Below are 57,671 nucleotides of genomic sequence, written 5' to 3' on the forward strand. Positions count from 1 at the left end.
CCTCTTTGGCGGAGATGCTGCTCATTAACATGACACAGATGGCGATGATGATTCTGGTGGGTCATTTAGGAGCGGTTGCTGTTGCAGCAGTTGGATTAACGAGCCAGCCTTATATGTTAATGACCGTCCTTTTTGCAGCGCTAAACACAGGTACAACGGTCATTGTTGCTCGTTCCACAGGAGCGGGTAATAGGGGCGATGCGAATCGGGCCGCCGGACAGTCGCTCATGCTCGGCTCGGTGCTCTCCATCCTTGTCGTTGCACTTGGCGTTCTATTTTCGGAGGCGATGCTCCAAATGATGGGGGCTAGCGCTGAGGTTGTTCATTATGGGATGAACTATGCACGGCTAATGTTTCTGTCTATTGGATTTTCCTCCATCTCGTCCGCTTTGTCCGCTATTCTACGCGGGGCTGGAGATACTCGGACTCCGATGAAAATTAATGTGTTATCAGGGTGCTTGTCTATATCCCTAGGGTTTGTATTGATTTACGGTCATCTAGGCCTGCCAGAAATGGGAGTTGCTGGAGCGGCTATCGCCACTTTGGCAGTTCAGGGCATGGCGATGATCGCCTTTATAACGGTTCTGTTCAGTGGGAAATTTGCGGTCCGGATTGGGTGGGCGGAGATAAGCCGTTTGGATAAAAGCATGATTCACCGCATGTTGAAAATCGGCATCCCATCGAGCCTTGAACAGCTCATTATGCGTCTGGGTATTATGACGTTTGTCAAAATATGCGCAGGACTTGGGACGGTCGCTGTTGCGGCATCACAAATTGTTACGAGTATAATCGGCATCTCGTTTATGCCTGGTGCTGCTTTTGCCATAGCGGCTTCAACCTTGGTCGGCCAAACGCTTGGCGTAGGCAAACCCGACCTTGCTGAGCAGTATGTTTGGCAAATTCGCAAGTACGGCATGATCTTAGCCGGTGTAATGGGAGCGGTATTTATTTTGTTTGCTCCCTATATTTTTAGGCTATATACAAGTGACGCCACCATCATTCGAGAAGGGGCATGGGCTCTTCGGATCGTAGGATTTATCCAAATTTCCCAAATCTCACAGTTCATTCTTGGCGGAGCTTTGCGGGGAGCTGGGGATACACGATTTCCTTTATACTCGACTTTAATTGGTGTCTGGGGCGTGCGGGTCATGCTCAGTTATTTATTTGTTTATATCTTTTCATGGGGGATGTTCGGCTTATGGAGTGCGGTTGCTTGCGACCAATTCCTGCGGTCTAATCTCATTTATTTCAGGTTTAAACGGATGGTTTGGAAACATGTGAAGATTTAATGCCATAGAAAGGAGCTGAGGGATATGGGGATTGTGTATGATCCGAATTCGCAAACCTTCCATCTTCAAGGGAAGTCGACTAGTTATATCATGCAGTTGGTTAAATCCAAATACCTTGCTCACGTCCACTTCGGACGCAAGGTTCGCGGAAGTAATCTCGGCGGCTTGCTCGCTATACGGCGTCGCTGCTCATTTTCGCCATCTACGGATCCGAACGATTTGACACTGTCGCTCGACACACTGCCGCAGGAATTTCCGGCGTATGGAGGCAGTGATTTTCGTGTACCCGCTTATCAGGTGCAAATGGAAGACGGAACGACCGTCAGTGAGCTTATTTATGAGTCTCATCGGATCTATGCGGGTAAACCACAGCTGGAGGGCTTGCCAGCTACTTATGTGGAAGAGGACAGTGAAGCGGAGAGCCTCGATATCGTTTTGGCGGATGCAGCGATCGGCTTGCAAGCTGTTCTCACCTATACGGTCTTCTGTGATCATGATGCAATTACCAGGTCAGTTCGTTACATGAACACGGGAAATCGTTCGATGAAGCTGCTTAGAGCCTTAAGCTTTGGCCTTGATATACGCCATTCCGAGTTCGATATGCTCCATTTGTCTGGAACATGGGCGCGCGAGCGCCATATCGAAAGACGCCCGCTGGCAACGGGCGGGTCTGTGATTGAGAGCCGCAGGGGGAGCAGCAGCCATTCGCTTAACCCGTTTATGGCTCTGCTCTCGAAGCAAGCGGACGAAGATCAAGGAGAGGCCTACGGTTTTAGTCTTGTGTATAGCGGAAGCTTTGTTGCACAAGCTGAGGTAGATCCTTATGGAACAACCCGTGTTGTCATGGGGATTAATGCCTTTGACTTTTCCTGGCTGTTAGAACCGGGCCAAGCGTTCCAATCGCCTGAGGCTGTCCTTGTATTTTCAGCAGAAGGAATTGGCGGAATGTCGCGTATTTACCATAAGATGTACCGCACGCGACTATGTCGAGGGGAGTTTCGAGATCGTCACAGACCGATTCTCATCAACAATTGGGAAGCGACTTATTTCAATTTCAATGCGGATAAAATCGAAGAGCTTGCGATGGTTGGCAAAGAGCTCGGATTAGAGCTTCTAGTCCTTGACGATGGTTGGTTCGGTAAAAGGGACAATGACAAAAGCTCGCTCGGAGATTGGTTCGTTGATCCGGGTAAACTGCCTAAGGGCATGCCGGATTTGGTTAGCCGTGTGAATCGGCAGGAGCTAGCGTTCGGTCTATGGTTTGAGCCGGAAATGGTGTCACCGGACAGTGACTTATATCGTGCTCATCCCGACTGGTGCCTGCATGTGCCTGGTCGGCGCAGGACAGAGGCGAGGCAGCAACTGATTCTGGATTATTCACGCCAAGATGTGAGGGATTACATCGTAACCGTTATAACCGATATTCTTGCCAACTGTCCAATCGCCTATGTCAAATGGGACATGAACCGCAATATGACGGAAATCGGTTCGGCCCTGCTCCCTCCGGAGCGACAACGGGAGACGGCTCACCGCTATATGCTTGGTCTCTATGAGGTGCTGGAGCGGATCACGTCCAGATTCCCGAACGTGTTGTTCGAAAGCTGCTCCGGCGGAGGCGGGCGGTTCGATCCAGGCATGCTCTACTACATGCCGCAGACGTGGACGAGTGATAACACGGATGCTGTGGAGCGGCTAAAAATCCAATATGGAACAAGCATTGTGTATCCAATTAGCGCTATGGGCGCACATGTTTCTGCGGTCCCGAATCATCAAGTGCATCGCACGACACCTCTAGATATGCGGGGACATGCCGCTATGTCGGGCAATTTCGGCTATGAGCTGGATTTGACCACTTTTACGGAGGCGGAAAAAGAGGCTGTAAAGCGGCAGGTTGCGCTCTATAAGCAGCTGCGTCCGCTGATTCAATTCGGCGAATTTTACCGGTTGAGCAGTCCTTTCGAAGGTGTTGATGCCGCTTGGATGTTCGTGTCAGACGATCAGAAAGAAGCGCTTGTTGCTTATTTTCAAGTGCTGGCTGAGCCTAATGCTCCGCTTAAGAAACTGCGTCTGAAGGGTTTGGAAGCAGGAAGCAATTATCTTGTGTATGATGCGGATGCTCCTGAGGAGACCGAGGAACTGATCTTCGGCGGTGACGATTTGATGCATATTGGTTTGAATTTACCAATCTGGAAAGGCGATTACCGAAGTCGTCTTTACCGTTTAACTATGGAGGGGTAACGATGAAAAAGCTGCGTTTGAGCGAGCTGCGGGATACGAAGAACGGACATATTTTGCAGGATATTTTGCCGGGTGATTACTTATCTTCAGGCGGTCTTTCCTTTGCCAAACGAGCAGAACGCAGTCACACAAATGATGGACCTGATGGCAGAGACTATCATATCCATGCGGATTGTGAGGCGTTTATCATTTTGCAGGGGAGCGGCACCATGGAGATTAACGGGGAGCATACGCCGGTTACAACGGGAGATATCGTGATCGTTGAGCCAGGCGAAGATCATCACCTTAACTCGAGTGAGGACGATCCCATTGTGACTGTATGGTGCCATGCAGGCTTGAATCGCCATAAGAATCAACAGCAGGAGGATTCTGTATGAACCAGCAAATCACGACTGCCTCCCATACCTTTACGTTAACTGGAGAGAGTCATCCGTTCACGGTGTTACTTTTAGCGGAAAAGCTGCAGGAGGGTCTGGACTTAATCACGCTGCGTCTGGATGCTGAGGAAGCTTCAGTCCCCCCTGTTTTGACGCTGAATTGGTCGCATCCTGCGTGTGATATCCAGGCCAGCTGGCATCCTGCGCAAGACCGCAATAAGAGTTTTAAGGCTGACTGGATGCGCACGCTGCGATCCAACGCTGCCGCCTCGGCTCCCGTCTATGCGTTGTTTAACAGCCTTGGTCACAATCGACTTACGTTCGCTTATTCGGATGCGCTGAATACGGTTCATTACTCAGGAGGCATCAGCGAGGAAAAGGCTGACTTCCATTGCAAGATACAATTGTTTGCCGAGACGACCGCACCCTTTCGTTCCTATGAAGCCAAACTCCTCGTGGATACGAGAGATATTCCTTACTATGAAAGCTTGCAAGGTGTGCAGGAGTGGTGGAGCGCAATGCCGGAATATCGCCCGGCCTTCGTCCCAGCCGCAGCCAAGGAGCCGATGTACTCCACTTGGTACAGCATGCACCAGAATGTAACGGATGAACAGATTGAACAGCAGTGTCAGATCGCTAAGAAGCTCGGGATGGAGGCCGTCATCGTTGATGATGGCTGGCAGACGGAGGATAACCGCAGAGGGTATGCCTACTGTGGGGATTGGGAGACTTACGCTGGGAAATTCCCCGATATGAAGCGGCATGTGGATGCGGTTCATCGTCTGGGCATGAAATTTATTCTATGGTACTCTGTGCCTTTTATCGGTAAATACAGTCATGTGTGGAATCAATTTAAAAATAAAATTCTCCGGTTTAATGAGAATCATGGCGCAGCCGTGCTTGATCCGAGATATCCGGATGTCCGGGAGTATATCATTCATAAGTATGAAGAAGCGGTGAAGGAATGGGGCCTCGACGGCTTCAAGCTCGACTTCATCGATACGTTTTATTCGCCGGAACTGCAGCTCCCCTCGACGGTTGAAGGGAAGGACTATGAGTCGATCCCGGCGGCCGTGGACCGTCTTTTAACGGATTCGATCGGCAGGCTGAGAGAGCTGAAACCCGATATCATGATCGAGTTCCGCCAAATGTACATTGGACCGGCAATGCGTAAGTACGGCAATATGTTCCGTGCGTCGGATTGTCCGAATGATAGCATTCAGAATCGGGTACGAACGCTTGATATTCGACTGATTTGCGGACATACAGCAGCTCATGCGGATATGATCATGTGGCATCCCGAGGAGCCGGTGGAAAGCGCCGCACTCCAGCTGATTAACGGCTTGTTCTCCGTACCTCAAGTTTCTGTGCTGCTGGATAAAGTGCCGTCCGACCATAAGGCGATGTTAGGTTATTGGCTTGCTTTTTGGAAAGAGAACCGTGATCTGCTGCTAGACGGCAGAATTGAGCCGATGAATCCAGAGCTGTTATACCCGCTTGTACGTTCTGTTAAAGGGGACAAAGGGATTGTTGTCACTTACCATGACAGCATTGTGCCTATTCCGGTGGGAAGATCAGTTGTGAAGTGGATTGTGGTGAATGGCAGAAGGCAGGATGGACTTTACCTTGAGGTGTTGGAAGCTGCTCAGGCAGCTAAAGTAGTCATTACATCGTGCACCGGTGAGATTGTGGAAGAAATGTCCGCCCAGTTTACGGCAGGTATTCATAAGCTAGCGATTCCAGCTTCCGGAACGGCAACTCTCTACCTTGCATAGTCATTCTATAAAGCTGGTACTTATTAGGAGGGTTCTTTTATATGAACTATTTGGCTGACGAACAACGATATTCAAAAATGACCTACCATCGCACGGGATTAAGTGGTCTTAAATTGCCGCCAATCTCGCTCGGTTTATGGCATAACTTTGGCGGTGTAGATACCTTCGAGAGCAGCAGGGCATTGGCGCGACACGCATTTGATTTGGGTATTACCCATTTTGACCTTGCGAATAATTACGGACCGCCGGCAGGTTCTGCGGAATTAACTTTTGGTCAGATTATGAAAAAGGATCTGCTCCCCTACCGCGATGAGCTCATTATCGCTACGAAGGCAGGGCATCGCATGTGGGATGGCCCTTATGGAGATCGTGGCTCCCGCAAAAGCATGCTGGCTAGTCTTGATCAGAGCCTAAAACGGTTAGGCTTGGATTATGTCGATATCTATTATTCGCACCGCTATGATATTGAATCGCCGCTTGAAGAAACGATGGGCGCTTTGGATCAAGCTGTACGGCAAGGGAAAGCGCTGTATGTTGGCGTGTCCAACTATAATGCAGAGCAGACGGAGAGGGCAGCGGGTATTTTGAAAAGCCTAGGAACTCCGTTCGTGATCCACCAAGTGCACTATTCAATGTTCGAAAGAAGATTAGAACAAGGCTTGCAGGATGTGCTGGTGCAAGAGGGCATTGGTTCGATCGCTTACAGTCCGTTAGCCAGGGGGCTGCTCACCGATCGTTATTTGGAGAACATTCCGGCAGACTCGCGTGCAGCTGGGGGCAGTGTATTTCTGCGACCTGAAGACATAACCGAGGAGAAAATTGCAAAATCACGGCTATTGCATGTCTTGGCGCAGGAGCGAGGACAAAGTCTGGCCCAAATGGCCTTGGCGTGGGTTCTTCGCAAGGGGCACGTGACTTCCGCTTTGATTGGGGCAAGTAAATTGAAGCAATTGGACGATAATGTCGCAGCTTTGAACCAGCTTCATTTTACAGAGGACGAATTGGCTTTAATTGATCAAATTCTTGCAGGGTGATTCATCAAAATATCGTAGTAGCAGGAGGAGGAATTAGTAATGAGCATGGGGATACAACTCAGTAAGGAAGCGTTCACGAAGCATATGCTGCAGCAACCGGTTTTGGATACTCACACCCACCTAGTGGGGGATCGTCTCGCTGCTAGAGATTTTTGGGAGGTTGCCCATTACTTCTGGCTGTTTCGCGAAATGCAGGCAGCAGGTTATCCGGCAAATGCCATGGAGCTCCCGGAGGATTTGCGAATCCCAGCGTTCTTGGATGCGTACCAGGCAACCAGAAATACCTTGATGAACATAGCATTTACGCACATTCTAAAAGACCTTTATGGGATAACCCTCAGCGATAAAGCTTCGATACTGGAAGCTGACAGTGCCATCAAGCAATCTGCCCAAAGAGCTGAATGGGCGCAAGAAGTAGCTAATCGTATGCAAGCCGGGCGGTTCGTCGTGAATATCCCGGAGCATGCCGAGTTTCAAGGCATGGAACACAATGCCATTCTCATCCCACGGATTGATGGGAAATTGGGGGCATGGGTCAAGGAAATCGAAGCGTCGAGTGACCGAGCTGCGGCATTTGCGGAAACACGTGAGAAGCTCGGGCAATTGTTGGATGCGTACAAAGAGGATGGCGTCAAGGGGATCATGACAACGCTGCCGAGCTATAATGCCAGCGCCAATCATAAGGTCGCCATCGGGCAAGACAGCACCAAAGATGAGATCCTGATGATGCTCATGCACGAAATTGGAGCTGCAGCTGAGCAGAGAGGGCTGCTTATTCAGCTATTTCTCGGCGTGGAACGCTCCTGGTGCGGAACAGCCGTGCCCGTGAATGATCCAGCGCGTATCTTGAAGCTGACTGCATTATTTGAAGCGTATGCCTGTCCGTTTGAGCTCGTCGTAGCCTCGGAGCTGAATAACCTGGATATCGTGCAAGCAGCATGGAATTTCCCCAATGTGCACGTCGGCGGGCATTGGTGGTTTAACTTCCGGGCGAGCACATACCGTGACAGCATGCAGTACAGGCTGGAAGCTCTTCCTGCGATCAAAAGCTCGCTGATCGTGTCCGATGCACGCTGCATGGAGTGGAGCTATGGCAAAATTATCGTGATCAAGCGCCTGGTGAGCGAGTTCCTCTGGCACCAAATCGAAGCCGGCTGGATTGACCAGACGACGGCGATTCAGATTGCAGAAGATTGGCTGTATCGAAGTGCGGCGAAGCGGTACGGCATTGAGTCTTGATGTGATTTTATCAATCGTAAAAAAACACAAAGCGCTATAAGTTTCGCCATCGCTAGCTACTGCCAACCCTTGTAAGATAAAGAAGTACATTAAATGCTGTAGGCATGAAGGGGAGGAGAACATGGCCAGTAAAATTCAGCCATCCGATCGAACAATTTATAATTTCTCATCGCAGAGTCAGAAGTGGGCTTTCATGCGAAAACATTGGCCGATTTATGTGATTTCATTACCGGGTATTATTTATTTCTTGCTTTTTAAATATGTCCCCTTATTCGGTTCAGTCATTGCTTTCCAAAACTACAACATATTCAAAGGCATTAAAGGGAGTCCGTGGGTCGGTCTGGAAAATTTCCAGCGAATGTTCCAATATACAGAGTTTCTGCAGATTTTGAAAAATACGATTCTCATTGGGGTTTACGATTTGCTTTTCGCTTTTCCGGTGCCCATTATACTCGCCTTGTTGATCAATGAATTACGGATCATGGCTTATAAAAGAATTGTTCAAACCGTAGTCTATATGCCGCATTTCCTTTCGTGGGTCATCGTAGGCGGGGTTGTCGTAGGCGTACTATCCCCATCTACGGGCATCGTCAACCATCTTCTCGGCCTATTCGGCGTCGATCCCATTTACTTTTTAGGGGAAAATGAATATATCCGTACGATCCTCATCTCCTCAGGGATTTGGAAAGACAGCGGTTGGGGGACGATTATCTACTTGGCTGCAATTGCGGGTATTAACCCTGATCTATACGAAGCCGCCCAAATCGATGGTGCAAGCCGGTTCCGACAAGTGTTCTCTATTACGATACCGACGATTTTACCAACCATTGTAATTCTATTCTTGCTTCAAATCGGAAACTTTCTCGACTTTGGCTTTGAACGCGTCTTTGTTTTCCTTAACCCGCTCAACAACGAAAATGGCGAAATTATTGATACGTTTGTATACCGTGCAGGACTTGTCGATCGTCAGTACAGCTACACAACGGCTATCGGGTTGTTCAAATCGGTTGTCGGCTTAGCTTTAATTATGTTTAGTAATACATTCAGCAAAAAAGTAACGGGCGAAGGCTTGTATTGATGACACAGATACGAAAGGAGGTAACTTGCTATGATTATGACAAGAGGCCATAAAATTTTTAATTTCTTTAATCTTATTCTGTTGGGAGCTCTCGGACTAAGTATGGTGCTTCCCCTCATCCATATTATTGCTCAATCCTTAAGCAATAACGTCGCGATTAACGCTGGTCAGGTCTCGCTGTGGCCGGTTGGTTTTACACTGGGCAGCTATAAGCTCATTTTGCAAGATCCGACCATTTGGTTAGGGTTTCGGAACAGCGTCATTATTACCGTATTCGGTACATTCATTAACTTGTTTATGACAACAACGCTAGCTTATCCGTTATCCAGACCTGAATATTTGTTCCGTAAATCAATTCTAATCATGGTGCTTTTCACACTAATTTTCAGTGCGCCACTAATTCCGAATTATTTGCTGGTGAAGCAGTTAGGTTTGCTAAATACACTCTGGGCTTTGATGCTCCCAATGGCGATTAGCGCTTTTAATCTATTTGTTATGCGATCATTTTTTCTGAACCTACCGGTTGAATTGCTGGATTCAGGCAGAATGGACGGATGCGGCGAGTTCCGGATCTTGTGGAACATTGTACTGCCGCTTTCCAAGCCCGCTATGGCGACCATGGGTATCATGTACGCAGTTGGACACTGGAATCGTTATGCTGAGGCTGTCTTTTACATCGATCACCGAAATTGGATTCCGCTGCAGGTTCGCTTGAGGGAGATTGTATTCACAGACCAGTTCGGTCAATCGGATGTATCGTCCGAATTAATGCTTTTTCTCTCACCCGAAGGGATCAAAATGGCCGTTATTGTTGTCGCAACGATACCCATTCTTGTCGTCTATCCGTTCCTGCAAAAGCACTTTATTCAAGGTATGATGGTAGGCTCAGTCAAGTCTTAACCGTATGGAAACGTATCTAATTTCGATTAGAAAGAAGGGATTCCATTGAAAAAAGTAGCAGTTGTGGCGCTCGCCGCAGTACTGTCTGCAGGTACGATGGTCGGATGTTCCACGGGAACTACCGAGCCGCAGCAAACCGCTACGTCTACGGCGACGCCGGAGGCGAAGAAGCAGCCGACGAAATTTTCCATTTCTTATCCGACGACGACCAACACCGGCTACCATACCCGCACTGATATTAACAATGACAAATGGGTAAAAAAATTAGAAGAACTGACGAATACCGACCTCACCTTGAAAATAACGGAAGTAAGCAAAATGGGCCTTATGTTCGCAAGCAATGACGTGCCCGATGTCGTGGGAAGTTTGGGGACAGCGACGGACAAAGCGATGTCAGGCTCCGTAGAAGCCGGCATGTTCATGCCCCTGGATGACTTGTTGAAACAGAATGCTCCCAATTTGATGAAAGTGGTACCGAAGGAAGCTTGGGAAGCTGTCTCCTATAATGGCAAGATTTATGGCATTCCCAACTGGTTGAACAATCCCTCCAGGCGCGCCACCTTTATTCGGACCGATCTGTTGGAGAAGGCGGGATTGCCGGCGCCGAAGACGGTTGAAGAATTTGTGAATGTACTCCGCAAATTCAAAGAGATGGGCGTTAAGTACCCATACGGGGGGCGTGAAACATTAAAATATGCCGATACCATCCTCGGCGCATTTGATGTGCTTCCTTATAAAGAACAGTTTGAACTCGTAAATGGTCAAGTTGTACCGAAGTTTTTCGATGTGGAAAATATGACGAAAGCGTTAACCGTATATAAGACGATGTATGATGAAGGGCTGATGGCTAAGGAATTCGCCACAACGTCATCTACGGATTGGTTGAAAAATATTCGTGCCGGCGAGGTAGGGATATGGTCTTCCAACTTGGTCAGCTTAAATGATTTCCGGACGAATATTCCGAACGCTGTGAAGGGCGCGAAAATCGATGTCATCTCTTCACCAAAGGGTCCAGATGGCAAAAGTGGTTATCTCATGTATTTGCCGGTTACAAGTGCACATTATATTAACAAAAATGTAAAGCCTGAGACGGCAGCGGACATCGTGAAATACTTCGATTGGATGTCATCAGACGAAGCCTATAAGTTCTTCACCTTCGGCATCGAAGGCGATACGTATACGGTGGTCGATGGTAAAATCAAGTATAAAGAACCGACTAACAAAGAAGAGCAGGAAGAGCAGGACCATAGAGGTACCTTGCACTCCGCCCATGAAAGCACGGTTAACCGTCTGAAAATGGAAACAGATCCGAATGGTCCGTACATTTTGAATGCTTTTGATAACATCCTTGCTCAAGAGGGGTTGTCTGGCATTGGCTTTGCTCCGGATTTGGAGGCGAATAGCAAATACCCCGACGCTGCTTCGCCGGGTTCGGATGCAGCTCCGAAAATCATTATGGATCATATGATCAAAATGATTTACGGCAAAGAGTCGATTGCGGACTGGCCGAAGGTGATTGAAGAGTATAAATCCAAAGGCGGCAATGAAATCATCAAAGAAGCAACTGAGCGTTATCAAAATAAAAAGGGTGTTCTGTTCCTTGGAAAGAAATTAGGATGACCGATTTGCAATCGTATAAAATGACATAGCTCCTTAAATTTATACATTCAGAAAATGATAGGCAGTCGTTATGATAACACTGAGCAGTGAAACCGCTTGCAAAAAAGTTGGAAAGTAGGGGTTATATGAAAAAAACGATCAGTCTCACTCTCGCTGTCATCATGGCAGCATCCGCGCTCACCGCTTGTTCAACAGATGGCAAAGTAGCGGAAAAAGCGTCGTCTCAGCCGTCTACAGATGCGAAGAAAGCACCGGCGAAATTCTCTATCCTTTTCCCGACAACCGTAAGTACTGGCTATCATACGCGTGTGCCGGATTTGAACAAGGACAAATGGGTATTGAAGCTTGAGCAGCTCACCAACACGGATCTGGACGTCAAAGTAATGGAGGATGCCAAATTCGGTGTCATGTTCGCAAGTAACGATATCCCGGATGTCGTTGGCAGCATTGGCGGTCCAGGCAGTAAATCGATGTCCGGTTCCGTAGAGAATGGCGTATTCATGCCGCTGGATGATCTACTGAAACAGTACGCTCCGAATTTGATGAAATCGATTCCGAAAGCAGCTTGGGATAGCGTTTCGTATGAGGGCAAAATTTATGGTGTGCCTGAGTTTTTGAGTAATCCGTCCCGTCGTTCGACCTATATTCGTACGGATCTACTGGAAAAGGCAGGGCTTCAAGCGCCGAAAACAGTCGATGAATTCCTGAATGTGCTGCGGGCGTTCAAGAAGCTCGGCGTCGAGAATCCGTATCAAATGAGGGAGAATTTCAAGTATGCGGACGTTATTTTGGGTGCGTTCGACGTGCTGCCTTACAAGGATCAATTTGAACTGGTGAACGGTCAGGTGGTTCCGAAATTTTTCGATGTAGAAAATGTGCAAAAAGCGCTTACGACTTATAAAACGATGTATGATGAGGGCTTGATTCCAAAGGAATTCGCTACGATCTCCTCTACGGATTTCTCCAAAAATATTGAGTCAGGCAAAGCCGGCATTTGGTCGCAAAATGCCTCGGGCTTACCGGGTTACAGCACGAAAATTCAACAAGCAATTCCAGGGTCCAAGGTTGAAATTGTAGGTTCACCAAAAGGGCCGGAAGGAAAAGGCGGATACTTCTATTATGCGCCAGTCATTCGAACCTTCTTCATTAACAAAAATGTGAAGCAAGAAACAGCCATAAACATCATTAAATTCTTCGATTGGATGATGACGCCAGAAGCCGAAACTTTCTTCACTTTCGGAATTGAAGGGGATACTTACACTAAGGACAGCAGCGGCAATATCAACTATAAGTTCCCGACGACCAAGGAAGAAACAGATGAAGAAGGTTTCCGCAGCGGAACAATGTGGGCGGTGCATGACTCCACTTACAACAAACCAAGATTGCTGCTCAACGAGGATGGCAAAGCGACTTTGAAAGCATTTGATGAAGTGTTAACGAAGGAAGGTCTGCCTGGCATTGGCTTCTATCCGGATTTGAGCACATTCTCGAAATTCCCAGATCTTGCGGCGCCGCAACCGGATGTAGGTCCCAAAATTATCGTTGATCATATGATCAAAATGATTTACGGCAAAGAACCAATCACCGATTGGCCAAAAGTCATCGAAGAGTATAAAGCCAAAGGCGGTAACGAAATTATTAAAGAGGCAACCGATCGCTGGAACAAGAAGCAAGGCGCAATTATGATTGATATCAAATAAGCGTTGTTACGAGAAAAGTATCCTTCAGCAGAGCCATCTGCTGCAGGATATTTTTTCAACGAAACGATGGAGAGGTGACCTGCACGTGAAAGCGATATTGGTTGGTTTAGGTTCGGCAGGATTTAGTTGGTATAAGCGCCTGCGAGATCAAGGTTTATTGGCAGCCGTTGTGGAAGTAGATGCGGCGATGAAAGAGAAAATGCAGCATGATCCCTTTCCCTTTTACACATCGTTAGAGGAAGCTTTACAGCAGGAACAGGCGGATTTTCTTGTCAATGTAACTTCTCCGATGGTGCACACCGTGGTGAATCATGCAGCATTTGATCGTAAATTAGCAGTTTTATGCGAAAAGCCGATTTCTTTTGATTATGAGGAATCCATTGAAGTTGTGGCTCGCGCGGAGCGAGAAAAGCTGCCTTTCATGATCGCCGAAAATTACCGTAGGATGCCGCATATACGCAAAATGAAACAGCTTCTGGACGAGGGTGTTATCGGCAGCCTGTCCTCTATGGATGTACAGTTTTACAGATATCACAACGTACAAAGAAGATACACGGTCAGTATTCTGGATGACATTGGTGTTCACCATTTTGATTTGCTTCGTTATTTTAGCGGAAGAGAAGGGAAAACGGTGCAGGCGAAGCTGTATAATCCGATCAATGCGTGGGAGCAGGACGGCGCCATTATTAATGCTTATGCGTTCCTAGAAATGGATAACGGTATTACGGCTTCCTATAACGCCTCTATTTCAGCTAGAGGAACTGAAACGCCGTGGAGCGGGAATTGGCGCTTGGAGGGCACGGAGGGTGCAATTGAATATGTCGATAAGGAGATTCGCGTCATTCGGGATGGAGAGGTTCAGCTGATTGAAGATTACAGCGGCATTGATGCAACGGATACGCTGGCTGAGTTCCTGGCTTCACTGCGAGAAGGGCGGGAGCCAGAGACAAGCGGCAGGGATTATTTGAAAACGCAGGCACTTGTCCATTATGCCAAGCTGGCCAGCAGTTCTGGTCGGACTTACGCCATAGAGGTTCCAACACTATAGATGAATGGGGATTCGAGCATGCTGATCAATAATTGGGAGCAAACAGCGCCAGGGATATGGCGTTTGACAATCAAAGAGCCCGAGGGGATCACCCCGCTAACCTGGATGGGGGTTTCGCCTAAGGATGAGGTTTTGCAGCAAATGCCGCAGGTAGAACCGCCCATTGCCTGGGATCGTATTCAGCTTGAGGAAGCAGGACGGAACTTCATTCTGTCCTTTCCGCTGAATCGGACCGAGAAGCTGTATGGGACAGGCCTTCAGCTGCTGCGCATGAATCAACGGGGAAGAACCCGTTATTTGCGTGTAAACAGCGATCCTAAGCAGGATACGGGTGAAACACATGCGCCCGTCCCTTTTTATGTGAGCGATCAGGGGTATGGTGTCTGGGTGGATACATCACGTATTGTAACGATGCATCTCGGCTCATCTTTGAAGCAAGAGGATACGCAGCATGAAGAGATTCGTGATCGCAATACGGATAAGGGATGGAAGGCAACGCCGGTGGCTTCTCGAGTGGAAATCCAGATTCCTGCCGAAGGCGCAGTTATCTATTTGTTTGGCGGGCCTACCCTCTCAGAAGTGGTAGCTAGATACAATTTAATGTGCGGGGGAGGCGTCTTGCCTCCGAAATGGGGACTAGGTTTCTGGCACCGCGTTCCGACGCTATACAGCGATCAGCAAGTGCTTGAAGAAGCCGAGCAGTTCCGTCTTCACGATATCCCTTGTGATGTCATCGGACTGGAACCTGGCTGGCACAGCCACAGCTATCCTGTCAGTTATGAATGGGAAAAAAGCCGGTTCCCTGAGCCCGCTAGCTTTGTAGATGAACTGGCACAAAAGGGCTTCCGCGTGAACCTCTGGGAGCATCCTTACGTTTCGCCTCAGAGCGAAATGTATGCAGATCTGCAGCCGCTTTCGGGGACTCATACGGTGTGGGGCGGGCTTGCGCCGGATTACTCTTTGCCAGATGCGGCTGAGCTCTACAAGAAGCAGCATGAGGAACAGCACATCCATATCGGAGTCTCCGGGTACAAGCTGGATGAATGCGATGGCAGTGAATTGACGAACAATTCCTGGATGTTCCCGGCACATGCTCGGTTCCCATCTGGCTTGGACGGCGAACAGATGAGACAGATGTATGGGTTAATGTTTCAAAAAATGACGGCGGATCTGTTCCGAAGCCAAAACCGCCGAACGTACGGACTGGTCAGAGCCTCGAATGGCGCCGCCTCGACGATGCCTTATGTCCTGTACTCGGATTTATATGATCATAAGCAGTTTATTCGGGGCATATGCAGCTCTTCCTTCAGCGGACTGCTGTGGACACCGGAGGTTCGCAGGGCGAGAAATGCCGAAGATTGGGTTCGGCGGATGCAAACCGTCTGTTTCTCGCCGATGGCGATGCTGAACGCATGGGGAGACGGGACGAAGCCGTGGTCATACCCCGAAGTAGAAGGAACCGTGCGGCATTATATCAAACTGCGGATGAAGCTTCTGCCGTATTTGTATACCGCTTTTGCCGTTTATCGCGAGCAGGGAATTCCGCCATTTCAGGCGATGCCGTTTGTTATGACGCCAGCTGAGATTGCCGTAGCTGAAGCCAAATTAGCGACAGATGAGCAGCAGCTGTTGAATACGACGGATGCCGCGTACGGCAAGAAGAAGGCAAGAGAATGGGACGACCAGTACATGGTCGGTGATGCGCTGCTCGTAGCTCCTCTGGTCGAGGGGGAAACAGAGCGTGAGGTGCTTCTGCCAGCAGGCATTTGGTATGGATTAGAGACTGGAGAGCGGTATATCGGCGGTTGTGTGATCCGGGTGCAGGCGGGCCTTGAGCAGATCCCTGTTTTTGTGAGAAGCGGCTCCATTATTCCAACGACAGCTGCACTTCCGCATGTTCCGGCACCTGGGACGCCTATGGAGATTGAGTTGGTGCATTTTGGTACCGACCCTGGCACAGCTAGGCTTTATGACGATGATGGCGAAACCTTTGATTACGAGCAAGGTAAGTGCAGTTGGTTTAACTTGTCTGTCACGGTAGATCACAATGGTCAATACACCGGTGCTTGGATTGGAGAAAATGATGAATCGTCATCCTATCAGACCGTCACTTGGCGTTTCGCGCAAACACGTTTGTTGATGAACAAGCAGTAGTAGGTTATCATAATTGGATTAGCAGCGCAGAGAGCATGAGGAGGTCTGGACATGCATGTATTGATCGTAGATGATGAACCTGTTATTCGCAGAGGGATGGTAAAAATGGCGGAACTGTACACCCCTGCTTTCTCCAAAATTCAGACGGCCGAGAACGGCGAGGCTGCTTTGGAGCAAATTCGGGTGTCAGAGCCTGATCTGGTGTTAACGGATGTTCGCATGCCCAAAATGGACGGACTTGAATTATGCAAAATTATTCATGAGGAATTTCCTCATATTAAAACCGTTGTCATATCCGGTTACAATGACTTTGAATATGCACAAAAAAGCATGAATTACGGTGTCAGACACTATTTATTGAAACCCGCGACCAAAAGCGATGTTCATGACATGCTGGATCAGCTGATCAAAAAACCGAAACACGGTTATTTATCCCCTTCGCGTTATATCGAGTGGATCGATCAGATGGAACAGCAAATATGGGCGTTACAAATGGAGGAATTCAGGAATCTCATCATAGGCTGGCGCGAATATTGCCTGTCTGCGAATATCTCGCTAGCCCAGCTGAAAGAGCTGCTGGATGATTGCAATGCGCTTCTTGTGAAACGCTTTCAAGCTCGCCATTACTCGCCTGCTTCCGTTCCGGCTCATCTGCAGGCGGATAGCGTGAAAGAAGCGCTAGACGCGTTTGAGAAGGGGCTTTTGAAGATGATCAGCGGGCTGCAATCCGTCCGCAGCGGTCATTTCAAAGATCCGATGGAAGAAGCCAAGGCGTATATCGACAGCCGGTTGTCAGAGGATATTTCTTTGGATCAAGTCGCTGCTATGGTTGGATTAACGCCGACGTATTTCAGCTCGCTTTTCAAAAAGATCACGCAAGAGACCTTTGTCCAATACCGGATTAACAAACGAATGGCGAAGGCGAAAGAAATGCTCTCCGCACCGCATGTTCGAATCGTTGATGTTGCAGCGGATGTAGGGTATGACGATTACCCCCATTTTACCAAAACCTTTAAGAAAATTGTCGGCGTTTCCCCGACGGAATACCGCGCCAGTTTAGGTATCAAATGAAAATAAGGGGTTTTACGAAGAAAATATTTGCTTATTTCCTCATTGTTATTATCCTTTCACTTAGCTGTGTAGGTATCTTTTCCTATATCATTACTTCTGGAGAACTGGAAGAAATGGTAGAAAATCAAATGAATCAAATTGCCGGCAACGCCGTTCACCATACAGATCTGTATCTCCAGGACTACGAACGCTCGATTGTCTCGTTGTTAACGAATAGACAGATTATGGAGTTCATTGATCTGCCTGCCACAAGGGAAGAATATGACTATTATTTGTATCGTAAAACAATCCGCGAATTTAGCGTTGATCCTTTGTTTATACGTAATCCCAAACTCGCTTCTGTCTATCTGATCAGCGATAAGAAGAACGCGGTTTACTATTATAATAATGTGAATGAGCAATCCTTCAATGCCGAGGACATCCAAAAGCAGCGCGATTATTTTCTCGCGAATACGACGGCTGACGGACAATTAAGCATCTTGAATCACACGATCATCGAAGGGCAAGAGAATCAAATGCTAACAATCGTCCGCCGTATTCGCGGCTACACGTCACCGGAATTGTCCGGTTTACTTGCGATTGAGATGCGGTCTGCCGATCTATCAGCTCTGTGGAAAGGTATCGATTTAGGGAAGTATGGGTACCTGTTTATCATCGATGATAAAGGGCGTTACATCTATCACCCGGATGGGTTAAAAGTCGGCAAGACCGTTCCGAAAGCTTTTTCTGAAAAGCTGAATCAAGCCGGTTCGCATTCCTTTGTCGACGCCTATGAAGGCGATGAGCGCATGTATGTAAGCCGCAAATCGGAGTCTTCCGATTGGCAGCTCGTTGTGTCCATGCCGCTTCGTGAGCTGCGCAAGCCGCTCTCCAACATCCGCTCGACAACGCTGGTCGTTGGTCTATTCACTTTGATTTTGGCGATGCTGCTTGCTTACAGATTCGGCAAATCCATTGCCAAACCCGTTCAAACGCTCAAATCTGGCATGCGGGAGACGGAGAAAGGGAATTGGGCCACGATTCCTCTCCCTCCTCACCGGGATGAGATTGTTGAGCTGATGGTCCGCTATAATTTGATGGTCAAGCGGCTTTCCGAAGCCGTAGACCGGGTCGTACAAGTGGAATTAAGCAATTCCGAAATTCGTATGGAGCGCCAGAAGGCCGAATTTCAATCGCTTCAGCTGCAGATTAATCCGCATTTTATGTACAACACGCTGGAGACTATTGTTTGTTACGCGACTATTCAGGACTCCGAGGAGATATCTGAAATTGTGAAGGCTTTGGCTTACATGCTGCGCTACTCCGTTCAGACTAATCTGGAGGAAATTACGGTAGCTAATGAGTTGAAACACGTTATGTATTATTTGGTCGTATTAAGGCATCGCATAGGTCGGGAGTTCGAGATTGATGTGGCGATTAAGCCTGAATATTTGCTTCACGTTATGGTTCGTTTGACACTGCAGCCGCTAGTTGAAAATGTGTTTCAACATGCATTCCCTGACGGCCTGGAGGATTATCATGTTGTCCGGATCGATGGAGGGGTTAGTGATGGCATCTTTTGGATCAGTGTGGAGGATAACGGCTCTGGGATGTCAGAAGCGAAACTTATGCAGCTCCAAGAGAAGTTGAATACCAATAGACTGGCTGATGGCGAAGTGGATGAAGCGGGTAAAAAGGGCGGCATCGGCGTTTTGAACGTTCACCGCAGGATTCAGATGGTCTATGGCGAGCAGTATGGACTGCGAATTGAAAGCAAGCTTGAGCAGGGCACCAAGATGATCATGGCCATGCCGGCTTTGCCGAGAAAGCTGGAGTAGGTGTTTCTTGTGAAAACTAATTCTCATAAAAATTTCGGGCAAGTTCTCTTCTGTGGGTGCATAGGATTGTAGTACACAATTCACCATCACGAGCTGACCTATATTTTGAAAAGGCAGCAGTGAAAGGAGGTACCCATGGACATATTCAAAAGAATTTCGGAGCATCGTACGGAGAAGGATGCATTGGGCTGGACCGGTACGTTCGCGGAGTACATAGAATTGCTTCGCAACAATCCTGGACTCGCAAGAACTGCACATTCCAGAGTCTATGATATGATTGCTTCGCAAGGGATTAATGATCAATCCGGGCACAAGTCTTACAAGTTTTTCAACCAAGAGATTTTTGGTCTGGATCGAGCGATTGAGAAGCTGGTAGAAGAATATTTCCACTCCGCTGCCCGTCGATTGGATGTTCGTAAACGTATTTTGCTGCTAATGGGTCCTGTAAGCGGTGGTAAGTCCACAATTGTGACTATGCTAAAACGTGGATTAGAGCAGTTTTCCAAGACAGATTTGGGGGCCGTCTATGCGATTAAAGGTTGCCCGATGCACGAGGAACCGCTTCATCTGATTCCGATGGAACTGCGTCCCGAGATCGAGCGAGAGCTAAATGTGAAAATTGAAGGCAGCTTATGTCCTTCCTGCCAAATGCGTTTGAAAACCGAATACAATGGCTGCATTGAAGACGTGATGGTGGAGCGTGTGTTTGTATCAGAGGAAGGTCGTGTCGGTATTGGGACATTTAGCCCTTCAGATCCGAAATCACAAGATATCGCCGATCTGACGGGAAGTATCGATTTCTCGACGATTACGGAGTTCGGTTCCGAATCCGATCCGCGTGCTTACCGGTTCGATGGGGAGCTCAACAAAGCCAATCGCGGGATCATGGAGTTCCAGGAAATGCTGAAGTGCGATGAGAAGTTCCTCTGGAACCTGCTTTCACTTACGCAGGAGGGGAATTTCAAGGCGGGACGCTTCGCGCTCATTAGTGCCGATGAATTAATCGTTGCTCATACCAACGAAACCGAGTACAAATCCTTTATTGCGAATAAAAAGAATGAAGCGTTGCAATCCAGGATGATTGTCATGCCGATTCCGTATAACCTTCGAGTAACCGATGAAGAGAAAATTTACTACAAGCTCATTGGACAGAGCGATATGTCGCACATTCACACAGCCCCGCACTCGTTACGTGTGGCTGCGATCTTCTCCATCCTGACCCGCTTGAAGGAAACGAAGAAGCAAGGGATGGATTTGGTCAAAAAGATGCGGATGTACGACGGCGAAGTCGTCGAAGGCTACAAAGAGGCCGATCTGAAAGAAATGCAAAATGAATTCCAAGAAGAAGGCATGAGCGGTATTGATCCACGGTATGTTATCAACCGGATTTCGAGCGCTCTAATTAGGCAGGATCTTCAGTGCATTAATGCGCTGGATGTACTTCGTGCCCTGAAAGATGGCCTGGATCAGCATCCGTCGATTACGAAGGATGAGCGTGAGCGGTATCTGAACTTCATCTCCGTCGCGCGTAAAGAGTACGATGATATTGCCAAAAAAGAAGTGCAGAAGGCCTTCGTCTATTCCTTCGAAGAGTCAGCCAAAACCATTTTCGACAACTACCTCGATAATATTGAGGCCTACTGCAACTGGGGCAAAATCAAGGATCCGCTCACCGGTGAGGAGATGGATCCAGATGAGCGTCTAATGCGGTCCATCGAGGAACAAATCGGCATTTCTGAAAATGCCAAAAAAGCGTTCCGTGAAGAAATTCTGATCCGTATTTCCTCCTATTCCCGCAAGGGCCGGAAATTCGATTACAGCAGTCACGAACGTCTGCGTGAAGCTATTGAGAAGAAGCTGTTTGCTGATCTGAAGGATATCGTGAAGATTACGACATCGTCGAAAACACCGGATGAGAAGCAGCTGAAGAAGATCAACGATGTTACGAAGCAGTTAATCGATGAGCATGGATATTGCCCCGTTTGCGCCAATGAGTTGCTGCGTTATGTGGGAAGCTTGCTGAACAGATAAACAAGAGTTTTAAGCCTGAGGCGCTGGCGGCGCTTTGGGCTTTTTTTTTTTGGGTAGGGCAGGCAGGGGGCGGGGCAACAGAATGGGATGGGCTGTTTGGAATTAACGCCGATTCCTCCTGCTATTTACCGCATATTAGCCGCTTTTTCCTATTTAACTGGATTTTCTACCGTTAATTCAGATGAATTTACCAGATTCATCCAAATTTTTACAAAATAGATGGAGTTCCTACCGCTATTTCATTCGCTGCCACTGAGCCGTGTAGATTAATGGTAGTTTTTCCATCTAACTCAGCTGAGGCGCCTTCATGGATCGTCTCGATGGAACTCGCCCGCCAACATCTCCTGTGAACATTCATGCATGCATATTAGGCTGGGGCCTCTATGTGCTCATGGTGCTGGGCAAGTTGGGCACACTCGCATTTATTAAGTAAATAGGAACACGGAATCTAGCAATCTATCATATACTATTTTAACTTCTAGTAAGGGAGGTGTAACAGACAATGAAAGTGAACTTCATGAAAAAAACGGGGATTGTTTTCTTGTTTTTTATAAGCTTAATGGCTGTGCTCATGACTTGGCAAATGAATATATTATCAAACTTTGGGGGGATATGCATAATCGGATTTTGTTTCGGCGCAGCAATGCTCATGTGGTTGGATGTGCTGGAAGTCAACGAGGCTATTCAACGATCTGTAAAAAAGGATGACAAACGAACAAAATCCGAACACTGAACCTCCAAAGGACAATTCCCCCCAGAAAAAATCCAATGAACCGAATAAATCATCAGATCTTTTCGGATTTGGCAGGATGATGGACAAACTTCCCCTTCACAAGCTTTCAGCGCGTATGGCGTATTGTATGTTTTTTGACTTGCTTCTCCTCCTCTTTGTAATCATTTTGCGTATAACGGGAACCAAAGTGAATGAATTCCCCAATGCATGGGATTTTCGATTTATTGTCATGACGACGATTATTGTCTTTTTTATTGGGCTTTGCGATCTTATGAGTGTTAGAAAGAAATAGGTTGAATGGTAAGTATTAAAGAAAAATTTGTAAAGGAACAATGTACTTCGGGTTTTATTTTTCGCCCAATTTCAGCGATCTATTCACCAACTAGGCATTCACACACATACAGTGTATTAGGCATTTCAACTATACAAGAATGTGAGTGATCCTTTAATGACGAATCCTGAAGAACAAGAATTTCGTCCGCCGGTTGGTGGCGGTTTACATGGCGGTGGAGGCATCGGACACGGTGGAATCGGTGGACCAGGTGGCCCTGGGCATGGCGGTATAGGCGGTATTGGTGGTATAGGTGGCCCTGGTGGCATCGGTGGCATCGGTGGCATCGGTGGCATTGGTGGCATTGGCGGTCCTGGGCACGGTGGCTTTGGCCCTGGATTTGGCCATGGACCGATTGGTCACATTGGACCCGGCTTCGGCGGCCCTGGATTCCATGGCGGCTTCTACCCTGGCGGTGGTTTCAACAATGCACTTCCATGGCTAGTAGCTCCTATTGTATACGGTGCGGCTGATCCCTACTATGGATATCCTCCTTACGGTTATCCATACCCTTATCCGCCTAATCCTTACTATCCATATCCACCAGGTTATCCTGGGATTTAATTCGACCGCTATAACCGAGGATATTCTCTCAGGGGAATCCTCGGTTTTTCTCCATTTCTTGAGAAGTGCTTAAAAACTGAGCCGTAGAGGGGCTGGATTAGAAGACGCAAAACTGAAAGAGCATTAACCATGTCATATAAAATGACAATATTCAAGGCTTGATATCGGGTTCATTAAAAAAATTATATGAAACTAATGATTTTATGTTATATTACATGACATAAAAATCAAAATTTCTTGACAGAACATAGATCTCTTGATATTATCTTATTATTAACATGATGTGATTAATTATTGTCTTAATCCTAATAATTTTCGCTAGTTTTATATAAATTAATTCAATTATTTTATTTTATTTGTCTAATTAATAACACCAATGGATTAATAAAAGGTGGTAAAGAAATGGATATTAGCAAGCACGATCAGGAGTTTATAAAGAAAAAAAATAAGAATATGGTACTCGACCTCATTAAGAGCAGTCGCCCGATATCCAGAGCGAAGATTGCTAAGCTCACCTCGATGAGCGCCACTTCTGTAGGTCGCATTGTCAACGATCTTTGTCAAATCGGTCTCGTCAAGGAGACGGAGCAATACTCTTCAGGTGTAGGAAGGAAAGCGACGATGCTAGATATTGATGCCGGTTCCGTGCTCACGATCGGTGTCGAAATGGATAAAGGATTAATCAGAGTAGGGATCGTCGACTTTGATGGTCACATGATTGCTGAGAATAGAATCACGAAACTTTATCACTTGGATGAACCGGTTAAGGTGGCTCGTGAGCTTTCCGAATACATTCAAGAGCTTATTGATCACAATGAGATTGTTATTTCTAAAATCATCGGAATCGGAATTGGCGTTCCGGGAATCATCGATATGGATAAGGGAACGATTGTATTTTCTTCACAATTAGGATGGGAAAATGTCAATTTCGCTGCTTTGGTAGAGTCACATCTCCATATTCCGACTGTTATCGATAATGACCTGAAGGTCAAGGCGCTGGGCGAAACGTACTACGGCTTCGTCAAGGATTCCAAAAGAGCGGTATTGCTTGGTTTTGGTAGCGGAGTCGGTTCCGCGCTCGTCATTGATGGTACGGTTTACCGGGGAGAATCGAATATCGCGGGTGAGATTGGTCATTCAACCGTTGACCCGAATGGCATGCTGTGCGAGTGTGGGAAACGCGGTTGTCTTCAAACTTATATTGCTGATTTCACCATCATTCAGGAAGCCAATAAAGTTAAACCTATAACAAGTATTAAAGAAATATTTGACAGTGCACACAATAATGAGACATGGGCCGTGCAAATTATTGATCGTGCCTGTACATATATCGCGATTACCGTCAGCAATGTTGTGTGCATGTACAACCCGGACACGATCATTCTTGGTGGACATTTGATCGAGCAGCATGTGGAAATGCTTGAAACTGTGAAGCAAAAAGTAAATCAGTTTATATGGGGGCCATTTAACGGAACGTATAAGCTGGTAAGTTCCAAACTGCAAAGTAATGCAGTTATTATCGGAGCGGCAACCCTCGTGTTGCAGCAACGATTGGATCATGAAATGTAACCTAGGAGGAAGTCATATGGACCAAGTATTGCTCGAAGAGTATCGCGGAGAAACTTTAGAATGCGTGCATCGGGGGCACATTTGTGGAGTTTCTTATACGGGGGAAGTGAAGTATGTTGTCGGTGATACGAACGCAGTCACGTTCCTGAGATCTGCTGGCAAGCCGTTTCAAGCAATTCCTGTGCTGCGCCATGGTGCTGATGTGCACTTTGGGCTAACCGGTAAGGAAACGGCAATCATGATGGGTTCACATCGTGCCGAGCCATTTCATGTTGATGCGCTCGAGTCGATGCTCAAGAAGATTGGCGTGGCGGAAGACGGGCTTGTATGCCACCCGACTTACCCGCTTAGCGTTTACGCGACGGAGGACTTGCTTCGCAATCAAGCGCCTAAGCGTTCGATTTATCATAATTGCTCCGGCAAGCATCTGGGGATTTTAGCCTTGTGCAAAATGATGGGATATCCCTTGGAGACCTATTATGAGCCTCAGCACCCGGCGCAGTTAGAGATATTGGAAACGCTCTCGTACTTGTCGGAATGCGCGATTGACCAGATTGGGCTTGGCACAGATGGCTGCGGTTTCCCCGTATTTGCCATTCCTTTGAGGAATTTGGCAACAGCCTTTCTCAAGTTGGCCTGCCCAGAACTTATTGAGGATGCAGCGATTCGTACGGCTGTTCAGAAGATGGTTGGTCTTATGAATGAGCACTATGAGATGGTTGCTGGTTCTGACCGCATTTGTTCAGCTCTGCTTATGGATACGAACATTGTCGCGAAGGGTGGGGCCAAAGGCGTCTATTGCTTCGGGCTAAAAAAAGAAAAACTTGCCTTCGCCTTGAAAGTGCTGGACGGTTCCGAGGATGAATGGCCGTTAATCGTCGCATCGATTTTGGAGCAAATCCATTATGACAATATCAACACGATTCAGAGCATGTATGAACTCGCCCCCATAGAAATCAAGAATGATAACAAGAAAATTATCGGTCGCAACACAGCTGTATTCGCACTTCAAATTCACTCATAAGTGATATGAGCATTGTCGGACAAGCACAAATAGCGCTCCGACAAGTTACATATATAATTTCGAGGATCAATCGGGAGGGGTTATTTTGAAAAAAAGAATGTCAACAATGGTGATGAGCATGGTTCTTGTGCTGACGGTCGGACTTGTCGGCTGCTCCAGCGAACCTGCAGGAAGTTCAAGTAATGCGGCTCAAAGTTCAGGCAAAAAAGAAAAAATCACGTATTTAGATCCGCTTCCAAGCCCAGAGCGAACAGCACTCATGCAAGATTTCATCAAACAATTCCAAACCAAAAACCCGAACATTGAAGTCGAATACACTTCCGTTCCTTGGGATGATGCGAATAAGAAATGGATGGCTCTCGGTGCTGCCAAACAGCTCCCTGATGTCATCAGCATCGACGATACATCTCTCGTAGCTATGTCTGCCGCCGGTTATATCGAAAATCTACAGCCTTATTACGATAAATGGGATCAAGTAGGCAACCTGACCGAGGCGTTCAAGCAGGCAAGAAACAAGTATCAGGACAAGGTATATTCAATTCCCGATGGATTTTTGCTGCAAGGTCTATTTATTCGTAGCGACTGGTTCAAAGAAAGTAACTTGCCGGAGAAAATCGATACATGGGACGATTACTTCAAGCTTTCCCAGCAGCTAACGGATGCTTCCAAAGGAAGATATGGTATTTCATTCCGAGGCGGCGCGAACGGTGTTCTTCGGGCCATGGAATACGTTATGGCGGCGACGCATAGTGAGGGTTGGTTCGATAAAGACGGCAAATCGATTCTTTACAAACCGGAAGCGCAAGCGGCATTCAAGAAGTTTTATGACATCTATTTAAATGGTAATTCTCCTAAGGAGTCGATCAACTGGGGCTTTAATGAAATGGTGCAGGGCTTCTTAAACGGGCAGACGGCCATCCTGAATCAAACCCCTGAAGTCATTATTACGGCTCAAAAGAACATGAAGGAAGGCTCATGGAACGTCGTTCCGATGCCAAAATCTGATGACGGCAAACGTTATATTTTCTGGGGTTATACAGCTGCATACGCGATGGCAGCCAACTCCGAGCACAAAGATGCGGCTTGGAAGTTTATTCAGTTTTTAAGCTCCCCTGAGATCAATTTACAATATAGCATTAAAAACTCGAGCATTCCGATTTATAAGGACAATCTGAAGGATCCGTTTTTCAGCAAAGGTCCAATTGCCGGATATGCAGGTGCTATGGCGGACTCGAACATTGTATTTGCCGGACCGCCGAGCCATCTGACCAAGCTGGGGCAATTCTCAGGTACATTCGCTGTACAAGAAACTCAAAAATATTTGAGTAAAACGCAATCCTTCGAGGATACAATTAAGCATTTGGCTGATTTCCTAACGAAAGAGCAACAAGAATATTTGAAAAATAATAAATAAGAACATCTAGAAGCAGACAACCGAGGCGGAGTTCTGTCCCGGTTGTCTTTTCCTTATCCGAAAGGGAGGTGAAGCGGCTTTGAAATTGAGATTGAAACTATGGGAGCCTTACTTGCTTATTGCTCCTGCCATCCTGATCCTGTTAGCTTTTTTTGCATATCCGCTGCTCCAAGGCTTTAAGCTCGCCTTTATGCATTATATTTTGTTTGAACCGAACGACGTTCGTTTTTCTGGTTTGGAGAACTTTAAAGCCATACTTACAGACAACAATATCGTTCGAATTTTGTGGAATTCTTTACTGTGGGTCGTTTTGACGGTTGGTCTGCAATTCGTTCTCGGGTTTATTCTGGCACAGGCTTTGAATACGAAGTTTAAAGGAAAAAACATCTACCAATCGGTTGTATTTCTTCCATGGGCGGTCTCTGCTTTTTTGATCGGGATGATTTTCAAGTGGATGTTCAGTGAGCAAAACGGATTGATTAACTATCTGTTAATGAAGATGGGAATCGTGGAGAAAGGCATTTCGTTTTTGGCGCTTCCTGGCATTTCGATTTTCCCCATTATTATCGCGATGGTTTGGTACGGCGTACCGTTCTTTGGAATCATGCTGCTGGCCGCTTTGCAATCAGTGCCCAAGGATATTTACGAATCCGCAGATATCGATGGTGCTGGCAGATGGACAAAGTTATTTTATGTGACCATTCCATTCATTAAGTCGACGATTATCCTTACTGTTTTACTTCGAGTTATTTGGGTGTTCAACTCAGCGGATCTTATTTATATCATGACAAATGGGGGGCCAGCTAACACTTCGCATAATCTGTCATCCTACATATTCAATCAGATTTCATATACGACGGACTTCGGGCAAGCATCCGCGCTTGGCGTACTCATGTTGATTATCCTAATTGTATATACGTTAATTTTCCTTCGTGCAACCAAATATGACGATGCAGGTGATTTTTAAAATGACTTCCTTCGGACGAAAAGCGGCTCCTGAATTAGTTAGATTTGTTGTATTGTTGCTTTTTGCATTAGGTACATTGCTTCCCTTTTATTGGATCCTTGTGACTTCTTTAAAAACAAGACAAGAAATATATAGCGGCCAATTGACTTTGTGGCCCAAAGCGCTTACGTTGGCAAACTATGTTGATACTCTGCAAAATACAAATTTCCCACGGTATTTATTGAACAGCTTTACAGTCAGTATGAGTAGTTCAATTCTGGTTCTGCTTGCTTCCATTTTGGGAGGATACAGTTTGGCCAGATATCAGTTTAAGGGTAAAAAATTTGTGCTCGTCTCCTTTTTGGCTACGCAAATGGTACCGGTTATGGTCATTCTAGTGCCTTTGTTTATTACCTTTAGCCAAATCCATTTATTGAATAAGCTGCCCGCATTGATTATTACGTACACGGCGATGAATATACCGTTTTGCTTGATTACGATGTCCAGTTTCTTTCAGCGTATTCCGGTTTCTTTGGAAGAAGCGGCCATGATTGATGGGTGCAACAAATTCCAGACGATGTCTAAGGTTGTTTTGCCGATGATGCAGCCGGGTATCGTGGCGACATTTGTGTTTGCTTTTATTGGCTCTTGGAACGATTTGTTCTTCGGCGTTATGTTCACAAACAGCGAATCTGCTAAGACGGTCCCTGTCGGTTTAAGCAGTTTTGTTCAAAAATTCGATATCAACTGGGGGCAAATGAGTGCGGCAGGCATCATATCACTCATTCCTGTCGTTATTATGTTTGCCATCGTGCAAAAATATATCGTTGCTGGTTTAACACAAGGTGCTGTGAAAGGTTAGGTGAAACATATGCTGCTCGAAGTTATTGCTACGAGTGTGAGGGACGTCATTGCAGCCGAACGGAGTGGTGCCGATCGGATCGAACTAATTACCGGTATGCTGGAAGGCGGACTTACCCCAAGTTATGGGCTTATCGAAGCAGCGGTTCAGGCTACCAAGCTTCCCGTTCAGGTTATGATCCGACCTCACTGCTATTCTTTCTGCTATGATCGTCTAGATGTTGCCGCCATGATTACGGACATCCGCATGGTCAAACAACTTGGGGCCGCTGGCGTAGTGTTTGGCGCGCTGACTGAAGACAAGTGTCTGGATTTGGAAGTGGTGGCGAGATTGTTGGAAGAAGCAGAGGGGCTTTCCGTTACCTTCCATCGTGCGTTCGACGAAGTCCGGGATGTTCAAGAAGCGCTAGATGAGCTAGATAAGTTCAAGCAATTCGATCGTATACTTACCTCGGGCGGCAAGTCCAATGTTCTAGATTCCGTCCAAGAGATGAAGCAACTGGTTGCCTGGAGTCAAAATACGTCCATACAGATTTTAGCGGGAAGCGGCCTAACGATTGCCTCTTTGCCTGCATTTGTAGCCGAAACAGGCGTTCAAGAGGTGCATTTCGGAAAAGGTGTACGAAAAAATGGCGATCCGCTTGGCCCAATCGATCCTGTTCGAATCCAACAGATTAAAGAACATAGGTACAAGTCTACCAAGACAGATGGATGAAGGAGCAACTATGACAATTGACGGGTACTTTTTAGGGATAGACATTGGTGGAACTAAAATGTTGGCTGCCTTGGTGGACGCCCAGGGGCACGTACTAATCAAAGATCAACAGCCTACCTTGGCGGTTGAAGGGGAGCATGAAGTCATTAGAAGACTGATTCATATGATTGAGTCGCTGCTGTCCTCTGTACCCAATCTTGATGCTCGCAGTATTTTAAGTCTAGGTATCGCTACTGCAGGTATACTTGATATGGATACGGGAACAATCGTTCTCTCGACAAATTTAGGCTGGAGGAATGTTGCCTTAGGGCTAATATTGGAACGGAAATTCGGCATTCCGGTTCGCTTAATCAATGACGCTAGTGCAGCGGCACTAGGGGAATGGCTCGTTGGTGCAGGCAAAGGAACAGAAGACTGTTTGTATGTAACCGTGTCCACCGGGATAGGAGGCGGTGTCATAAGTGGTGGCCACATGCTGCTGGGTGCTTCGAACAATGCAGCGGAGATCGGCCATATCAGCATTGATCGGAAAGGGCCAACATGCAAGTGCGGGAATAGAGGTTGTGTAGAAATGTATGCCTCCGGCAATTCAATAGCCCGTCTAGCCGCTGAAGATATCCTTGCCGACAAGCTGCAAACCGCGCCGCTGGCCGCCATGGCCGGACATGATCCGAAAAGGGTTACTGCGAAGCTTGTGGCGGAGGCCGCTTCAAGCGGTGACCCTTATTCCGTCTCTTTGATGAAAGAGGCAGGGGAAGCGCTTGGGGCGGCGATGGTGACCATTATTCATCTGTTCAATCCGGAAATCATCATTTTCGGTGGAGGTGTGTCACTAAGCGGGGATGTGCTTTTCGAGCCAATGTGGAACACGATTCAAAAACTTGGAATCGAAGATATGGTGAAAGATGTACAAATGACTCGCTCATCTCTCGGAGTAGATGCGGGGGCAGTTGGCGCTGCATTGTTATGGAAGTATGAAAATCAAGCCGTTACAATTTGAAATGGCAAAATTCAGTTTGCTAATTACATAAATGAAGGAGAGGAGAATTCGATTGAAAATTGAAGTATTACCGGCGGAAGCAATTAAAACTAGAGTTGCGGACCTGCTATCAGAACAGATCAAGCGTAATCCGAAATCGGTGCTTGGCATGACCACTGGCTCGTCACCTTTAAAATATGGGATCTATCAAGAGTGGATTCGTCGGGAGCGAGCAGGAGAGTTTTCCTTTCATGAAGCAAGATTCGTTAACCCTGATGAGTTGGTCGGCATTCCGGCTAATCATCCGGAAAGTTATCGAACCTACATGCAAGAGCATTTGTTTGGTCAACTTCAGACGCTTCGATACGAGCCGCAAATTCCCGATGGCAGTTCAACGGATCTGATGGCGGAATGCCTTAGATTTGATCAATTGTTGGCCGATCTAGGTTACGTTGATTGGCAGCTTATGGGGCTAGGCTTAAACGGGCATATTGCTTTTATCGAACCAAGTGATCATATACCGGCGAAAACCTATATTTCGCAATTGTTTGAAGAGAACAGACCTTCTCAATCGCCGCATTTTGGTTACGAGGAAGAGGTTCCCAAGCAATCGATAACGATTGGTTTGGAGGCCGTTATGAAAGCGCGGAACATCGTTCTGGTTGCTACAGGCGACAATAAAGCCGACATGGTGGCAAAAGCTTTTGCTGGGCCAATAACAACTAGCGTACCGGCGTCTTTCTTACAGCTGCATGCGAGTGCGACGATTATTCTCGATGCTGCGGCTGCTTCAAAAATCTTGTTGTGATGCCTTTGCCCAAAATATTACAAAAAAGCTAATGGAATCGTCCCTCAATCAGAGGGGCAGTCATTAGCTTTTTTGCATCCAGAAGGGATATGACAAGCTCTTATCTGTTCACGAGAAGAAAATCCTGAATCTCCTTCTCTAACTCTTAGATCTTAATTTTAATTAGATATGATGTTAACAAAAATAACACAATTATATCAATAGATTTGTATGTTATATTAGTTGACGTGTTTAATTGGAAGAATATATAATTTCATCAACATAATCTACTTATATTTGCTGTATAGCGAGTATTATTAATTTTATGTTAGTTTTTATGACATTAAATATGCGAAAGGGGGCGAATTAGAGCAGAGTACCCATTTTCAAATGCAATCCAGTTCAGAATCTATTAATCTGGTAGGAGGAGAAGCACACTTGAAGAGCCACTCGAAGAGCAAGCTGTTCACTACGTTGTTGTTATCTTTTATTTTAGTTTCTGGTGCTGTTGTTCCGAACCAAGGGCTTGTCCTTGCACAGGGAACCGATACTCCCGAAAAACTTCGCAAGACGAAGTGGGCGCACAACGGGAATCTAGCTGAGCCGATTATAGAAGTCCCGGAAGTACTTCCCGTGGAAACAAAACCGGTCCCTATCAGCCCTCGTAAGATGTCTAAAGCCGACAGCATTGTCGTGAAATACAAAGATGGAATGAAACCGATTTCTCTCGCTGCAACTTATGATTTAGCATCGGTACATACACTGCCGGCACTTGGTGCCGAGCTGATTAAACTACCAGAAGGTACGGATATCGACTCCATCCTCTTAAGGCTTAAGTCCGATCCAAGCGTTCTGTACGCGGAGCCGAACGGCCTGGTCTTCACATCCGATCCGGCGACATCTGGCGAAGGTGTCACAACGAATGTCTATTTCAGTCCTCCGTTCTATTCGCCACATCCTGTCACAACGGATGTCTATTCTAGCCCTCCATTTGCTTCGTCACACCCCGTCACATTTGATGTTTATTACAGCTCTCCATTCGTTTCGCCATACCTCACCTCGCAGGGGGCTAAGTTGGAGAACTTCATTCCGAACGACCCGTTGTTTCCAGAACAGTGGGGGCTGCACAATACGGGCAGTAGCAATGAAGATCCAGAAGGTTTAGAGGATATTGACATCAACGCGCCTGAGGCCTGGTCGATTATGAAAAAAGACAGCAAAGAATTAGTCGTGGCGGTGATCAGCGACGGTGTTGATATTAATCATCCGGATTTAGTGGAAAACATCTGGGCGAATCCCAAGGAGATCGCAGGCAACGGCATCGACGACGATGGTAACGGCTTTGTCGACGACGTCCACGGTTGGGACTTCTTTAACGATGACAACAACACTAACGACTTGATAGATCCACCCAATAACGGAACGGCGGTTGCAGGAACCATAGCCGCTTCCATGAACAACGCTATCGGTATCGCTGGGATCGCCCCGAATGTGAAAATATTACCGGTCAAGTCGCTTTCTTGGACGACTAAAAGTGGATACGCCAACCAAATCGCCGAAGGTATAGCTTACGCCGAGCGGATGGGTGCCGACATTGTTGTCCTGGATTTCTTTTATTATGAACACAGTGATTTGATCCTGGACACTCTTAAAGCATCCAATATATTATTCGTCGCGCCATCCGACAATCAAGGTAATGACATGGACATATATCCAGTCTATCCGGCATCCTACAACCTACCTAATCTGCTTACGGTCATGGGCATGCTTCGAAGTGGCTCCGTAATTACTAGTTACGGCAAAAAAAGCGTAAATATCGCTGCACCTGCAGCTTTCCAGGTGATAACTACCGTGCCTTCAGATAACCCTGCATATGCCGCGCAAATCGATACTGGTGTGTACAAGGCGATTTTTAACGGGATAGGCTTCGAAAATTTTAGTCCTCCTTTTCAAATGGATTCAGCCCGCATTGCGCTTGATTACTTAGCCGAGGGCTTCGATAAACCGTCCGTATTGCTCGTCCAGGACGACAATTCGGTAGGCGGCAAAGAATGGGAGCAGAGTCATCTGGAACAGTACATGAGTTTTCTACTGTCTGCTGGTTATGAGGCTAATAACATCCAAATCGTTAGTGTTCCTAAGAACGAGAGCGGCCCCTCTCTCTCGTCCATGAAACCGTACGATATTGTAGTGTGGTTTACCGGCGATGCTGATCCTCAAATAAGTCCAGAACCTAATGATCTCTCAATGCTGACCGAGTTCGACAAGGCGAACTTAACGGACTACCTGAATGCAGGCGGCAGGCTTCTCCTAACTGGCAGGAATGCGCTCTTCGGGAACGAAACGTCCTCTTTCGTTACTGACATGCTTCACTTGGACTACCTATCTGGATCGTTTGTCGGATTTTACGAATTGCTTGGCGGGTTAGGAACCATTTATGACGGTCAATCAACTCCAATGCCGGAAATCTATAATGGCGACGTGATCGCAGCAAGGGATTCATTCGCCCGGACCAACCTGTTGCTCAACAAACCGGACTATGATAATCACTCCTTTTTTAGCTCTGCGGCAATCGCGCACGCTGCCGGAGTTGCAGCCTTAGTGCTCGGCGCAAACCCTAAGTACGATGCAAAGATGGTTATTCAACGATTAATGAATAGCGGGAAGAAAGTCAGTTCCCTGCTTAATAAAAACATCTCTGGCAAGATGCTTGATGCTTATCGCGCGTTGTCTGACAAGGATATTCCAGGAACTCCGCTTCAGGTTCCAGAAGTGAGCGAACGCCTCGATGAAGCAGTCGATCCAGACCGCGTGTATGCGATAGAACTGAATGCGGGTGAAACAATTCAGGCAACGTTGACCGGGGAGGAAGGGACAGACTTTGATTTATACCTCTTTGATCCCTCCACCACTAGCGTCAACGGCAAAGCCGGTATTGTCGCCGCGTCCGAACATCCAGGAACATCTAACGAAGAACTTTCTTATTTGGTTAAGAAAACAGGCACTTATTATTTGAATGTCTATGCGTTCGCAGGATCGGGCAGCTACAAGCTGCGTCTACAGCACGGGAATACGTCTGGCACCTACGAAGAGAATTCAAACGCTGTGACTCTCGTTGGAGAATGGGGATCTGTAATAGATTCGAAATTGTCGGGTGGAAGTTCGAAGCGTCTTGATGCTCAGGGTTATGTCGAATTCACCTTTGAAGGCAGCTATGTGGAGTGGGTCGGGACCAAGAACGTCGAACAAGGGATCGCCAACGTCTATCTCGATGGCAAACTCGCTACCCCTGTATCCTTGTACAGCGAAACTGAATTGAAACAGCAAGTTCTCTTCAAGAAAGATGTCTTGTACGACAAGCATACGATCAAGATCGAATGGACGGGCAAGACCGATCCGAAGGCTCGGAAGAACGCTCCCGCATTCGTGAACGTCGACGCTTTCGTCGTCAAACATCTCATTCAAGATTCCGATATCTCTCAGGTGTTCTTCGACGGCACGTGGGCAAGGAGCTTTAGTTCATTATACTCGGGTCATTCCATCCAAACTTCCTATGCGAAAGACAGCTACAGCGAAATAACATTCGTCGGAACGAAAGTCCGCCTCCTCGCGCGGGTTGGCGGCAACAGTGGCATCGCGGATATCTATATCGACGGACAATTTGTTGAATCGGTGGACTTCTACCGGAAAACTCGGCAATATGAGGCCGTTATCTTCCAATCGGAACCGCTTTCCGAAGGGAAACATACGATCCGTGTCGTGAACAAAAGCGAGAAGCATATCGACTCCACTGGTACTGCCATCTCGATCGATGCATTCGAAATTGACTGATGATTCAATGCAAAAACGACAATCTCTAGGGAATGGGGAAACCGGACTTGAAGAACACCTATAAGCGCTTCCGCAAGATGTCATCCATAATCATCGCCTCAGCAATGTTGGCGAGCAGTCTTTTTCATTCAGCCAATCCCGTGGCAGCTAACTCTTCCCTAAATGGTCCACTTCCTGTGGTCGGCTCTGCGGCGGATCCTGATTTGAATTCGTTTCAAGAATTCAACTACGATTGGAAGAGAAGTCTAACTCAATTCTCCGAGGACCCGGCAAACATATTTATTTCACCTGACATTGACACATCCTCTACAGAACCTGTCAGCGTCATCATCCAATTGAGTGGACAGCCTGCTGCAGTCGGGAAATTCGCTGCGAGCAAGGGATATACCGCGTTGGCCGCTGAAGCTACTACGAAAGCGGTTCAGAATGAGCAAGCCGTATTCCTGAAAGCCGCTAAAACCGACGGATTGTCGCTGGACGTAGAATTTCAGTATAACCAAGTGCTGAACGGAATGGCTGTTACGTTGCCGGGCAGTCGTATCTCCAAACTGGCGAAGCTCTCTGGCGTGAAGGCGATTTATCCGAACCTGACCTACACGTCGAAGCCGATTCAAACATCCGATGTGGAGAAAGGCGACCCCCGGATCGATATGGTTCCTTTGCAACAGTTAGGCGTCGAATCCGCTTGGGCGGAAGGCTATACCGGCAAAGGGCTGAAGATCGGCGTTATTGATACGGGAATCGATTATTTACACCCCGATCTAAAAGACGCTTTTAAAGGTGGATACGATTCCTATTATAACGATGACGATCCCTATGAAGATCTCCCTGAATCAGGCGGCACGATGCATGGTACACATGTGTCCGGCACGATCGCGGGACGCGCCACGAATGACAAAGGTAGCTTTCTGCAAAAAGGCGTCGCATACGAATCGGACTTATACGTTTATAAAGTGTTGGGCGGTCCACAAGGCTATGGCACCTCTGCCATGATCGTTGACGGCATCGAGCACGCCGTAAAAGACGGCATGGACGTGATTAACCTATCGCTTGGTGACGACGGGTCGAGAGATCCTTACACTGCAGAGGCGATAGCCGTCAACAATGCTGCGCTAGCCGGCGTAATTCCAGTCCTTGCGGCGGGTAATGCCGCCATGGACGCGCCGTACTATTATTCTCTTGGCGCCCCTTCGACGGCAGAATTAGGCATCACGGTTGGTGCAGCAACCAGCCGGATCAACACCTACGAGACTGTTGCTACAAGCTCCTTGTCGGGCCAAGATTATACCCTTCGCGCGATGGCGTGGGAGCCCGGAAACACGGATTTCACCAAGATCCTCGGAACGGATCCAATCGAAGCCGTCTATCTCGGCTTTGGCGATGATGGGGGCGGCATGTATGTGGATTATGAAGGGAAAGACGTTGAGGGCAAAATCGTCATAGTGACGAGGACACATGTCGGCCAAAATCTTCCATTCGGCCAACAAATTATGAACGCTAAAGAACATGGAGCCAAGGCGATCGTCATATTCAACGGCACTACCAATGATAGAACGGATTTTTTTGGAGATAGAATCGTTAATTTGTCGGATTCGATTCCGGGCAGAGACGGCTTTATCGGGTACATGGGTTTCCAGGGCGAGTACTCCGATTCCATTCCCACCTTCGATATAGCGGGCAAAGAAGGCAGAGCATTGGTTCGAGCGATGATGAAGCAACCTGATGTACCAGTAACGCTAACCTTCGCCAAGTCCTTTGAGAAAGTCTCGCTGACAGGAGATGCGATAACGGAATTCAGCTCGCGCGGGCCGAACAACGACGGCAGATTCGGGATCAAGCCGGATGTTGTTGCGCCCGGACATCGTATTCGGTCGTCTATTCCCGCTTACGGGATTATTAATCCAGATGCCGATTACGCTGACGCTTACGACCGCGAAAGTGGAACTAGTATGGCTGCGCCGCATATCTCCGGCCTTGCCTTGCTGTTGAAGGACAAATTTCCGAATTGGATGCCCTCAGATGTTCGGGCGGCTTTGGCAAATACGTCCGATCTGTTGTCTGACGAGGACGGCACCCTATATGACACCTACTCGCAAGGTGCGGGACGCCCAGATATATCGAACGCACTTCACACCTCTGCTTTATTGAAGGCGCTTAATGAAATTAAAATATATGATAAGGAAATGAAACCTATCATTCTACCGAGCGAAGCTAGTAGTGTCTCGTTTGGAATCATTGATCCGACTGTCCGTGCCACTGCATCAAGTCCTCTTCAACTTAAAAGCGTTACCGATAAGCCTGTGACGTATACGGCCAGGGTAGGATTGCATGATGTGTTTACAAATAAGCCTGGTACGACTTCGAATCCGAATTGGGACGGCGTCTCTGTCAAGCTAACTGGTATTGACGCAGATGGCAAGGTTTCTGTCAACGCAGGAGAAATTCGAACCTTCACATTGTCCGTCGAAGTGAATCCGGACGCCAAGCAAGGGGTTTACGAAGGGGGCGTAATCTTGGAAAGCGCAGGAGTCCCTGCCTTGCACCTGCCATTCGTGTTTCATGTCGGGAAGCAGTCGATCCAGAACGAGAATGCAGTTAGCATTAGCGTCTCAAATCGGATCGTTTCGCCTCATGCACCGATCGATATTACCTTGAATCATAGGGGAGAGGGATTTAATAAACTCTTGCTCGATATCTACGGAAACGATGGCGAATATTATGGGCGGATTGCGGATTTTAATAGCGTGAAGAATGGCCTTCCAACATATCTTCAGAAAGGCGACTACGTCATTGAAGACTTCAATGGCAGCTACAGCCTAATGAGCGAACAGGAAAATGGTGAATCCGGCATCTTTAAACTTTCCACTTTGCCTGATGGTCAATATGTCTTAATAGCAATTACAGCGTCTGTCGTCTTCGGAAGTCCGACACAAATTCTTACCTCCAATATAACGATCAATGTAGACAACGATTATAAAGGTAACGGCGAGCAGCCGGGAGGCGAGAAACCACCGGTTAGTGATCCGGATGGCGAGGATCATCCCCCGGGAAGTTCTGGGACTACGTATATCCCAACTCCGGCGCCAAGTAAATTCAACGCTCAGGTAACGGCGTCGGTCGTAAAGGAATCGCAAACGTCGACTTGGCTGGACGCGAAGGCAAGCAAAGCCGACGGAGTTCTAACTGCAACCGTTAACGATGATGACCTTAGCAAAGCGCTCGAAGGCTTGACAGGACCGATCGCAATCATCACTGGCGTATCTGCGACAGAAACCAATAGGGCAGAGTTGAGATTTACGTCTGCTCAAGTGCAAAGCTTGGAAGCTGTGCCTGTGGGCAGTTCGGTTGTGTTCTCCTGGAACGACGCGTCCATCGCTCTCCAGACTTCAACGCTAAGCGGTGTTCCGGAGGGAGCGGGTCTCATAATTCGCATTAGGGAGGAAGGGGCGAGCGCCAAGCGCTTTGAAGCCTCATATCCGGAAGCTGAGGTTGTCGGCACGCCGATCGCCTTCGAAGCGAACGTCGTCATGGGCAACCGCGAAACTCCGATTCCACTTTCCACAAGTGAAAGGGTGGCACGCGCCTTCCTGGTCGGTGGAGACGTCAATGCAACGACAGCTGGTGCTTTGTATGAGGTAGGCGGCGTAGTCCATCCGGCGCCTGCAATCTTTAAGGCAGGTAAAGACGGCGGGACAATCATATCCATTACGCGGCCTGGCTTCTCGACACTTGCGGCAGCCGAACGAGACATCGCGTTTACGGATATCGAAGATTCATGGGCGAAGGAGTATATCCAGAAGCTCGCCGACAAATTCATGATGAATGGCGTAACAACCGACACGTTCGCCCCGATGAGCAGCGTCACTCGAGCTCAATTCACATCGATGTTGGTTAGAGCGCTCGGTCTGCCATCGACAGACAAGGAAGCTCCGTTCAAGGACGTGAGCAAGAGTGATTGGTTCGCCGACGAGGTTGCCTCCGCCCATGCGGTAGGCTTAGTGACAGGTTATGACGGAAGCTTTATGCCGAACGCGAATATCAGCCGCCAAGACCTGGCTGTCATGCTGAATCGCGCGCTAAAATTTCTTGATGCGAAACCTTTAACAAGAAGCGACATCGTCTATATAGATGCTGAGACATTCGGCGCTTATGCGAAAGGAGACATTCAAGCTGTCACTGACGCCGGTCTGATGGATGGAGTCGCAGACCAAGGCACCTACGCCTTTCATCCTGTTGAGGCAACGACGCGAGAAGCGGCCGCCAAGGTGTTGTACCAATTACTTAAAGTTTCAATACTTATAAACTGATCGTGAATATAAGGCTGTCTTATCATGAGATGTATCTCTTGATAGGACAGCCTTTGTAATATTAAGTTTTGATAAAATTATCAGAGCCTCATCTCACTCATCAAGAGCTTGATGCTTTGGTAAGGTGGGAGAACAGGTATATAGATATGAATGTTCAAATATACTTCTAAGGTGCCCTACTTTCATCTAAGGAGGAGACAACTTGGAATACTTTATCACAGTAGAACCTGGAGTACGGGTATTTGTGCAGGATTTAAATCCAATGGGGAAAAAGACGATCTTGTTTATTCACGGCTGGCCTTTAAGCCATAAACAATACGAATATCAATTTAATATTCTCCCGTCCATGAACATTCGGTGTATCGGCATGGACTGGCGAGGATTCGGTAATTCGGATAAGCCATTCGTTGGATACAGTTTGGATAGATTGGCGGATGACATTCGTGTCATTATCGAAACGTTGAAATTGAAAGACATAACGCTTGCGGGGCATTCCGCAGGCGGCGCGTTAGCAATTCGATACATGGCGAGACATCAAAGTTATGGTGTATCCAAACTTGTTCTTATTGACGCCCAGTCCCCCAGCTCTGTACCGCAACAAGATGCTAATATGTTCATTTCAGGAACGTTAACCGACCGCCCCAAAATGCTTGCCGGATTGCCCGATTCATTTTTTTTCAAACATATTACTGATCCCTTTGCCGAATGGTTCTTTCAAATTGGATTGCAAGGAGCAGGTTGGTCGACTGCAGCGGTTATGGTTACATTAAGAGACGAGAACGTTAGGAGCGATCTTGGACAAATACACGTGCCTACTTTAATTATTCACGGCGTCCATGATAAAGTCGTTCCGTTTGCCAATGCTCAGGAAACCAATAAACTCATTCGCAATTCAGTCCTCGTTCCGTTCCAATACAGCGGCCATGTTCCATTCCTGGACGAACGCGATTATTTTAACCGCCTCTTGATGCAATTTGTTGAATGATAATGGTATAGATATTATCGGCCTTAATAGACATTTTAATATTATGGAAAATGTTATTGGTAAGAACAAGTCATGTGCTGTTTAGGTGACTTGTTCTTTTTTTATTAAAGATGTTGTTATGAATGACGATTTCTTATTTATAATAATTATCAAAAAGTATTGACTTTCATTTAATTTTATTTATAATAATTATTATCTGATATCGATTATCAGTGGACAAGCAGTTGAGCGGATAAAAGGGGTGCAGCGGCGATGTATGATGTCATAATTATTGGAGCAGGACCGGCAGGAGCTTCAGCTGCCATATATACAGCTAGAGGAAACTTGAAGACGCTGGTGATTGACAAGGCACCGAACACGGGAGCTTTGGCCATCACGCACAAAATTGCAAATTACCCAGGTGTGACCGGGGAATTGTCTGGCAAGGATCTGCTGGATACGATGCGCGAGCAAGCAAAAGGCTTCGGCGCTGAATTTATTCAAACGACAATTACGGCTGTAGATGTGGAAGATGAGACGAAAGTCGTTTTTACGGCGGACGGTATGTATGAAGGCAAATCGATTATCATTGCAACGGGGTCCAAAGGGCGCAACCGAATGCTTCCTGGTGAAGAGAATTTGCTCGGGCGTGGCGTGAGTACTTGTGCAACGTGTGACGGAGCTTTTTTTGAAGGGAAAACGGTCGCTGTCATCGGTGATTCGGAAGAAGCGCTGGAAGAGGCTCATGCACTCAGCAAGTTTGCGGAAAAAATCCACTTCGTGGTACCTCGCCCCGAGCTGCAAGGCGTTCATCATACCCCGGAGATCCCGGGAACAGACATCCTCTATAAAGCCAAACCGCTTGAAGTGCTTGGCACCAATAAGGTAGAGGGGCTGCGCATTCGCACAGGTGTAGGTACGGAGCAAGTTCTTGAGGTGGACGGCGTTTTCGTCTTCCTATCAGGCAGCAAGCCTGGGACAGACTTCCTGCAGGGCCAAGTTCCGCTGGATGAAGAGGGCTTTATGATTCTCGATAGCTCGATGCAATCATCGGTTCCAGGCGTTTTCGGCGCAGGAGAAGTTAGACGCACACCTGTTAAACAAGCGGTCGTTGCGGCAGCGGACGGGGCCATTGCGGCCATGGCCGTTGATAAATTTATTAATAAACGGGCTCAATTGATCCCGCAATATAAATAATCTTAACCCCTAGGAGATGAAATCATATGTCTAACGTTATTGTTTATTCAAGCACGAATTGCCCTTATTGCCAGCAGTTAAAAAAATACTTAACCGATCAGCAAGTTGCCTATGAAGAAAGAAATATTGATTTAAATGATCAATATGGTCAAGAGCTTCATGATATGGGCATGATGTCGTTGCCGGTAACGGTGATTGGCGAGCACAAAATTTTGGGTCTCAATGTGACCAAACTCAAAAAAGCTTTGGCTGAAGTAACTGTCTAACGAATAAAAAATAGAGATAGATAGAGGAGAGAGAACCATGACACAATTAACCGTACAACCTTCCCAAACTTTTGCTAAAATAGGACTGCCAGCACCTGATTTTTCACTGCTGTCCACGAAAAATATGGAAACTTTAGAAGAAAAAATTTCACTTGAGGATTACAGAGGAAAATGGCTTGTCTTCTTCTTCTGGCCTTTCGATTTCACATACGTATGTCCAACGGAAATTACAGCTTTCAGCGACAACTATGAGGAGTTCCTGGATTTGGATTGCGAAATCGTAGGAGCATCTGTGGATAGTGTGTACACGCATAGAGCCTGGACACAAACGCCGCGTGATCAAAACGGTATCGGCCCAGTGAAATTCCCGCTAGTTAGCGATTTCTCCAAAGATACAGCACGCGCTTATGGCGTATTGGATGACGAAACAGGCGCGGCTCATCGTGGTTTGTTCATTATCGATCCTGAAGGTGTGCTGCGCTACCAAGTCGTTACAGACATGAACGTTGGACGTTCGGTAGACGAAACGCTGCGTGTGCTTCAAGCGCTTCAAGCCGGAGGACTTTGTCCGGCGAACTGGAAGCCAGGCGATAAAACGCTATAATCTTTAAATGAGAAAGCCCCAATCCGTTAGTTATTCGCGGATTGGGGCTTTCGTGTGCATTCAGGGCTGTATTTGCAGTATAATAGAAAAGCAAATGAGGCGAAGACAGAAAGGTTAGATAATGATGCAGTCCATTTCGGACAAACTATTTATGGGTTCTTTGATTTTATTAATGATTTCCGTTGTGGTCAGCGGAATCGGGTTTCAATTCGTGAATTGGCGCTCACAAGTGACAGATGAGTTAGATGCAGAGACGAAATCTAGTTCTGCCCGGAAGAAGGCAGTCATGGACCGTCAGGATAAGAGCTTAAAGCGTGTGCTTCGTTCCTATTTATTTTGGATCGCAATTGCCGGTATGCTTGTATCCGTCTTACTCTCTCGATTGTAGGCTCTTTTAATACAGAAAAAGGCGTATAGCGGCTCTAGAAGCCAGTAGCTATACGCTTTTTTCATTTAACCCGAATCTCGCGCGATGAAACGTGACGAGAGGATGATTTTCTCAGCTTGTCTTCCTGGGTGCTTGAGTCGATACAGGAGAGTTTCTACCGCTCGAATGCCGAGCGATTCTTTCGCAAGCTCAATTGTGCTAAGAGGCGGATGCGCATAGGCCGAAGCTTCAATGTTATCAATACCGATGACCTTAACTTGGCTCGGAACATCGATACCTTGGCGTTTAAGAATTGGAATAAGCTCTAGTGCAATTTGGTCATTAGCACAAATAATGCCTTGGGGCATGCTCTTGGGAGAAAGAGACATGACTTTGCGCTCAAGGTAGTGAATGACTTGTCGATTCTGATAAGGGATGCTCCATTTCTTCAAAGAGTAGTCCTCATCTGGTTTGGTGTAATCTTCCATGGCCATTCGGCAGCCCCAGAAGCGCTCCTTGAAGCTGACGGCAAATTGATCATCGCCAACGAAAACAAGCCGTTTCAAGCCGGCTGCCAGCAGGCGTTGACAAGCCATTTTACCCGAGTCCAGATTATTATTGAGAACGCAATCCACATCTACGAGAGGCTCGGAATGGTCAATTAATACAAGAGGAATCCCTGTTTGTTGGAGTGAGATGACCGATAACGTAGGAAAAGTTCCTGCCAGAAGATGGCCAGCACAGTGGTCGGGATTCACATACGAAGGAATCTGCAGGTGATCGTTATGATTAGCGGGAACAGGGATGATCAGATGCTCGAAGCCCAGCTCCTTGCTTGCTGCCCCGATCCCCGCGAGAACTTTCCCCCAGAATGGATTATCCTGCTGATAAATAGCCTGAATCCAAACAAGAATGTAAGGCGTATGTTCGTTAGTTTTCATAGATTCATCTTTGAGACTTCCAGAGGTTTGCGGGCCTGATTGGATGAGGTATCCCATGGCTTTCGCCATTTCTTGAATACGAAGCCGGTTTTCCTCGCTTACACCTGATTTGCCGGAAAGCGCCTGGGAAACCGTATATTTAGACAGTCCTAGTCGGTCTGCAATTTGCTGCATCGATACTTTTTTACTCAAGTATTACACCTTCTTACTTTGAAATATCATTTTACATAACAAAACTAACAAACTTCATTGTTGACTAAAAAAGAACTAATGTCAATGTTCTTCAAGGGTATACATAAAAATGAATTGACCTTAAGACAGAAAATGATTACATTAGGTGTGTTGAAATATTCGTTAGCCTAACAGAAATAACAAATCCATAAATGCTCAACACAATGGGAGGTTTTAAAATGGGTGACTGTATAATTTTTTATGATGCAGCGTTTCCTTATGAAGGCACTCGGCCAGACAGCGGGAGTTTAGAAGTATTAGCAAGATATGGCCGCATTGTGGGAGCCGAGGAGTTGGCAGAAGTTCTGCAGCAAGGTACGGCTGATAATTTCCTTCATCTCCATGGTCGTTATTTTCCGAAAGCTGCTTGGGGAGCGGTCATGTCGCATGTTCGCAGAGGGAAAGGCCTTCTTCATCTCGGGAGTGCGCCATTTCGAGTCCCGGTTTATCCAAGTAACGAAGGATGGACGGCTGAAGTGGAGCAAACTGGCTACCATCAGCTTTTGCAGATTCATGAAGTACTTCCTGTCGATCCGGCACCGATTGCCCGTTATGCGGCTCATTCGGATCTGCCGTTGCTTGCTGGCAAAGAGCCGCTATTTCAGGTGCAGCCAACGGTCGGTCTGGCGCTTCACGTCACTCGCGCAGATGATCATCCGGGTCAGATTGGCTCGAGCGGGCCTATGGATGCCCATCTTCTGCCGCTGCTGAAGGGGATTTCTCAAGAAGGACGCGAAGTTGCCGCGCCAATCGTGCTGCTCGAGAACACGAAGGGTGATTTTGCAGGCGGACGCTGGATTTTCGCCAACTTGGTGACGGATGATACCTTCTGGACCCAAGGGGGCGCGCAAGTGTTGGGGGATTTGGCAGCCTTTACGGCGCGAGGTGTAACCGAAATTTGGTTCAAGCCAAATTACGCGTGCTATGATCCCGGTGATCGAGCGGCATTGACCATCCAATTGCAAACGCTTGCCAATCGCGAAAAAGCTGTCTCAGAGAATGCATCGTGGACATTCACTGTTCAGGTGAAGAAAGACGGCGCTTCGGAGCCGCTGTGGTCGACTTCTGTTCATATGGAGGCATCTCGCGAGCTATCATATAAAAAAATGAATGTGCCGGTCGATCTAGAGCCCGGTTATTATACGGCCGTTTGTACAGCCGTTGCCAATACAGGCGAGACTCGTATCTACCAGCAAGGGTTTTGGGGATATGATGCCGAACTGCTCCGCGAAGGAACACCGCTATCCTGCGATCGCGATTATTTCATCAAAGATGGGCGTCCACTGCCGATCGTTGGCATGACATATATGACGAGTGATGTAGCTCGAAAATTTCTTTTTCTGCCTAACGTATCGGTTTGGGACAAGGATATCGCGCAAATGGTCAAAGCAGGGATTAACCTGCTGCGCACAGGGATTTGGTCGGCTTGGCGTCAAATCATGTTCGTCGATGGCCATCCCTATGAAGAAGTGATGCGTGCTATTGATGCCTTCATTCTGACTTGTAAAAAACACAACATTGAAGTCACGTTTAATTTCTTCGCTTTTACACCAGAGCTGTGGGAGGGCGTCAATCCGTACCTGGATCCACGCAGTGTGGAAGCTCAGAAGCGATTTATTTCCGCAATCGTGTCGCGTCATAAAGAAACAACGAATGTCCATTGGGATTTGATCAATGAGCCGTCGATGTTTAACCCGAATAAGCCATTTTCCGGGCCGCAATCCGCGCATGACAAATTTGAGAAGGATGCCTTCACGGCTTGGTTGGAAAACCGGCATGGCGATATTCGCAAGCTGCAGGAGCGCTGGAATATGACGCCAATGGAATTGCCTGATTTTCAGAGTGCAAAACTTCCCGATGTTTCCGAAATGAATATGAAGACGACCGAGATGCTGGAGAAAAAAGGCGGACCATGGCTGGATTATACGTACTTTACGATGGATATGCATAACCGCTGGGCGCGGGAATTAATTGCGACCATTCGCAGCATCAATCCTGCTCATTTGGCTACGGTTGGTCAGGATGAAGGACTAGGTGCACTGCGTCCATCACCATTCTTCTATGCAGAAGCCGTGGACTATACGACGGTTCATACCTGGTGGTTAATGGATCAGTTAGTGTGGGACGGTATTTTCTCCAAAGCGCCGGACAAACCGAGCTTGATTCAAGAAACCGGCATTATGTATATAGAAACGGCTGACGGACGTGCAAAACGCTCGGAACATGAGCTGCGCAATATTCTGGAACGCAAATATGCCTATGCTTTTTCGACAGGTGGGGCAGGCGCTGTGCAGTGGATTTGGAATATTAACTTCTATATGAACAATATTAATGAATCGCACATTGGTGCGCTGCGAGCAGATGGCACAGAGAAACCGGAAGCGGATGTTTCTTACGATTTCGGCGCTTTTATGGGCAGCATTCGCGATTTGTTTGTGGACCGCAAGCTGGAGGAAGTGGTGGCCATATTCCCTTATTCCAATGATTTTTCAACCAGAAGATTGGCTGGCGATGCGACAAGCAAGCTTACGCGTACCTTGGCTTATTCGATGAATGTGCCTTTCCGCGGTATGGGTGAGTACCAGCTTGACGCTTTGGAGCAGAATCCTCCCAAGCTAATGATAGTACCTAGTGCTCACAACTTCAGCGATGAAGCTTTGGAAAAGCTGACTCAGCATGTGCGCATGCATGGTGGAACGCTTTTATTCACAGGACCGCTTGGACTAAATGAATACTGGATGCAGGTAGCGCGTCTGACGGACGTAGTTGGCGAGACAGTGCTGAGCAACATTTTACGCGAAGAAATGATGGTCTTGGACGGCAGTCAGTATCCAGTCTCATTCGGCGGAGCACGAATTTCACATGCGAACAAAGAGATCGCTCTCTCCGAAGGTGAAGGGGAGTACGCAGGGTGGAGTGCTGGGCATGGAGCCGTCCGGCGTTATGCGCTTGGCAAAGGGCAGCTCATCTGGTGTCCGCTGCCGGTTGAACTAAATGAACGCGGTGAAAGCATTGAAGCGTTGTACGAATATGCTTTGGCGGAAGCTGGCGTATCAGAGGAAATGACGTGGGTGAAAGGCGGGCAACTGCCAGGTGTTTACGGGCGTAAGCTAAGCTTTGCCCAAGGTTCATTGTATATTTTCGTGTCGGAGTACAGCGTAGATACAGAGATCGAAGTAAAAGATCCGGGGACAGGCCGCAGCTATGCTTTTGAGCTTGAAACGGAACGTACAGTCATGTTCGCAACAGATCAGGAAGGCGCATTGTCGGCTGTCTATCGCCCGAATCAAGTGGGCGTAGAAGTGAAGTAAATAAAAAAAGCCTCTGTGCCGCAGCAGCTGATAACAGTCAGCTAAGCGGACGGAGGCTTTTTTTAGTTGATTTCATCAACGCAGGAGCTGCAAACCATTTTACCCTTGAAGTAGGTCATATTCTCGAAATTACCGCAGAACACGCATGCGGGCATATACTTTTTGAGTGTGATTCGCTCTGGATCCACATAGACCTCAATCGCGTCTCCAATATCAATGTGCAGCGTACGTCGAAGCTCAATTGGCAAAACGATACGTCCTAACTCGTCAACTTTCCTTACAATCCCCGTTGATCTCATGCTAAACAGCCTCCTAGACATTGTGGGTTTAATCGTTTCATTAATTGATAACTACTATTATTCCACATTTGAACTTGAATTCCTTTTATTTACTTGAAGGTAATATGTTAAACTTTGCATAAGCATCTGAGGTTGCCTATAATGATGATCATTATCGGGCAAATTTAAAATAATTCGTGCATCTCTCTTATATAAAGCATAATCCACTATTGGTACTATAAATGTAAGCAAAACATCACTGACGAAGTAGGGGGATTACACACGATGATTAAATGGAAGCGTTCTCTAGGAGTAGTGTTAGCGACCGCGTTGGCCGGGTCTCTAGTAGCCTGTGCAAACGGCGGCAATACAAATAATAATAATGCAGATTCGCAAAGCACAGCGGCAGCAACAACAGCTGCGGCATCGAATGAACCGGTGAAACTGCGCATTATGTGGTGGGGAGCGACAGTTCGTCACGAGGCAACACTCGCCGCATTGAAATTGTACACGGAAAAGCATCCGAACGTTACTTTTGAGCCTGAATATTCTGGTATTGATGGATATTTGGACAAGCTGTCTACGCAAGCGGCAGCGAATAATGCGCCGGATATTATGCAACTTGATCCAGGCTGGATTTCGGATTGGGCAGGCCGCAATCAATTGGCTCCGCTGACAGGTGTTGATGTGAGCAAAATTGATGCTAAAGTATTGTCCGGTGGTCAATCTGCTGGCAAGCAATATGCTATGCCTTTAGGTTCAGTAGCTTACGGGATGATCTACGATAAAGCTGCCATGGACAAGCTTGGTTTGAAAGCTCCGCAAAATGGTTGGTCATGGGATGATTTCTTCGCGCTCGCGAAGGAAGCGAAAACGAAGCTGCCAGAAGGTCAATACTTCACAAAGGATTATGCCGGTGACTATTTCGCTTACTCCGCATTCCAATACGCGAAAGGCAAGGGCATGGTCGTATCTGATACGGGGAAATTCAATGTTGATCAGGCTACTTTCTTAGAGTGGACGCGTAATTTTGACGAGATGCGGAAAAATGGCATTGTGCCGCCTGCGGATGTGAACTCCTCGGATAAAGAGTTTGATCCGAAAATGGATTTGATGGTTAGCGGTAAAATTTTGTTCCGTATGGGCTTTTCCAGCAACTACGGATCATGGGATAGCTTGAAAAAAGGTGCATATGCCCTTGTTACAATGCCTCGTACTGTTGAAGCTGGCGGCTGGTTGAAACCATCCTTGTACTTGGGTGTTTCCGCAACATCCAAGAAAGCGGAAGAGGCGAAAAAATTCGTGGATTGGTTCGTCAACGATCCGGAAGCGTCCAAAATTTTGACAACCGTACGTGGTTTGCCAGTTAACAAAGAAATTGCTGCCTCACTGGAGTCCAGCATGAGCGATGTTGACAAAATCGGATCTGCGCTCCTGCATGCAACCGAAAAAGACGGTCAAACTTGGAATCCAGGCGTCAAAGGTTGGACGAATTACATCGACAAGGATTGGCCGCTTGTTCGCGATCAACTTAGCTTTGGGAAATCGACACCAGAGAAAGCTTTTGAACAATTGAAAGTGGCTGCACAAGCATACGAAAAATAAGGCAAAACGAGGCCGGAGCATGCCTGTTCCGGCTCTTGCTGTTTTACTGTGCAACTCGGAAGAGGAAGGAGGTTTATGGTTATGGCGATTCGTGTTCAGGATATCCTGAATCAGTTAATCGAGCTGGTTGGACGGCTAGATGTGACGGTTGACACACTGAAGTCGGGTGATCCGTCGATGGAAGTGAAGGGTATTGCAACCACGTTCATGGCAACACATCGTGTGATTCAAAAGGCTATCGATAGGGGTGTGAATTTGCTCATAACACATGAAGGCACATTTTATCATCATCATGACCAGACTTCACATCTTGTGGATGATCCGGTTTATCAAGCAAAGCAAAAGTTGATCGAGGAATCTGGGATTGCGATCTTCCGGTTCCACGATTATTGGCATCGATATCGGCCGGATGGTATCATGACTGGCTTAATTCAAGCCTTGGATTGGACGCCTTTTGTAACGGAGAATAGACCTGCTGCTTCGTTGCTGACAGTTCCGCCAATGACGGTGAAGGAGCTTGCCTTGTATGTGAAAAATAAGCTGGGTATCTCTTTTGTTCGAGTTGCCGGAGATGAGTCAATGACTTGCACGCGCATTGGGCTGCTTGCGGGGTACAGAGGCGGAGGAGGGGTGGCCATTCCTCTTTTTCAGGAAGGTGTTGACGTGATCATCGCAGGGGAAGGCCCAGAATGGGAGACGCCCGAATATGTGCGTGACGCTGTGCACCAAGGCAGGAACAAAGCTTTCATTGCACTCGGACATGCTGAAAGCGAAGAGCCGGGAATGCAGTATTTGGCGGAGATGATGGGGGCTTTATTTCCTAGACTGCCCGTGCATTTCATATCGGAAGAACAGGTTTTTCGATCGATTTGATGGGCGCAGAGCACACATGCAATCCTTTTAATAATAGGAAACAATCATTACAGGGAGAGGAAGATTTTTCTCATGAGCGATACAACGACACAACAAACTGGCTACCAGGCGTGGCTTGAATATCATACAATAACACCTGGCGAATTAGTTGAGCAATATGCGGTGTACAGCGGAATAGTTTGTACGGAAAAGGATGAAGTGATTCAGTCGGCTGTCCTGGAACTATCCCGCGGCATCAGCAAGATGCTGGGTAAGGAGATTGGCGAAGGTAGAGCTGTTATTGCGCTAGGCACATTTGGCGGAGGTAATGCGCTGGTAGATCGCGCATTTGGCGAAGAGACTCGATCAGCTGTTGTGCATGAAGGGTTCGCGATCAAAACGGATCAAGCGAGCGGAAATATAGTAGTCGGTGCTTCATCGGCATCTGGTGTTCTGTATGGCGTCTTTCATTTACTTCGACTTTTCAGCACTCATCAATCAGTGAAAGAGTTAAATGTTGTTGAAAATCCAGTGAACATGCTGCGCATGATCAATCAATGGGATAATATTGATGGTAGTATTGAGCGGGGCTACGCAGGCAAGTCGATTTTCTTTGAAAACAACCGCATTACAGCGGATTTGACACGCGTTCGCGATTATGCGAGACTGCTGGCTTCTTCGGGACTAAATGCGATTTCCATCAATAATGTGAATGTTCATCAGTGGGAAACAAAATTCTTGACTGAAGAGTACCTGCCGGATGTTGCTAGGGTAGCAGGTGTATTCCGTTCATACGGCATCAAGCTGTTCTTGAGCGTCAACTATGCCAGTCCGTTAGAAATTGGCGGTCTATCGACGGCCGATCCGCTTGATCCTGCTGTACGCGAATGGTGGCGTGTTAAAGCAGCTGAAGTGTACGCCGCGATTCCGGATTTCGGCGGCTTCCTGGTGAAGGCGGATTCGGAGAATCGCCCAGGTCCGTTTACGTATGACCGCGATCATGCGGACGGCTCGAATATGCTGGCGGAGGCGCTTGAGCCTTATGGCGGCATTGTGATTTGGCGCTGCTTCGTATACAACTGCAAGCAGGATTGGCGTGACCGGGCGACCGATCGGGCACGGGCGGCGTATGATCATTTTAAACCGCTGGATGGAAGATTCATGGATAATGTCATTCTGCAGGTGAAGAATGGCCCGATGGATTTTCAAGTGAGAGAGCCTGTTTCTCCGCTGATTGGAGCCATGGACACGACGAATCAAATGATCGAATTCCAGATTACACAGGAATATACCGGTCAGCAGCGCCATTTGTGCTATCTTGTTCCACAGTGGAAAGAAGTACTTGATTTTGAAACGTATGCACGGGGTGAAGGATCGAGCGTTAAACGTATTGTCGATGGCTCTTTGCACGGCAATCGATTAAGCGGTTTTGCTGCCGTCTCCAATATCGGCAACGATGTCAATTGGACGGGTCATTTGTTGGCGCAAGCGAACCTGTATGGCTACGGCCGGTTGGCGTGGAATCCAGAGCTGTCCTCTGAGGCGATTGCGGAGGAGTGGATTCGCATGACATTAGGCGGGGATAAGAAGCTGGTCAGTGTGGTTCTGGGCATGCTCATGGACTCATGGAGCATTTATGAAGCGTATACGTCGCCGCTTGGTGTAGGCTGGATGGTGAATCCAGACCATCACTACGGTCCGAACGTAGACGGCTACGAGTATTCGAAGTGGGGGACGTACCACTTTGCGGATTGTCATGGCATTGGTGTCGATCGAACGAAGGCGACAGGCACAGGGTATGCTGCGCAGTACAAAGGCAAGAACTACGACACGTACGAGTCGGTCGAAAACTGCCCGGATGAGCTGCTGCTATTTTTCCATCACGTGCCGTATACGCATGTACTGCACTCGGGCCAAACCGTGATTCAGCATATTTATAACACGCACTTTGAAGGTGTGGAGCGGGCTGAGCAGCTGGTGGCTAAGTGGGCTAGCCTGGAAGGAAGCGTTGGCGAACTGGTGCATAAGCACGTAGCGGATCGCCTTGCAGAGCAGGCTGCCCATGCGAAAGAATGGCGCGATATGATCAACACGTATTTCTTGCGCAAAAGCGGCATTGCTGATGCGTTGGGGAGAAAGATTTATTGAGAGCGGAATCCACAATGTCGTGAAGCAGTTATAGTTGTTGCCAATAAGAGTCCCTCGGGATTCTTATTTCATGAAGACAGCTACTTTTGGGCGAAATAGGAGACGTTGGAGGCTCTTATTTCGAGCATATGAGCGTGAAGCGACCATAGTTGTTTCTAATAAGAGTCCCTCGGGACTCTTATTTCATGAAGACAGCTACTTTTGAGTGATATAGGAGATGTTGGAGGCTCTTATTTCGGAGGATATGAGCGTGAAGCCCCCCTCTTTTCGGGATATTTTAAAAGAATTCGATGATTCCTCTCATTTAGAACCTGACGCGCAGCCTTTATACTTGAGGTATACAAGTAATCAGACTAACTGCAGAGGTGAACTTACATGAATCGTTCCATATCCGTTGCCGTGAAAGCCGCTGCGAGCACGAAGAAACGCCGTTCTTTCCTAAGTCGCTGGGACGCGCCAATTGCGGGATATTTATTTATTTTACCGTGGTTGCTAGGATTTTTTGGGCTTACTGCGTATCCCATGTTCTTATCGTTGTACTATTCCTTTACTGACTATACGCTGATGGAACCTATCAGTTGGGTCGGATTTCATAACTATGAGAAAATCTTTACGGCAGACGCGAAGTTTCTGCAATCCGTAAAAATCACGTTCCTCTACGTGCTCGCCTCCGTACCTTTGAAGCTAGCGGCGGCTTTACTAGTCGCATTACTGCTGAACAAAGCGATGAGAGGGATCTCCGCTTATCGTACGGCGATCTATTTTCCATCGCTGATTGGGGGCAGTATCGCGGTATCCTTGCTGTGGCGGAACATTTTCGGCGTCGATGGTATTTTCAATGAAATCCTGGCGAAGTTCGGGATTCAAGGAATTGGCTGGATTACTAATCCGAGTACGGCCTTGTGGACACTTATTTTATTAACCGTATGGCAATTCGGATCTTCGATGGTTATTTTCTTAGCTGGACTCAAGCAAATTCCGAATGACCTATACGAAGCTTCTGGCGTGGACGGAGCGAACCGGCTTGTGCAATTTTTTAAGATTACGCTTCCGATGCTCTCACCGACTTTATATTTTAACCTGATTATGGGTGTTATTAGCGCGTTTCAAATGTTCACCTCGGCTTACGTCATTACAAATGGCGGTCCAATGAACTCGACATACGTCTATGCCATGTACTTATACGAAAGGGCCTTCAGCCGTTACCAATTAGGGTACTCTTCTGCGCTGGCCTGGATTATGCTCATCATGATTGTTATCGTGGCGGCTATTATTGCAGGTACCTCTAAATATTGGGTATTTTATGAAGCCGATACAGGAGGTAAAAAGAGCAAATGACGATCAAATGGAATCAAGCTGTCCGTCACCTATTCATGATTGCCTTCAGCATATTGATGGCTTATCCAGTCCTTTGGTGGATCGGCGCATCGCTCAAATCCAATAGTGAATTGAGCTCGCCGAACCTATTTCCTTCCTCACCGCAATGGAGCAATTTTGTAAAAGGTTGGAATTCGGTTCCAGGACATTCGTTCACCGACTTTTATCTCAACACGTTCGGACTAGAAATTGCCGTTCTTGCTGTAACTTTGATCTCCAGCACGCTTGTCGCATTCGGTTTCGGAAGGCTGAATTTCCCGCTAAAAACCTTCTGGTTCTCGCTCCTTATGGTCACGCTGATGCTACCTGGGCAAGTGCTCATTATTCCGCAGTATGCAATGTTCCATCAGTTGGGCTGGGTAAACACATATTTGCCGTTTATTGTGCCTCATTTGCTAGCTAGCGGTGCGGGTGGAACGTTCTTCGTCTTCCTGCTCATCCAATTCGTCCGCGGTATTCCCAAAGAACTGGATGAGTCTGCGAAAATAGACGGCTGCTCTTGGTTCGGTATTTATTGGCGAATTGTGATGCCACTTACGAAACCGGCGATTGTTACGGTCATGATTTTCTGCTTCCTTTGGAACTGGGATGATTTCTTGGGGCATCTGCTCTATATTAACTCGGTTGATAAGTACACCGTTGGTCTGGCTCTTCGGATGATTAATGATTCCCAGTCCGGTCAGGAGTGGGGACAGCTGCTGGCAATGTCGCTTGTATCGATTGTGCCAGCGACACTGGTCTTTATGTTCCTTCAGAAGTACTTTGTCGAAGGGATTGCAACGACGGGCATTAAAGGATAAGATGAAAAACAAATAAGGAATTCATAGAACGGTAAAGCGGCGAAGCAGTTTCGTTGTTTTACCGTTTCTTTCGCCTAATCGGATACTTAATGGGAGCGAAGACAGCATGACGAATCCTTTCAAAAAGTTTAGAATCGACCACCTGTTTTTCCGCAGTTTTGCTGGATTTATTATTGTTGTTTTGGCTTGCAGCGTATGGGCGAGTTACAGCATTTCATCCAGAGAGATTGCTCAAACGACGTTTCAATATCAGCAAAAGCTGCTCGATGAGCTGAATAACGAAATCACGACAAGGCTTGTTACTATTGAACAAATCTCTCTATCTACGTCGCGCGACAACGAGCTCATCACCTTCCTGGTGAATAAGCAGGACGAGTTCGACCGCTATCGGCGATCTATGAGCGTTGAGAAGGCGCTCGCGAACCTGACGTATTCGATCCCGCTCATCCAAGGGATTGATTTGTATATGAACAAACCTCTCCAAGGTGATGCCAAAAGCTATATACAGTTCCGGGATATGGCGGATTTGGATAAGCAGTCTTGGGCGGAGCTGCTGACAGGGAATGATTTTACATGGTCAATTGAGCATCTAATTCCGAGCTTTCAAGGCGATGTACCCGTCCTGAGCTTTGCCAGAAAAATCGTGTATGACGACAAATACTTAGGTGTGTTGGTCATCCACGTGAAAGCGGATCAGATTAGAAGCTTGCTGGCGGGCCATTCTTCGGAAACGAATCGGATCATGATTGATTCACGAGGAGAGCAGTTTCTGAAGATCGGCCAGATACCGGATCATAATGAGCTGTCCAAATGGATGGAAAGCGATGCGAAACAGAAGCAGTCGGGCTTCTTACGTACCAAGGGCAGTAGTGAAGCGGGCGATTCCCTCTTGGTTTATTCGAAATTACTCGACTCTACCTGGACGTTGGTTGAAATCACGCCTTGGAAGCAAATTACCGCCGGCAGTTTCAGGCTGGCCGAAGTTATCGGCATCATTGGCATTGCGGCTGTCCTGCTTACGCTGATTTTAACGCACTTTTTGAGTCGCCAGTTCACGAAGCCCATCAAAAAGCTCGTGAGTGCAATGGGTGTCTATTCCGTTGGCGGCAATAATGTGGAGCTTCCGGTCGATTATCAAAATGAGTTCGGTTATTTGTTCGCCGGATACCGCAAACAGAATGAACGAATCGAGGAATTATATCTCTCCTTGCAGAGCAGATACGAACAGCAGCGCAAGGCGGAAATTGAGGCGCTTCAGGCGAATATTAACCCGCATTTCCTCTACAATACACTGGATCAGTTGAATTGGATGGCCATCGAAGCGGGGCAGGATGAGATTAGCCGTATTTTGGAGCTAATGGGGCGCATGTTTCGGATTGGCCTTTCGAATGGGGACAGCTTTATTACGATCGGCGAGGAGCTTATGCACATTGAGTGTTATTTGGAAATTCAGCAGCTCAGGTGGAGAACGGGACTCGAGTATGGCATCGAGGCGTCTGCGGATATCCGCAAGCTGTTCATCCCGAAGCTGACACTGCAGCCATTTGTAGAAAATGCGATCGTTCATGGCTTTAACTCGCGCAGTCAAGGGTACATTCATATTCGACTGCTGGACACGCTGGATCGTATTCAAATTATAATAGATGACAATGGAGTGGGGCTTCAGCAAGTGGTGGAAAAGAAACATAAACGCCATACAGGCGGTTATGGTATTCGCAATGTCAGGGAGCGGATAGCGGGATATTTCGGTGGCGAGTATGGCATTACACTGCAGGATCGGCCAGAAGGAGGAACGCGCGTTATCATTGTGCTTCCCCATCTGATCCAGCCACCCGTGAAGGATCAGCTAGAGAAGGCGGAGTAGTTCGTTGTATTTTATAATAAATCGTGCTTTCCTCTTATTTCAAAGTTGGGCTTGGATTGATAGTATAAAGGTATGTTATCAAATAGGAATAATTAAGCCTGGAACTTAAGCCTGTTCCGGGCCAATGTTATATGACATAGCGGTTATAAATTGAACAAAGGTTGAAGTTAAGGAGGCAGGCGTTGTGTGGAAGATCGCTATCATTGACGATGAACGCCAGGTTCTTCAAGGGATGAAACGAGCTATACCTTGGGATGAGCTTGACGCAGAGTGGGTTGGGGAAGCGCTCAACGGACAGGATGGATTGGAGCTCATTCGAACGGCTGCCCCGGATATTGTCATTACGGATATCTATATGCCGGTCATGAATGGCCTTGATATGATTGAGCAGCTAAGAAAAGAAGGCTTTTGCGGGAAAATTATTATTTTGAGCGGATATTCAGATTTTGAGCATGCGAGGCAGGCGCTTAGGTGCAATGTTAGTGATTATTTATCTAAGCCAATCAGCGTACCTACGTTAAAAACGATTCTTGGAAAGGCCATCGGAGAGCTGATGGAAGAAGAAGAGAAGCGGATTAAGCAGGACGAGCTTCAACAGAAATTAATGCTATACGAGCCTTTTATTGAAAAAGAATGGGTGAAGTCCGCGGTTGCCGGAACCCTGGACAGCTCCTATCGGAATGAGGATCGGCTTCCGGAGCCTTACCGCTTTTGGTGTGGGAGCAAACATGTGGTCATTGGCATCGACCTGATTCGTGACGTTCGCTCATCGAACCTGTCGCTGCCAGATTGGAGCCTGTTCCGTTTTGCGATTAGCAATGTCGTCTGTGAAGTGGCGCGCGAGGCTTTTCCAGCAATTGAATATGTGGAGCTTCATGGAACTAGGGCGGTACTCATTCTGCATCCCAAAGCTGACAGTTCACAGCAAGAACTGGAGCAGAAGCTTAGTAAGCTGGGGATCAGGCTCATCGATTGCGTCAAAAGTTATTTGAAGCTGGTCATTCGTGTCGGCATCGGTGGCACCAAAGAAGAGTGGACAGAAATGCCGGATTCGACGGAGGAAGCGTTCCAAGCGATTGATTTGCGGGATCGTCGCGTGAATTCGGCCTATGATTTATTTGTCTATAGCGAGGAAATGAGAAATGATCAGGGTACGCTTGTGATGCGGCCGGCCAAATTTTATTTTGAATTAGCTGGTGCTATGAAAGCTTCTCAGGAATCGCAGGCTCAGCAGCTTGTGGCGCAGTATATCCAGCAGTTGAAGGAACAAAAAGGGATAACACCGGATTACGTGCAAATGCTGGCGGGGGAGCTATGGGGCATTTTTGCTTATTGTCTCTACGAGGTGGGCATGGTGCTCGACGATATTTTCCCGAATGATCAGATAGTGAAAGAAATGGTCGGATTGACTTTACCGGGGCAATTGGCGGAATG

At 47.3% G+C, this 57,671-nt stretch carries 43 protein-coding genes (2 of these 43 running past the window's edge); 41 read left to right on the top strand and 2 right to left on the bottom strand.

Annotated features, from left to right (window positions below; all coding sequences use genetic code 11):
- From AC58VC_RS12840 to AC58VC_RS13000, 33 genes are all read left to right on the top strand, one after another.
- Positions 1–1,289, top strand: partial view of an MATE family efflux transporter gene (locus tag AC58VC_RS12840; RefSeq protein ID WP_497369160.1) — the 3' portion only. The gene continues 91 nt to the left of window position 1, outside the view; the window shows 1,289 of its 1,380 coding nt (coding positions 92–1,380); its start codon lies off the left edge, out of view; the stop codon is at positions 1,287–1,289.
- Between the two features lie 24 nt (positions 1,290–1,313).
- A complete protein-coding gene (locus AC58VC_RS12845) occupies positions 1,314–3,527 on the top strand; it encodes an alpha-galactosidase (protein WP_497369161.1) in 2,214 nt (737 codons plus the stop codon).
- A gap of 2 nt (positions 3,528–3,529) precedes the next feature.
- Positions 3,530–3,904 (top strand): cupin domain-containing protein, encoded by a 375-nt coding sequence (locus AC58VC_RS12850; RefSeq protein ID WP_497369162.1) that lies wholly within the window; start codon positions 3,530–3,532, stop codon positions 3,902–3,904.
- The gene (locus AC58VC_RS12855; RefSeq protein WP_497369163.1) at positions 3,901–5,679 is read left to right on the top strand and encodes a glycoside hydrolase family 36 protein; all 1,779 of its coding nucleotides are present in this window, start codon (positions 3,901–3,903) and stop codon (positions 5,677–5,679) included. Before AC58VC_RS12850 ends, AC58VC_RS12855 begins: the two co-directional genes overlap by 4 nt.
- Positions 5,680–5,720: 41 nt before the next feature.
- Positions 5,721–6,713: an aldo/keto reductase gene (locus AC58VC_RS12860; protein WP_497369164.1), complete on the top strand. Its 993-nt coding sequence runs from the start codon at positions 5,721–5,723 to the stop codon at positions 6,711–6,713.
- Between the two features lie 39 nt (positions 6,714–6,752).
- A complete protein-coding gene (locus AC58VC_RS12865) occupies positions 6,753–7,952 on the top strand; it encodes a glucuronate isomerase (protein WP_497369165.1) in 1,200 nt (399 codons plus the stop codon).
- Between the two features lie 121 nt (positions 7,953–8,073).
- Positions 8,074–9,030, top strand: a complete 957-nt coding sequence (locus AC58VC_RS12870; RefSeq protein ID WP_497369166.1) for an ABC transporter permease — start codon at positions 8,074–8,076, stop codon at positions 9,028–9,030.
- 30 nt (positions 9,031–9,060) lie between these two features.
- Positions 9,061–9,930, top strand: a complete 870-nt coding sequence (locus tag AC58VC_RS12875; protein WP_497369167.1) for a carbohydrate ABC transporter permease — start codon at positions 9,061–9,063, stop codon at positions 9,928–9,930.
- Positions 9,931–9,975: 45 nt separating this feature from the next.
- A complete protein-coding gene (locus AC58VC_RS12880) occupies positions 9,976–11,550 on the top strand; it encodes a type 2 periplasmic-binding domain-containing protein (protein ID WP_497369168.1) in 1,575 nt (524 codons plus the stop codon).
- Between the two features lie 125 nt (positions 11,551–11,675).
- The gene (locus AC58VC_RS12885; protein WP_497369169.1) at positions 11,676–13,250 is read left to right on the top strand and encodes a type 2 periplasmic-binding domain-containing protein; all 1,575 of its coding nucleotides are present in this window, start codon (positions 11,676–11,678) and stop codon (positions 13,248–13,250) included.
- Positions 13,237–14,298 carry a Gfo/Idh/MocA family protein gene (locus tag AC58VC_RS12890; RefSeq protein ID WP_497369170.1) on the top strand — a complete coding sequence of 354 codons (1,062 nt, stop codon included), beginning with the start codon at positions 13,237–13,239 and terminating at the stop codon, positions 14,296–14,298. Before AC58VC_RS12885 ends, AC58VC_RS12890 begins: the two co-directional genes overlap by 14 nt.
- Before the next feature lie 18 nt (positions 14,299–14,316).
- On the top strand, positions 14,317–16,452 hold the full coding sequence (locus tag AC58VC_RS12895) for a glycoside hydrolase family 31 protein (protein WP_497369171.1): 2,136 nt from the start codon (positions 14,317–14,319) through the stop codon (positions 16,450–16,452).
- 51 nt (positions 16,453–16,503) lie between these two features.
- A complete protein-coding gene (locus tag AC58VC_RS12900; RefSeq protein ID WP_497369172.1) occupies positions 16,504–17,523 on the top strand; it encodes a response regulator transcription factor in 1,020 nt (339 codons plus the stop codon).
- Positions 17,524–17,636: 113 nt separating this feature from the next.
- Positions 17,637–19,340 (top strand): cache domain-containing sensor histidine kinase, encoded by a 1,704-nt coding sequence (locus AC58VC_RS12905; RefSeq protein WP_497369173.1) that lies wholly within the window; start codon positions 17,637–17,639, stop codon positions 19,338–19,340.
- A 135-nt stretch (positions 19,341–19,475) separates the two neighbouring features.
- Positions 19,476–21,371 carry a PrkA family serine protein kinase gene (locus AC58VC_RS12910; protein ID WP_497369174.1) on the top strand — a complete coding sequence of 632 codons (1,896 nt, stop codon included), beginning with the start codon at positions 19,476–19,478 and terminating at the stop codon, positions 21,369–21,371.
- 307 nt (positions 21,372–21,678) lie between these two features.
- Positions 21,679–21,804, top strand: a complete 126-nt coding sequence (locus tag AC58VC_RS12915) for a hypothetical protein (protein WP_497369175.1) — start codon at positions 21,679–21,681, stop codon at positions 21,802–21,804.
- An 84-nt stretch (positions 21,805–21,888) separates the two neighbouring features.
- The gene (locus tag AC58VC_RS12920; protein WP_497369176.1) at positions 21,889–22,104 is read left to right on the top strand and encodes a hypothetical protein; all 216 of its coding nucleotides are present in this window, start codon (positions 21,889–21,891) and stop codon (positions 22,102–22,104) included.
- Positions 22,105–22,552: 448 nt separating this feature from the next.
- On the top strand, positions 22,553–22,999 hold the full coding sequence (locus tag AC58VC_RS12925) for a hypothetical protein (RefSeq protein WP_497369177.1): 447 nt from the start codon (positions 22,553–22,555) through the stop codon (positions 22,997–22,999).
- Between the two features lie 402 nt (positions 23,000–23,401).
- The gene (locus AC58VC_RS12930) at positions 23,402–24,568 is read left to right on the top strand and encodes an ROK family protein (RefSeq protein WP_497369178.1); all 1,167 of its coding nucleotides are present in this window, start codon (positions 23,402–23,404) and stop codon (positions 24,566–24,568) included.
- 16 nt (positions 24,569–24,584) lie between these two features.
- A complete protein-coding gene (locus tag AC58VC_RS12935) occupies positions 24,585–25,592 on the top strand; it encodes an asparaginase (RefSeq protein WP_497369179.1) in 1,008 nt (335 codons plus the stop codon).
- An 85-nt stretch (positions 25,593–25,677) separates the two neighbouring features.
- The gene (locus tag AC58VC_RS12940) at positions 25,678–27,006 is read left to right on the top strand and encodes an ABC transporter substrate-binding protein (protein ID WP_497369180.1); all 1,329 of its coding nucleotides are present in this window, start codon (positions 25,678–25,680) and stop codon (positions 27,004–27,006) included.
- Between the two features lie 79 nt (positions 27,007–27,085).
- The gene (locus AC58VC_RS12945) at positions 27,086–27,973 is read left to right on the top strand and encodes a carbohydrate ABC transporter permease (protein ID WP_497369181.1); all 888 of its coding nucleotides are present in this window, start codon (positions 27,086–27,088) and stop codon (positions 27,971–27,973) included.
- 241 nt (positions 27,974–28,214) lie between these two features.
- A complete protein-coding gene (locus AC58VC_RS12950) occupies positions 28,215–28,814 on the top strand; it encodes a carbohydrate ABC transporter permease (RefSeq protein ID WP_497369182.1) in 600 nt (199 codons plus the stop codon).
- Positions 28,815–28,823: 9 nt separating this feature from the next.
- Positions 28,824–29,528, top strand: a complete 705-nt coding sequence (locus AC58VC_RS12955) for a copper homeostasis protein CutC (RefSeq protein WP_497369183.1) — start codon at positions 28,824–28,826, stop codon at positions 29,526–29,528.
- On the top strand, positions 29,443–30,528 hold the full coding sequence (locus tag AC58VC_RS12960) for an ROK family protein (protein WP_497369184.1): 1,086 nt from the start codon (positions 29,443–29,445) through the stop codon (positions 30,526–30,528). Before AC58VC_RS12955 ends, AC58VC_RS12960 begins: the two co-directional genes overlap by 86 nt.
- A gap of 52 nt (positions 30,529–30,580) precedes the next feature.
- The gene (locus AC58VC_RS12965) at positions 30,581–31,315 is read left to right on the top strand and encodes a glucosamine-6-phosphate deaminase (RefSeq protein WP_497369185.1); all 735 of its coding nucleotides are present in this window, start codon (positions 30,581–30,583) and stop codon (positions 31,313–31,315) included.
- Between the two features lie 417 nt (positions 31,316–31,732).
- Positions 31,733–35,125 (top strand): S8 family serine peptidase, encoded by a 3,393-nt coding sequence (locus AC58VC_RS12970; RefSeq protein WP_497369186.1) that lies wholly within the window; start codon positions 31,733–31,735, stop codon positions 35,123–35,125.
- Between the two features lie 77 nt (positions 35,126–35,202).
- Positions 35,203–39,432, top strand: a complete 4,230-nt coding sequence (locus AC58VC_RS12975) for a S8 family serine peptidase (RefSeq protein ID WP_497369187.1) — start codon at positions 35,203–35,205, stop codon at positions 39,430–39,432.
- Positions 39,433–39,634: 202 nt separating this feature from the next.
- Complete coding sequence (locus AC58VC_RS12980; protein WP_497369188.1) at positions 39,635–40,417, top strand: alpha/beta fold hydrolase; 783 nt, start codon at positions 39,635–39,637, stop codon at positions 40,415–40,417.
- 252 nt (positions 40,418–40,669) lie between these two features.
- Positions 40,670–41,593, top strand: a complete 924-nt coding sequence (locus AC58VC_RS12985; RefSeq protein WP_497369189.1) for an NAD(P)/FAD-dependent oxidoreductase — start codon at positions 40,670–40,672, stop codon at positions 41,591–41,593.
- A gap of 26 nt (positions 41,594–41,619) precedes the next feature.
- Positions 41,620–41,859, top strand: coding sequence for a glutaredoxin family protein (locus AC58VC_RS12990; protein WP_127457915.1), 240 nt, complete (start codon positions 41,620–41,622; stop codon positions 41,857–41,859).
- A gap of 37 nt (positions 41,860–41,896) precedes the next feature.
- Positions 41,897–42,463 carry a peroxiredoxin gene (locus AC58VC_RS12995; RefSeq protein WP_497369190.1) on the top strand — a complete coding sequence of 189 codons (567 nt, stop codon included), beginning with the start codon at positions 41,897–41,899 and terminating at the stop codon, positions 42,461–42,463.
- A 124-nt stretch (positions 42,464–42,587) separates the two neighbouring features.
- Positions 42,588–42,851: a hypothetical protein gene (locus AC58VC_RS13000; RefSeq protein ID WP_497369191.1), complete on the top strand. Its 264-nt coding sequence runs from the start codon at positions 42,588–42,590 to the stop codon at positions 42,849–42,851.
- Between the two features lie 65 nt (positions 42,852–42,916).
- On the opposite strand, the gene AC58VC_RS13005 is transcribed toward AC58VC_RS13000, so the two are convergent.
- Complete coding sequence (locus tag AC58VC_RS13005) at positions 42,917–43,963, bottom strand: LacI family DNA-binding transcriptional regulator (protein ID WP_497369192.1); 1,047 nt, start codon at positions 43,961–43,963, stop codon at positions 42,917–42,919.
- Positions 43,964–44,181: 218 nt separating this feature from the next.
- Here AC58VC_RS13005 and AC58VC_RS13010 point away from each other — a divergent pair, with 218 nt between their 5' ends.
- Entirely contained in the window at positions 44,182–47,313 is a 3,132-nt protein-coding gene (locus AC58VC_RS13010) for a beta-galactosidase (protein WP_497369193.1), read from the top strand.
- A gap of 62 nt (positions 47,314–47,375) precedes the next feature.
- On the opposite strand, the gene AC58VC_RS13015 is transcribed toward AC58VC_RS13010, so the two are convergent.
- Positions 47,376–47,612 carry an AbrB/MazE/SpoVT family DNA-binding domain-containing protein gene (locus AC58VC_RS13015; RefSeq protein WP_145659828.1) on the bottom strand — a complete coding sequence of 79 codons (237 nt, stop codon included), beginning with the start codon at positions 47,610–47,612 and terminating at the stop codon, positions 47,376–47,378.
- Between the two features lie 264 nt (positions 47,613–47,876).
- On the opposite strand from AC58VC_RS13015, the gene AC58VC_RS13020 reads away from it, so the two are divergent.
- The 7 genes from AC58VC_RS13020 to AC58VC_RS13050 all read left to right on the top strand — a co-directional run.
- Positions 47,877–49,196 carry an ABC transporter substrate-binding protein gene (locus AC58VC_RS13020; RefSeq protein ID WP_497369194.1) on the top strand — a complete coding sequence of 440 codons (1,320 nt, stop codon included), beginning with the start codon at positions 47,877–47,879 and terminating at the stop codon, positions 49,194–49,196.
- A gap of 81 nt (positions 49,197–49,277) precedes the next feature.
- Positions 49,278–50,069, top strand: a complete 792-nt coding sequence (locus AC58VC_RS13025) for a Nif3-like dinuclear metal center hexameric protein (protein WP_497369195.1) — start codon at positions 49,278–49,280, stop codon at positions 50,067–50,069.
- A gap of 72 nt (positions 50,070–50,141) precedes the next feature.
- A complete protein-coding gene (locus tag AC58VC_RS13030) occupies positions 50,142–52,196 on the top strand; it encodes an alpha-glucuronidase family glycosyl hydrolase (RefSeq protein ID WP_497369196.1) in 2,055 nt (684 codons plus the stop codon).
- 375 nt (positions 52,197–52,571) lie between these two features.
- Complete coding sequence (locus tag AC58VC_RS13035) at positions 52,572–53,534, top strand: carbohydrate ABC transporter permease (RefSeq protein WP_497369197.1); 963 nt, start codon at positions 52,572–52,574, stop codon at positions 53,532–53,534.
- Positions 53,531–54,373 (top strand): carbohydrate ABC transporter permease, encoded by an 843-nt coding sequence (locus AC58VC_RS13040; protein WP_497369198.1) that lies wholly within the window; start codon positions 53,531–53,533, stop codon positions 54,371–54,373. The genes AC58VC_RS13035 and AC58VC_RS13040 overlap by 4 nt, the downstream gene beginning before the upstream one ends.
- A gap of 106 nt (positions 54,374–54,479) precedes the next feature.
- Positions 54,480–56,237: a cache domain-containing sensor histidine kinase gene (locus AC58VC_RS13045; RefSeq protein ID WP_497369199.1), complete on the top strand. Its 1,758-nt coding sequence runs from the start codon at positions 54,480–54,482 to the stop codon at positions 56,235–56,237.
- A 184-nt stretch (positions 56,238–56,421) separates the two neighbouring features.
- Positions 56,422–57,671: the 5' portion of a response regulator gene (locus AC58VC_RS13050; RefSeq protein ID WP_497369200.1), read on the top strand. Its footprint extends 370 nt past the window's final position; the window shows 1,250 of its 1,620 coding nt (coding positions 1–1,250); it begins with the start codon at positions 56,422–56,424; its stop codon lies beyond the right edge, outside the window.

It is taken from the genome of Paenibacillus sp. J22R67 (assembly GCF_059692175.1).

Coding starts and splice junctions, on each gene's coding strand:
- AC58VC_RS12845 (WP_497369161.1), top strand. CDS start 1,314: ATGGGGATTGTGTATGATCCGAATTCGCAAACCTTCCATCTTCAAGGG.
- AC58VC_RS12850 (WP_497369162.1), top strand. CDS start 3,530: ATGAAAAAGCTGCGTTTGAGCGAGCTGCGGGATACGAAGAACGGACAT.
- AC58VC_RS12855 (WP_497369163.1), top strand. CDS start 3,901: ATGAACCAGCAAATCACGACTGCCTCCCATACCTTTACGTTAACTGGA.
- AC58VC_RS12860 (WP_497369164.1), top strand. CDS start 5,721: ATGAACTATTTGGCTGACGAACAACGATATTCAAAAATGACCTACCAT.
- AC58VC_RS12865 (WP_497369165.1), top strand. CDS start 6,753: ATGAGCATGGGGATACAACTCAGTAAGGAAGCGTTCACGAAGCATATG.
- AC58VC_RS12870 (WP_497369166.1), top strand. CDS start 8,074: ATGGCCAGTAAAATTCAGCCATCCGATCGAACAATTTATAATTTCTCA.
- AC58VC_RS12875 (WP_497369167.1), top strand. CDS start 9,061: ATGATTATGACAAGAGGCCATAAAATTTTTAATTTCTTTAATCTTATT.
- AC58VC_RS12885 (WP_497369169.1), top strand. CDS start 11,676: ATGAAAAAAACGATCAGTCTCACTCTCGCTGTCATCATGGCAGCATCC.
- AC58VC_RS12895 (WP_497369171.1), top strand. CDS start 14,317: ATGCTGATCAATAATTGGGAGCAAACAGCGCCAGGGATATGGCGTTTG.
- AC58VC_RS12900 (WP_497369172.1), top strand. CDS start 16,504: ATGCATGTATTGATCGTAGATGATGAACCTGTTATTCGCAGAGGGATG.
- AC58VC_RS12905 (WP_497369173.1), top strand. CDS start 17,637: ATGGTAGAAAATCAAATGAATCAAATTGCCGGCAACGCCGTTCACCAT.
- AC58VC_RS12910 (WP_497369174.1), top strand. CDS start 19,476: ATGGACATATTCAAAAGAATTTCGGAGCATCGTACGGAGAAGGATGCA.
- AC58VC_RS12915 (WP_497369175.1), top strand. CDS start 21,679: ATGGATCGTCTCGATGGAACTCGCCCGCCAACATCTCCTGTGAACATT.
- AC58VC_RS12920 (WP_497369176.1), top strand. CDS start 21,889: ATGAAAAAAACGGGGATTGTTTTCTTGTTTTTTATAAGCTTAATGGCT.
- AC58VC_RS12925 (WP_497369177.1), top strand. CDS start 22,553: ATGACGAATCCTGAAGAACAAGAATTTCGTCCGCCGGTTGGTGGCGGT.
- AC58VC_RS12930 (WP_497369178.1), top strand. CDS start 23,402: ATGGATATTAGCAAGCACGATCAGGAGTTTATAAAGAAAAAAAATAAG.
- AC58VC_RS12935 (WP_497369179.1), top strand. CDS start 24,585: ATGGACCAAGTATTGCTCGAAGAGTATCGCGGAGAAACTTTAGAATGC.
- AC58VC_RS12950 (WP_497369182.1), top strand. CDS start 28,215: ATGAGTAGTTCAATTCTGGTTCTGCTTGCTTCCATTTTGGGAGGATAC.
- AC58VC_RS12955 (WP_497369183.1), top strand. CDS start 28,824: ATGCTGCTCGAAGTTATTGCTACGAGTGTGAGGGACGTCATTGCAGCC.
- AC58VC_RS12960 (WP_497369184.1), top strand. CDS start 29,443: ATGGCGATCCGCTTGGCCCAATCGATCCTGTTCGAATCCAACAGATTA.
- AC58VC_RS12975 (WP_497369187.1), top strand. CDS start 35,203: ATGTCATCCATAATCATCGCCTCAGCAATGTTGGCGAGCAGTCTTTTT.
- AC58VC_RS12985 (WP_497369189.1), top strand. CDS start 40,670: ATGTATGATGTCATAATTATTGGAGCAGGACCGGCAGGAGCTTCAGCT.
- AC58VC_RS12990 (WP_127457915.1), top strand. CDS start 41,620: ATGTCTAACGTTATTGTTTATTCAAGCACGAATTGCCCTTATTGCCAG.
- AC58VC_RS12995 (WP_497369190.1), top strand. CDS start 41,897: ATGACACAATTAACCGTACAACCTTCCCAAACTTTTGCTAAAATAGGA.
- AC58VC_RS13000 (WP_497369191.1), top strand. CDS start 42,588: ATGCAGTCCATTTCGGACAAACTATTTATGGGTTCTTTGATTTTATTA.
- AC58VC_RS13010 (WP_497369193.1), top strand. CDS start 44,182: ATGGGTGACTGTATAATTTTTTATGATGCAGCGTTTCCTTATGAAGGC.
- AC58VC_RS13015 (WP_145659828.1), bottom strand. CDS start 47,612: ATGAGATCAACGGGGATTGTAAGGAAAGTTGACGAGTTAGGACGTATC.
- AC58VC_RS13020 (WP_497369194.1), top strand. CDS start 47,877: ATGATTAAATGGAAGCGTTCTCTAGGAGTAGTGTTAGCGACCGCGTTG.
- AC58VC_RS13025 (WP_497369195.1), top strand. CDS start 49,278: ATGGCGATTCGTGTTCAGGATATCCTGAATCAGTTAATCGAGCTGGTT.
- AC58VC_RS13030 (WP_497369196.1), top strand. CDS start 50,142: ATGAGCGATACAACGACACAACAAACTGGCTACCAGGCGTGGCTTGAA.
- AC58VC_RS13035 (WP_497369197.1), top strand. CDS start 52,572: ATGAATCGTTCCATATCCGTTGCCGTGAAAGCCGCTGCGAGCACGAAG.
- AC58VC_RS13040 (WP_497369198.1), top strand. CDS start 53,531: ATGACGATCAAATGGAATCAAGCTGTCCGTCACCTATTCATGATTGCC.
- AC58VC_RS13045 (WP_497369199.1), top strand. CDS start 54,480: ATGACGAATCCTTTCAAAAAGTTTAGAATCGACCACCTGTTTTTCCGC.